Origin of the sequence: Cedecea sp. P7760 (assembly GCF_013386425.1) — a bacterium.
In the GTDB taxonomy this organism is placed as follows: Bacteria; Pseudomonadota; Gammaproteobacteria; order Enterobacterales; family Enterobacteriaceae; genus Cedecea; species Cedecea selenatireducens.
The window spans coordinates 57,672-98,981 of sequence record NZ_JACARU010000025.1 but is presented as its reverse complement, the minus strand read 5'-3'; the positions used below and the strand labels follow the sequence as shown (position 1 = coordinate 98,981).

The 41,310-nt window shown below is 55.1% G+C and carries 44 protein-coding genes (1 of these 44 cut by a window edge); 12 read left to right on the top strand and 32 right to left on the bottom strand.

Going from position 1 to position 41,310, the window contains the following annotated elements; all coding sequences use genetic code 11:
- The 9 genes from HX778_RS11325 to fkpA all read right to left on the bottom strand — a co-directional run.
- Nucleotides 1–107, bottom strand: a 107-nt coding sequence (locus tag HX778_RS11325) for a GTP-binding protein (RefSeq protein ID WP_001785379.1), incomplete at its 3' end; no start/stop codon positions are given.
- Nucleotides 108–178: 71 nt separating this feature from the next.
- Complete coding sequence (gene fusA / locus HX778_RS11320; RefSeq protein WP_038478200.1) at nucleotides 179–2,293, bottom strand: elongation factor G; 2,115 nt, start codon at nucleotides 2,291–2,293, stop codon at nucleotides 179–181.
- A gap of 93 nt (nucleotides 2,294–2,386) precedes the next feature.
- Nucleotides 2,387–2,857, bottom strand: coding sequence for a 30S ribosomal protein S7 (gene rpsG, locus HX778_RS11315; RefSeq protein ID WP_008457106.1), 471 nt, complete (start codon nucleotides 2,855–2,857; stop codon nucleotides 2,387–2,389).
- 95 nt (nucleotides 2,858–2,952) lie between these two features.
- A complete protein-coding gene (rpsL, locus tag HX778_RS11310) occupies nucleotides 2,953–3,327 on the bottom strand; it encodes a 30S ribosomal protein S12 (protein WP_008457105.1) in 375 nt (124 codons plus the stop codon).
- Between the two features lie 124 nt (nucleotides 3,328–3,451).
- Nucleotides 3,452–3,739: a sulfurtransferase complex subunit TusB gene (tusB, locus tag HX778_RS11305; RefSeq protein ID WP_038478197.1), complete on the bottom strand. Its 288-nt coding sequence runs from the start codon at nucleotides 3,737–3,739 to the stop codon at nucleotides 3,452–3,454.
- Nucleotides 3,740–3,746: 7 nt separating this feature from the next.
- Nucleotides 3,747–4,106: a sulfurtransferase complex subunit TusC gene (gene tusC, locus HX778_RS11300; protein WP_176982019.1), complete on the bottom strand. Its 360-nt coding sequence runs from the start codon at nucleotides 4,104–4,106 to the stop codon at nucleotides 3,747–3,749.
- Nucleotides 4,106–4,492 carry a sulfurtransferase complex subunit TusD gene (gene tusD, locus HX778_RS11295; protein WP_176982018.1) on the bottom strand — a complete coding sequence of 129 codons (387 nt, stop codon included), beginning with the start codon at nucleotides 4,490–4,492 and terminating at the stop codon, nucleotides 4,106–4,108. Before tusD ends, tusC begins: the two co-directional genes overlap by 1 nt.
- Nucleotides 4,492–5,220, bottom strand: a complete 729-nt coding sequence (locus tag HX778_RS11290; RefSeq protein WP_038478188.1) for a transcriptional regulator — start codon at nucleotides 5,218–5,220, stop codon at nucleotides 4,492–4,494. Before HX778_RS11290 ends, tusD begins: the two co-directional genes overlap by 1 nt.
- A 207-nt stretch (nucleotides 5,221–5,427) precedes the next feature.
- The gene (gene fkpA / locus HX778_RS11285; RefSeq protein ID WP_038478185.1) at nucleotides 5,428–6,258 is read right to left on the bottom strand and encodes an FKBP-type peptidyl-prolyl cis-trans isomerase; all 831 of its coding nucleotides are present in this window, start codon (nucleotides 6,256–6,258) and stop codon (nucleotides 5,428–5,430) included.
- A 231-nt stretch (nucleotides 6,259–6,489) separates the two neighbouring features.
- On the opposite strand from fkpA, the gene HX778_RS11280 reads away from it, so the two are divergent.
- Nucleotides 6,490–6,708 (top strand): protein SlyX, encoded by a 219-nt coding sequence (locus HX778_RS11280; protein WP_038478182.1) that lies wholly within the window; start codon nucleotides 6,490–6,492, stop codon nucleotides 6,706–6,708.
- 53 nt (nucleotides 6,709–6,761) lie between these two features.
- Here HX778_RS11280 and slyD read toward each other — a convergent pair whose 3' ends face one another.
- From slyD to kefG, 4 genes are all read right to left on the bottom strand, one after another.
- The gene (gene slyD, locus HX778_RS11275; protein WP_176982017.1) at nucleotides 6,762–7,346 is read right to left on the bottom strand and encodes a peptidylprolyl isomerase; all 585 of its coding nucleotides are present in this window, start codon (nucleotides 7,344–7,346) and stop codon (nucleotides 6,762–6,764) included.
- 98 nt (nucleotides 7,347–7,444) lie between these two features.
- Nucleotides 7,445–7,645, bottom strand: a complete 201-nt coding sequence (locus tag HX778_RS11270) for a YheV family putative zinc ribbon protein (RefSeq protein ID WP_016538480.1) — start codon at nucleotides 7,643–7,645, stop codon at nucleotides 7,445–7,447.
- A gap of 155 nt (nucleotides 7,646–7,800) precedes the next feature.
- Nucleotides 7,801–9,606, bottom strand: a complete 1,806-nt coding sequence (gene kefB, locus HX778_RS11265; RefSeq protein ID WP_038478176.1) for a glutathione-regulated potassium-efflux system protein KefB — start codon at nucleotides 9,604–9,606, stop codon at nucleotides 7,801–7,803.
- Nucleotides 9,606–10,157 carry a glutathione-regulated potassium-efflux system ancillary protein KefG gene (gene kefG / locus HX778_RS11260; RefSeq protein ID WP_176982020.1) on the bottom strand — a complete coding sequence of 184 codons (552 nt, stop codon included), beginning with the start codon at nucleotides 10,155–10,157 and terminating at the stop codon, nucleotides 9,606–9,608. The genes kefB and kefG overlap by 1 nt, the downstream gene beginning before the upstream one ends.
- Before the next feature lie 124 nt (nucleotides 10,158–10,281).
- Here kefG and HX778_RS11255 point away from each other — a divergent pair, with 124 nt between their 5' ends.
- A complete protein-coding gene (locus HX778_RS11255; RefSeq protein ID WP_176982016.1) occupies nucleotides 10,282–12,186 on the top strand; it encodes an ABC transporter ATP-binding protein in 1,905 nt (634 codons plus the stop codon).
- Nucleotides 12,187–12,227: 41 nt separating this feature from the next.
- Here the strand turns inward: HX778_RS11255 and HX778_RS11250 are convergent, their stop codons facing one another.
- A complete protein-coding gene (locus HX778_RS11250) occupies nucleotides 12,228–12,830 on the bottom strand; it encodes a LysE family translocator (protein WP_038478167.1) in 603 nt (200 codons plus the stop codon).
- A gap of 60 nt (nucleotides 12,831–12,890) precedes the next feature.
- Here HX778_RS11250 and HX778_RS11245 point away from each other — a divergent pair, with 60 nt between their 5' ends.
- The 3 genes from HX778_RS11245 (at nucleotide 12,891) to HX778_RS11235 (ending at nucleotide 15,087) form a co-directional block, all read left to right on the top strand.
- The gene (locus HX778_RS11245; RefSeq protein WP_176982015.1) at nucleotides 12,891–13,907 is read left to right on the top strand and encodes a hydrolase; all 1,017 of its coding nucleotides are present in this window, start codon (nucleotides 12,891–12,893) and stop codon (nucleotides 13,905–13,907) included.
- A 1-nt stretch (nucleotide 13,908) separates the two neighbouring features.
- Nucleotides 13,909–14,127 carry a YheU family protein gene (locus HX778_RS11240; RefSeq protein ID WP_038478164.1) on the top strand — a complete coding sequence of 73 codons (219 nt, stop codon included), beginning with the start codon at nucleotides 13,909–13,911 and terminating at the stop codon, nucleotides 14,125–14,127.
- Nucleotides 14,128–14,217: 90 nt separating this feature from the next.
- On the top strand, nucleotides 14,218–15,087 hold the full coding sequence (locus tag HX778_RS11235; RefSeq protein ID WP_038478162.1) for a phosphoribulokinase: 870 nt from the start codon (nucleotides 14,218–14,220) through the stop codon (nucleotides 15,085–15,087).
- A gap of 37 nt (nucleotides 15,088–15,124) precedes the next feature.
- Here HX778_RS11235 and HX778_RS11230 read toward each other — a convergent pair whose 3' ends face one another.
- Nucleotides 15,125–15,529, bottom strand: coding sequence for an OsmC family protein (locus tag HX778_RS11230; protein ID WP_038478159.1), 405 nt, complete (start codon nucleotides 15,527–15,529; stop codon nucleotides 15,125–15,127).
- A gap of 313 nt (nucleotides 15,530–15,842) precedes the next feature.
- Here HX778_RS11230 and crp point away from each other — a divergent pair, with 313 nt between their 5' ends.
- Together crp and HX778_RS11220 are read left to right on the top strand one after the other, a co-directional pair.
- Nucleotides 15,843–16,475 carry a cAMP-activated global transcriptional regulator CRP gene (crp, locus tag HX778_RS11225; protein ID WP_003852956.1) on the top strand — a complete coding sequence of 211 codons (633 nt, stop codon included), beginning with the start codon at nucleotides 15,843–15,845 and terminating at the stop codon, nucleotides 16,473–16,475.
- A gap of 61 nt (nucleotides 16,476–16,536) precedes the next feature.
- The gene (locus HX778_RS11220; RefSeq protein ID WP_038478153.1) at nucleotides 16,537–18,621 is read left to right on the top strand and encodes a YccS/YhfK family putative transporter; all 2,085 of its coding nucleotides are present in this window, start codon (nucleotides 16,537–16,539) and stop codon (nucleotides 18,619–18,621) included.
- A gap of 2 nt (nucleotides 18,622–18,623) precedes the next feature.
- On the opposite strand, the gene HX778_RS11215 is transcribed toward HX778_RS11220, so the two are convergent.
- The 3 genes from HX778_RS11215 to ppiA form a co-directional block, all read right to left on the bottom strand.
- Nucleotides 18,624–19,844: an aspartate aminotransferase family protein gene (locus HX778_RS11215; protein WP_176982014.1), complete on the bottom strand. Its 1,221-nt coding sequence runs from the start codon at nucleotides 19,842–19,844 to the stop codon at nucleotides 18,624–18,626.
- Between the two features lie 89 nt (nucleotides 19,845–19,933).
- The gene (gene pabA, locus HX778_RS11210) at nucleotides 19,934–20,497 is read right to left on the bottom strand and encodes an aminodeoxychorismate synthase component 2 (RefSeq protein ID WP_038478146.1); all 564 of its coding nucleotides are present in this window, start codon (nucleotides 20,495–20,497) and stop codon (nucleotides 19,934–19,936) included.
- Nucleotides 20,498–20,621: 124 nt separating this feature from the next.
- Nucleotides 20,622–21,194 carry a peptidylprolyl isomerase A gene (ppiA, locus tag HX778_RS11205; RefSeq protein WP_038478143.1) on the bottom strand — a complete coding sequence of 191 codons (573 nt, stop codon included), beginning with the start codon at nucleotides 21,192–21,194 and terminating at the stop codon, nucleotides 20,622–20,624.
- Between the two features lie 280 nt (nucleotides 21,195–21,474).
- Between ppiA and tsgA the strand changes: the two genes are divergently transcribed.
- Entirely contained in the window at nucleotides 21,475–22,659 is a 1,185-nt protein-coding gene (tsgA, locus tag HX778_RS11200; RefSeq protein WP_038478140.1) for an MFS transporter TsgA, read from the top strand.
- 24 nt (nucleotides 22,660–22,683) lie between these two features.
- Here the strand turns inward: tsgA and HX778_RS11195 are convergent, their stop codons facing one another.
- Complete coding sequence (locus HX778_RS11195; protein ID WP_176982013.1) at nucleotides 22,684–23,982, bottom strand: cytosine deaminase; 1,299 nt, start codon at nucleotides 23,980–23,982, stop codon at nucleotides 22,684–22,686.
- A gap of 211 nt (nucleotides 23,983–24,193) precedes the next feature.
- Between HX778_RS11195 and nirB the strand changes: the two genes are divergently transcribed.
- The 4 genes from nirB to cysG all read left to right on the top strand — a co-directional run bounded on the left by nirB (nucleotide 24,194) and on the right by cysG (nucleotide 29,423).
- On the top strand, nucleotides 24,194–26,743 hold the full coding sequence (gene nirB, locus HX778_RS11190; RefSeq protein WP_176982012.1) for a nitrite reductase large subunit NirB: 2,550 nt from the start codon (nucleotides 24,194–24,196) through the stop codon (nucleotides 26,741–26,743).
- A complete protein-coding gene (gene nirD, locus HX778_RS11185; protein ID WP_176982011.1) occupies nucleotides 26,740–27,066 on the top strand; it encodes a nitrite reductase small subunit NirD in 327 nt (108 codons plus the stop codon). The genes nirB and nirD overlap by 4 nt, the downstream gene beginning before the upstream one ends.
- 163 nt (nucleotides 27,067–27,229) lie before the next feature.
- Nucleotides 27,230–28,036 carry a nitrite transporter NirC gene (gene nirC / locus HX778_RS11180; RefSeq protein WP_038478129.1) on the top strand — a complete coding sequence of 269 codons (807 nt, stop codon included), beginning with the start codon at nucleotides 27,230–27,232 and terminating at the stop codon, nucleotides 28,034–28,036.
- 13 nt (nucleotides 28,037–28,049) lie between these two features.
- Nucleotides 28,050–29,423 carry a siroheme synthase CysG gene (gene cysG / locus HX778_RS11175; protein ID WP_176982010.1) on the top strand — a complete coding sequence of 458 codons (1,374 nt, stop codon included), beginning with the start codon at nucleotides 28,050–28,052 and terminating at the stop codon, nucleotides 29,421–29,423.
- Between the two features lie 27 nt (nucleotides 29,424–29,450).
- Here cysG and HX778_RS11170 read toward each other — a convergent pair whose 3' ends face one another.
- The 13 genes from HX778_RS11170 to damX form a co-directional block, all read right to left on the bottom strand.
- A complete protein-coding gene (locus HX778_RS11170) occupies nucleotides 29,451–30,542 on the bottom strand; it encodes an aminotransferase class V-fold PLP-dependent enzyme (RefSeq protein WP_176982009.1) in 1,092 nt (363 codons plus the stop codon).
- Between the two features lie 10 nt (nucleotides 30,543–30,552).
- Complete coding sequence (locus tag HX778_RS11165; protein WP_176982008.1) at nucleotides 30,553–31,857, bottom strand: YhfT family protein; 1,305 nt, start codon at nucleotides 31,855–31,857, stop codon at nucleotides 30,553–30,555.
- A 10-nt stretch (nucleotides 31,858–31,867) separates the two neighbouring features.
- On the bottom strand, nucleotides 31,868–32,221 hold the full coding sequence (locus HX778_RS11160) for a DUF2620 domain-containing protein (protein ID WP_038478118.1): 354 nt from the start codon (nucleotides 32,219–32,221) through the stop codon (nucleotides 31,868–31,870).
- 9 nt (nucleotides 32,222–32,230) lie between these two features.
- A complete protein-coding gene (locus tag HX778_RS11155; protein ID WP_176982007.1) occupies nucleotides 32,231–33,121 on the bottom strand; it encodes a phosphotriesterase-related protein in 891 nt (296 codons plus the stop codon).
- Nucleotides 33,108–34,352, bottom strand: a complete 1,245-nt coding sequence (locus tag HX778_RS11150; protein ID WP_176982006.1) for a phosphopentomutase — start codon at nucleotides 34,350–34,352, stop codon at nucleotides 33,108–33,110. Before HX778_RS11150 ends, HX778_RS11155 begins: the two co-directional genes overlap by 14 nt.
- On the bottom strand, nucleotides 34,345–35,517 hold the full coding sequence (locus tag HX778_RS11145) for a YhfX family PLP-dependent enzyme (RefSeq protein WP_176982005.1): 1,173 nt from the start codon (nucleotides 35,515–35,517) through the stop codon (nucleotides 34,345–34,347). The genes HX778_RS11150 and HX778_RS11145 overlap by 8 nt, the downstream gene beginning before the upstream one ends.
- Nucleotides 35,518–35,606: 89 nt before the next feature.
- A complete protein-coding gene (locus HX778_RS11140; RefSeq protein WP_038478105.1) occupies nucleotides 35,607–35,963 on the bottom strand; it encodes a hypothetical protein in 357 nt (118 codons plus the stop codon).
- 14 nt (nucleotides 35,964–35,977) lie between these two features.
- The gene (yhfZ, locus tag HX778_RS11135; protein ID WP_176982004.1) at nucleotides 35,978–36,883 is read right to left on the bottom strand and encodes a GntR family transcriptional regulator YhfZ; all 906 of its coding nucleotides are present in this window, start codon (nucleotides 36,881–36,883) and stop codon (nucleotides 35,978–35,980) included.
- A 136-nt stretch (nucleotides 36,884–37,019) separates the two neighbouring features.
- Entirely contained in the window at nucleotides 37,020–38,024 is a 1,005-nt protein-coding gene (trpS, locus tag HX778_RS11130; protein WP_038478100.1) for a tryptophan--tRNA ligase, read from the bottom strand.
- Nucleotides 38,017–38,730 (bottom strand): phosphoglycolate phosphatase, encoded by a 714-nt coding sequence (locus tag HX778_RS11125; RefSeq protein ID WP_176982003.1) that lies wholly within the window; start codon nucleotides 38,728–38,730, stop codon nucleotides 38,017–38,019. The genes trpS and HX778_RS11125 overlap by 8 nt, the downstream gene beginning before the upstream one ends.
- The gene (gene rpe, locus HX778_RS11120) at nucleotides 38,723–39,400 is read right to left on the bottom strand and encodes a ribulose-phosphate 3-epimerase (protein WP_039288419.1); all 678 of its coding nucleotides are present in this window, start codon (nucleotides 39,398–39,400) and stop codon (nucleotides 38,723–38,725) included. The genes HX778_RS11125 and rpe overlap by 8 nt, the downstream gene beginning before the upstream one ends.
- 45 nt (nucleotides 39,401–39,445) lie before the next feature.
- Nucleotides 39,446–40,270 (bottom strand): adenine-specific DNA-methyltransferase, encoded by an 825-nt coding sequence (dam, locus tag HX778_RS11115; RefSeq protein ID WP_038478091.1) that lies wholly within the window; start codon nucleotides 40,268–40,270, stop codon nucleotides 39,446–39,448.
- A 63-nt stretch (nucleotides 40,271–40,333) separates the two neighbouring features.
- A protein-coding gene (gene damX / locus HX778_RS11110; protein WP_176982002.1) for a cell division protein DamX crosses the window boundary here: on the bottom strand, nucleotides 40,334–41,310 show its 3' portion. It continues 310 nt past the right edge of the window; 977 of the gene's 1,287 nt are visible here — the last part of the coding sequence; its start codon lies off the right edge, out of view — the gene reads right to left on this strand; it ends in the stop codon at nucleotides 40,334–40,336.

The following is a 41,310-nucleotide window of genomic DNA, read 5'->3' as shown; positions in this document are numbered from 1 at the left end:
AGAACGGTAGTGATTGCAGCAGTCAGAGTGGTTTTACCGTGGTCAACGTGGCCGATAGTACCAACGTTAACGTGCGGTTTTGTACGTTCAAATTTTTCTTTAGACACGGCTATATTCCTTACTATTGTGCTCTCCCCTTCGGGAGAGAGCACGGGATCATTGTGTTAAAAGCGTTGGCTTATTTGCCACGAGCTTCGATTACGGCCTGAGCAACGTTGTTAGGTGCGTCATCATACTTCAGGAATTCCATGGAGTAAGATGCACGACCTTTGGTCAGAGAACGCAGCTGAGTTGCGTACCCGAACATTTCAGACAACGGAACTTCAGCATGAATCTGTACGCCAGTAGCGTTAGATTCCTGGCCTTTCAGCTGACCACGACGACGGCTAAGGTCACCGATAACGTCACCAGTGTTCTCTTCCGGAGTTTCAACTTCAACCTTCATGATAGGCTCAAGCAGAACTGGTTTAGCTTTCTTAAAGCCATCTTTGAAGGCAATAGAAGCGGCCAGTTTAAACGCCAGTTCGGAGGAGTCAACGTCATGGTAAGAACCGAAGTGCAGACGCACGCCGAGATCAACAACCGGGTAACCCGCCAGTGGACCAGATTTCAGCTGCTCCTGGATGCCTTTATCAACGGCAGGGATGTATTCACCAGGAATTACACCACCTTTGATGTCGTTGATGAACTCGTAACCTTTAGGGTTAGAGCCCGGCTCCAGTGGGTACATGTCGATAACAACATGACCATACTGACCACGACCACCAGACTGCTTGGCGTGTTTACCTTCGATATCGGTAACTTTCGCGCGAATCGCTTCACGGTAAGCAACCTGAGGTTTACCGACGTTCGCTTCAACGTTGAATTCACGCTTCATGCGGTCAACGATGATGTCGAGGTGCAGTTCACCCATACCGGCGATGATGGTCTGGTTAGATTCTTCATCAGTCCATACGCGGAATGATGGATCTTCTTTAGCCAGACGGCCCAGAGCCAGACCCATTTTTTCCTGGTCAGCTTTGGTTTTCGGTTCAACAGCGATGGAAATTACCGGTTCTGGGAATTCCATACGCTCCAGAATGATCACGTTGTCCGGATCACAGATGGTATCACCTGTAGTCACGTCTTTCAGGCCGATTGCCGCAGCAATGTCGCCCGCGCGAACTTCTTTAATCTCTTCACGTTTGTTAGCGTGCATCTGAACGATACGACCAAAACGCTCACGAGCTGATTTAACCGGGTTGTATACGGTATCACCGGAGTTAACCACGCCAGAGTACACGCGGAAGAACGTCAGGTTACCTACAAACGGGTCGGTAGCGATTTTGAATGCCAGAGCAGCAAATGGCTCTTCGTCGCTAGCGTGACGCTCGGATGGAGTGTCTTTACCGTCGTCCAACATACCGTTGATAGCAGGTACGTCAGTTGGTGCTGGCAGGTAATCGATTACCGCATCCAGCATCGCCTGAACACCTTTGTTCTTAAATGCAGAACCACAGGTAACCAGGATGATTTCGTTGTTCAGAACGCGCTGACGCAGAGCAGTCTTGATTTCTTCCTCGGTCAGCTCTTCGCCGCCCAGGTATTTTTCCATCAGCTCTTCAGAGGCTTCTGCAGCGGACTCGATCAGGTTCTGGTGCCATTCGTCAGCCAGGTCCTGCATGTCAGCCGGGATATCTTCGTATTCGAAGGTAACGCCCTGATCTGCATCGTTCCAGTTGATGGCTTTCATTTTCACCAGGTCGATAACGCCGGTGAAACCTTCTTCAGCACCAATTGCCAGCTGAAGCGGAACAGCGTTCGCGCCCAGGCGGGATTTGATCTGGCCTACAACTTTCAGGAAGTTTGCACCCATACGGTCCATTTTGTTAACGAACGCGATGCGTGGAACTTTGTATTTGTTAGCCTGACGCCATACGGTTTCAGACTGTGGCTGAACACCACCAACTGCGCAGTAAACCATTACTGCACCGTCAAGAACACGCATGGAACGTTCAACTTCGATGGTGAAGTCAACGTGCCCTGGGGTGTCGATGATGTTTACGCGGTGCGGTTCATACTGCTTAGCCATACCAGACCAGAATGCAGTAGTTGCAGCGGAGGTAATGGTGATACCACGCTCCTGCTCCTGCTCCATCCAGTCCATGGTTGCAGCACCGTCATGAACTTCACCGATTTTGTGGTTTACACCGGTGTAGAACAGAATACGTTCGGTAGTCGTGGTTTTACCGGCGTCGATGTGTGCACTGATACCGATGTTACGGTAGCGTGCAATGGGTGTTGTACGAGCCATTTGATTCCTCTATATCCTGGGACGTTCAAGTTAAGTAACCCAAAGCGGGCAGCTTCATGAAGCGCCCGCTTGGGTAACACTACGAAGGATTTATTACCAACGGTAGTGAGCGAACGCCTTGTTGGCTTCAGCCATACGGTGAACGTCTTCACGTTTCTTAACTGCAGTGCCTTTGTTTTCTGCAGCGTCAGACAGTTCATTCGCCAGGCGAAGAGCCATGGATTTATCACCGCGTTTACGAGCAGCTTCTACGATCCAACGCATTGCCAGGGCATTACGACGAACCGGACGAACTTCAACTGGAACCTGATAAGTAGAACCACCAACGCGGCGGGACTTAACTTCGACGGTCGGACGGACGTTGTCCAGAGCGACTTCGAAAGCTTCCAGTTCGTTTTTACCAGAACGCTGAGCCAGGGTCTCCAGCGCGGTATAAACGATAGATTCTGCAGTAGATTTTTTACCATCTACCATCAGGATATTTACAAATTTAGCCAGCAGCTCTGATCCGAACTTAGGATCCGGCAGAATTTTACGCTGACCAATCACGCGACGACGTGGCATAGGAATACTCCGTTGTTAATTCAGGATTGTCCAAAACTCAAAGAGTTTATTTTGACATTAATTTAAAACGTTTGGCCTTACTTAACGGAGAACCATTAAGCCTTAGGACGCTTCACGCCATACTTGGAGCGAGATTGCTTACGGTCTTTAACGCCGGAGCAGTCAAGCGCACCACGAACGGTGTGGTAGCGAACACCTGGCAAGTCTTTAACACGACCACCACGGATCAGGATCACGGAGTGTTCCTGCAGGTTGTGACCTTCACCGCCGATGTAGGAGGTGACTTCAAAACCGTTAGTCAAACGCACACGGCAAACTTTACGCAGTGCGGAGTTTGGTTTTTTAGGAGTGGTGGTATATACACGAGTACATACACCACGTTTTTGCGGGCAGGCTTCCAGCGCAGGCACGTTGCTTTTTGCAACTTTGCGTACGCGTGGTTTGCGAACCAGCTGGTTAACTGTTGCCATTAAATAGCTCCTGGTTTTTGCTTTTGCTTCGTAAACACGTAATAAAACGGCCTCATATAATATGAGGACGCAGAATTTTAGGGCTGAGCCGAAAAGGTGTCAAGAAATATACAGCATTCCGCCATCACCAGGCGAACTGCTGGTCATGTTTTATCACTAATCTGACGAAGTCAGTATAGTCGACAAGCCCAATTTTGGGTGAAATTTGAACAGCCAGGCCACGGGCTTCAACATCTTCTCGTAGAACGTTGACAGTAATGGGGGCTGAAAGCAGTAATTCAAGCGCCCGGCTGTTATTCAGCGCGGCAATCACGCCATCTTCTATCAGCAGCAGATCGTCGCCAGGCTGCACATAGCGCAGCATCTCGCTGATATCACACTGAAAGGGCGACTGACGTAGGGTATGCAGCATGGGTGCCTCAGAAGGTAAGTACAACATCGTACTGGTTTAACTTTTCCCTCAGTGCATCAGGCTCCAGCACTTCGGCATCGATAACCCAGGATGACTGAGCCGACAGCCCTCTCTCGCTCAATGAAGCTGCACAGAGAAAACATTGCTCGATGTCGTACAGCGGCAAAACGCGGAAGGTAGCGATGTAGTCTCTGCCCAGCACTTTTGCCGGCTGTTGATTCGGCAGGAGCTGCAGAACGCCGTCACCGATAAAGAACACGCCGATATCTTCAGACAGCGCCGACGTTGCCAATAACGCATCCAGCCCTTCCCGACCAGACGTGCTGCCGTGCGGCGCAGAGCGGAACACAAAAGCCACACGCTTCATCAGAATTGCACCATTCTTTCACAGGTCAGCGCGGCTTCCGCCAGCGCTCCCAGCCCACTAAGCGTAAAGCCGGGCTGAAGATTACTGACGTGGAGTCCCAAAGATTTCGCCTGTTCTTCATCGGTCACACCGCGACGCAATGCCGCGGCCACGCAGATGTGCAGCGCGACACCGTGCTGCGAGCTCAGCGACTGCCACTCGCGGACCAGATCAACCTCATCGTTTGCCGGCGCGGTGAGCTGATTAGCGTTATAAATCCCCTCGCGATAGAAAAAAACGCTCTCAAGCATATGGCCTTCCGCCAGCAATGCTCGGGCAAACAGCAGCGCGCTACTCGCCTGCTGAGTACCATAAGCCGGCCCGGTAACCATCAACGCAAAGCGCATTACTTATCCTGGCCGAGGAAGTCGCCGTTTTTGAACTGGCGGATGTAGAGATAAACGGTGTGCTTGGAAATGTTCAGGCGGTCGGCAACCTGGTTAATCGCATCTTTGATATCGAAGATGCCTTTCTCGTAGAGGTTAAGGACTATCTGGCGGTTCTTGGCGTTGTTCGACACGTTGCGATCGGCATTCACTTCTTCGATTGTGAATTCAAGCGTTTGCATCACCAGGTCTTCAACGGATGAGGCAAAGTTCACCGAGGACGGCACTTCCTGATCCTGCGTTTCTGGTGGCACAAAGGTCGACATAATTTGGGAGAACGGCACGTCGAGGTTCATGTTGATGCACAGCAAACCAATCACGCGCTGGTCACGGTTGCGAATCGCAATGGTCACCGATTTCATCAGAACGCCGCTTTTCGCGCGGGTAAAATAGCACTTTGATACGCTGCTGTCGGCACCGGTCATATCGTGCAGCATGCGCAGCGCCAGATCGGTGATTGGCGAGCCTATTTTTCGCCCGGTATGTTCACCATTAGCAATACGAATGGCTGAACATTTCAGGTCCTGCAAGGAATGCAGAACGATTTCGCAATGGGAGCCAATCAGCATCGCTAACCCGTCCACAACCGCTTCATAGGATTTTAAGATTTCGAAGTCGGTTTGCTCAAAAGGACGCTGGTCCAGTAAATCGAGTTCACTGGTTTCGTTGGTTAAAAGCGAATTGGACATGTAAAAATACCACCCTCTAATGAGAGCCTGTCGCGCTTTGATGGTGTCAGGGCAGACTCATACTCGGTTGAAACGCTGCCCGTAAGGTAATACAACGTAAGACGTGCTTTCCAGTCTTTATTCTCCTCATTGCGCGTGGGGGAAAATAAAGCAAGTCCCAAAAACAAAACCGCCGCCCGATGGGCGGCGGTTCAAACTGCCAGAAAATTACTTGCTTTTTGCTGCGTCAGCCGCTTTGGCATCCGCTGCTGCTGCAGGTTTAGCGTCAGCTTTTGGCGCCTGTTTAATGTCCAGCAGCTCAACTTCAAACACCAGCGTGGAGTTGGCAGGGATCCCTGGAACGCCAGTTTTACCGTAAGCCAGCTCTGGTGGAATAACCAGCTTGATTTTGCCGCCTTTCTTGATGTTTTTCAGGCCTTCAGTCCAGCCTGGGATAACGCCATCAAGACGGAAGGAAAGAGGCTCACCACGGGTGTAAGAGTTATCAAACTCTTTACCGTCGATCAGCGTACCTTTGTAGTTAACCACAACGGTATCGGTATCTTTTGGCGCATCGCCGGTACCGTCTTTCTCAACTTTATACATCAGGCCAGTAGACGAAGTTTTAACGCCTTTCTCTTTGGCGAAAGCATCGCGGAAGGTTTTGCCTTTGTCTGCGTTCTGTTTAGCGTCTTTTTCCATTTTCTCCTGAGCGGAGGTTTTTACGCGAGTCTCAAACGCCTGCAGAGTTTGCTCGATGTCCTGGTCAGACAGTTTGCTCTTATCAGCAAACGCATCCTGCACGCCCGCGATCAGCTGAGCTTTGTCCAGAGTGATGCCCAGTTTCTCTTGCTCTTTCAGGGAGTTTTCCATGTAACGCCCAAGTGAAGCACCCAGCGCATAGGCCGCTTTCTGATCGTCGTTCTTAAAGGCAGCTTTGCTGTCAGCCTGAGCGGCAGCAGGCGCATCTTTCGCAGCAGCGGGTGCGGCAAAAGCAGGAGCATTAAGGGCAACGGCCATTGTGGTCGCCAGAAGCGTTACTTTAAATAATGATTTCATCCATTTCTCCAAGGGCCGGGGCCTCTCACCCCAGGTTTTTCAAATAAGCTAAGTGACGTACTATAACGTCGTGAAAGAAATCTACACAATCTCTCAGCGAGTTATCGAGTCAAATTGAGATTCTTTTTGTTTAAAGAAGTTTCCTTCAAAGTGCTTCTGCGCTGTAAAGCTGAGTCATTTTCAGTAAAATCACCGCATATTGTCCATCCCGCAGGCAGAAGAGGATCCGCCATGCACCCTAAATCCACCGAACAACGGCTGGAAGATCTCGAGAGTCGTCTTGCATTTCAGGAGATAACGATTGAAGAGCTGAATCAGACCGTGACGGCGCACGAACTTGAGATGGCCAAACTTCGCGAGCATTTCCGCCTGCTGGTTGAAAAACTGAAGGCAAGCCAGCCGTCGATGATCGCCTCTGAGTCTGAAGAGACGCCGCCGCCGCATTACTGAATTGCAGATGTAAAAAAGGCCGCTAATGCGGCCTTTTCTCTCTTTAACAGCGATCAGTGGCAGCCACAGCCGCCGTTGCCGCAACCACCTTTACCCTGCTCGTGGCCATGGTCGTGATCGTGGCCATGACCGCCGCAGCAGCCGTCATGATCGTGGTCGTGATGATGATCGTGCTCGCCGTGAACGTGGCCGTGAGCCAGCTCTTCTTCGGTCGCTTCGCGAATCGCCACAACTTCAACGTTGAACTTCAGGTTCTGGCCAGCCAGCATATGGTTGCCGTCAACCACAACGTGCTCGTCTTCCACTTCGGTAATTTCAACCGGAACGGGACCCTGATCGGTTTCCGCCATAAAGCGCATACCAACCTGCAGCTCGTCAACGCCCATGAAGACGTCTTTCGGTACACGCTGCACCAGGTTTTCGTCGTACTGACCGTAAGCGTCGTTTGCGCCTACTTCAACGTCAAACTTGTCGCCAACTTCGTGACCATCCAGCGCCGTTTCCAGGCCAGAAATCAGGGAGCCGTGACCGTGCAGGTAGTCCAGCGGCGCGCTCACCGGAGACTCATCGACCAACACACCGTCTTCTGTACGTACCTGATAAGCCAGGCTGACCACCAGGTCTTTTGCTACTTTCATGATATCTCCTGAACGAGCGTAGGGAAAAAACTGGCGCAGATTGTAACGGAAATCTGCGCCGCTGTACTCTCTAGCTTAAAAAAAGCTGCTTCATCTCGCTAGTCGGGATGAAAAATCCCTATCACCTGTTCCTGCTCACGAACGTGCTCGCGAACCTGCTTATCCGCCTCGCGCATCTGGTGGCCGCACTTCACGCACTCAACGATATCGACGTTGTTCTCACGCCACAGGGCAAGGGAATCCTTCGCCTGGCACTTGGGGCAAACGGCCCCGGCAATAAAACGTTTACGCACTGACATTGGCTTCACCTGATGTTCTGAAAAAGAGGGAAAAAGCGTGGTTTTTCCCTCTTTTTGGTTATCTGGCGAAAATCAATAAATTGATTTTCCTGGTTTATTTCTTGCTTCCGCCGATCAAATCTCTATCGTAGGTATTTCTTCTACGGGCTGGCTTACTATTCAAATTCGTCCCAGCCGTCCAGCTGCCGACGCTCTTGTTGCATTTCACGTTCGAAAATCTCTTCCAGCTCACGGCGGGCTTCACGCACCCTGGAAATCTGCGCGCTATCGGTATGGATGGGCATTAGCTCACGCAGCATACGCATATCCAGACGGCGGAAGTGCTGCTGCGCGCGGTGCGCCTGATGCGGATGCATTCCTAGCGTGAGCAATGCTTTACGTCCCAGCTCGAGGGCACTGGAAAAAGTTTCCCGCGAGAACAGTTTAACGCCGGCCTGCAGCAGTTCATGTGCTTCAACACGCCCGCGAGCACGCGCCAGAATGGCAAGGTGTGGAAAGTGTTGTTGACAGAGGTGGACAATCTGCATCGTATCCTCCGGCTCATTGCAGGTAATAACAATGGATTTCGCCGCTTCTGCGCCAGCAGAACGCAGCAGCTCCACTTCCGTCGCATCCCCGTAATACACCTTATAGCCGTACTTCCTCATCAGGCTTACGGCGCTGATATCCCTTTCAAGGACGGTGATTCTCATCTTGTTAGCCATCAGCAGGCGGCCAATGACCTGACCAAAGCGCCCAAACCCGACGATGATGACCTGCGGATGATCGTCCTCAACGTAAGGCGTCTCTTCGGTCTCATCACCAGGGTTAAAGCGCCGGGCAAGTATGGCATCCACGCCTTTCATCAGCAGCGGCGTGGTCATCATCGACAGCGTCACCGTCACCAGCAGCAGCGGCATTTGCTCGCCCTGGAAAAGCTTCTGCGAGGCGGCCGCAGAAAACAGCACGAAGGCAAACTCCCCGCCCTGGCTCAGCACCCCGGCAAACTGCAGCCTTTCAGAGCTGCGTAAACCATAGACGCGAGACAGGCCATACAAAATGGTGGCTTTTACCGCGACCAGCGCCACCACGCTGACAGCAATCAACAAAAGATGGGTAAACAACACGCCCAGGTTTAGCGCCATGCCGACAGAGATAAAGAACAGCCCCAGCAGCAGCCCTTTAAACGGATCGATAGCAATCTCAAGCTCGTGGCGATATTCACTTTCGGCCAGCAGCACGCCGGCCAGAAACGTCCCCAGCGCCATGGAGAAACCAAGCGCATCCATAAACAGCGCTGACCCAAGCACCAACAGCAAGGACGCCGCGGTAAAGACTTCACGCACGCCGGAACCCGCAATAAAGCGGAACACCGGGCGAAGCAGGTATCGCCCGCCAAGGAGCATGCCGATAAACGCCAGCGCCTTCAGGCCAACTTTAATCCAGTCGGTATGATCGTCCCCGTTACCGGCCAGCAGCGGCACCAGCGCCAAAGCGGGGATCACCGCCAGGTCCTGGAACAGCAGCACCGAAAAGCCCAGTTGGCCGGACTCGCTGCGGTTCATGCTTTTGTCCCGCATCAGCTGCAGCGCCATCGCCGTCGACGACATCGCAAGACCGATACCGCCCACAACCGCGGCCTGCCAGGAGAAGTTCGTCAGCATCAGCAGCCCGGCCAGCACAATCGCGCTGAGGATAACCTGCGCGGCCCCAACCCCGAATATAGAGCGCCGTAGCTGCCATAATTTCGACGGATTCAGCTCCAGGCCGATGATAAACATCAGGAACACCACGCCCAGCTCGGAGAAGTGCAGAATTTCATCGACGTCGCTGATAAAACCTAAGCCCCACGGGCCAATGGCGATGCCTGCCAGCAAATAGCCCAGCACGGCACCAATACCTAAACGAGCGGCAATGGGCACGGCAACAACCGCCGCAAAGAGGAACAGTACGCCCGCCAGCAGCAAATCAGATCCTTCCATCAGCGCCCTCCCATCGGCAACGGATTCGCCAGCCACTCGCCGTAGGCTTTCGCGTGGCTTTCCAGCTCCGGCTTAGACTGGCGGCGCGCCCAATAAACGATAATCGGCATCAGCCAGTGCATCTTGCACATTGCGGCGGTGAGCTCAAAGGGGCGTAAAATTTCCGTTAAGGGAAAGCGGTTGTAGCCGTCATAGCGGTAGGCGCCTTCCGGCTCGCCGGTGGTTATCACGCTGCGCCAGTACTTTCCCGCCAGAGCGTTGCCTCCAACGCCGCTGGCAAAGTCGCGGCTTAGAACGCGATCCATCCACTCCTTCAGCAGCGCAGGGCAGCTGTAGGTGTAGAGAGGGTGTTGAAAAACAATGACATCGTGCTCGAGCAGCAATGACTGTTCATGGTAAATATCGATAAAAAAATCGGGATAGTGCGCGTAGAGATCGTGCACGGTCACATTTTCAAGCTGCAGAGCCGGCTGAAGCAAAACCCGGTTAGCCACCGAGTCCTGGGATTCCGGATGGGCATACAGCAGCAAAACTTTCGGCGGCTGCGACATCATTACCCTCCAGGGCGTCGTCATAGTCATTATTTTGGGCTACCATGCAGCCCGACCTGTTGCCCAGGCGACATGTTAACGAATTACAATGACAATTTAACATACTCTGAACATACGGCGCTTTATGATTGTTTTCTCCTCGTTACAAATTCGTCGCGGCACCCGCGTTCTGCTGGATAACGCCACCGCCACTATCAACCCCGGGCAAAAAGTCGGCCTGGTGGGTAAAAACGGCTGTGGAAAATCCACGCTGCTGGCGTTGCTGAAAAACGAGATAAGCGCCGACGGCGGCAGCGCAAGCTTCCCCGGCAACTGGCAGCTTGCCTGGGTTAATCAGGAAACGCCCGCGCTGGCCATGCCAGCCATAGAGTATGTCATCGATGGCGATCGTGAATTCCGTAAGCTGGAAGCCGAACTGAACGCGGCAAACGAACGCAACGACGGCCACGCCATTGCGTTGGTCCACGGCAAATTGGATGCGGTAGATGCCTGGACCATTCGTTCCCGCGCTTCCAGCCTGCTGCACGGCCTGGGCTTTAGCAATGAACAGCTGGAACGTTCGGTAAGCGATTTCTCGGGCGGCTGGCGCATGCGTCTTAACCTCGCTCAGGCGCTGATTTGCCGTTCCGACCTTTTACTGCTTGATGAACCAACTAACCACCTCGATTTGGACGCGGTCATCTGGCTGGAACGCTGGCTGAAAAGCTACCAGGGCACGCTGATCCTTATCTCTCACGACCGCGACTTCCTCGATCCGGTGGTCGATAAAATTATCCACATCGAACAGGAAAATATGTTCGAGTACACCGGCAACTACTCTTCGTTCGAGATCCAGCGCGCGACTCGCCTGTCTCAGCAGCAGTCGATGTTTGAGAGCCAGCAGCAAAAAGTGGCCCACCTGCAAAGCTTTATCGACCGCTTCAAGGCCAAAGCCTCTAAAGCCAAGCAGGCGCAAAGTCGCGTGAAGATGCTGGAACGCATGGAGCTGATTGCCCCGGCGCACGTCGATAATCCGTTCCACTTCAGCTTCCGGGCGCCAGAAAACCTGCCCAACCCGCTACTGCGGATGGAAAAAGTTAGCGCAGGCTACGGCGAGCGGGTGATCCTGAACTCCATCAAACTGAACCTGGTTCCCGGCTCGCGTATTGGCCTGCTGGGCCGAAACGGGGCGGGTAAATCCACCTTAATCAAGCTGCTGGCCGGTGAACTAGAGCCTCTGCAGGGCGACATTGGCCTCGCCAAAGGCATCAAGCTCGGCTACTTCGCCCAGCATCAGCTGGAATACCTGCGTGCCGACGAATCGCCGCTCCAGCATCTGGCCCGGATTGCTCCCCGCGAGCTGGAACAGCAGCTGCGCGACTACCTGGGCGGCTTTGGTTTCCAGGGCGATAAAGTCACGGAGCAAACGGCACGCTTTTCCGGCGGTGAAAAAGCCAGGCTGGTACTGGCGCTGGTTGTCTGGCAATGCCCTAACCTGCTGCTGCTCGATGAACCGACAAACCACCTTGACCTCGACATGCGCCAGGCGCTGACTGAAGCGTTAATTGACTTCGAAGGGGCGCTGGTTGTGGTCTCGCACGACCGCCACCTGCTGCGCTCCACCACGGACGATCTCTATCTGGTGCACGACGGCAAAGTGGAAGCTTTCGACGGTGACCTTGAAGATTACCAGCAGTGGCTGAGCGACCTGCAAAAGCAGGAAAACCAGCCTGCCGATACCGCGAAGGATAACGCCAACAGCGCCCAGGCCCGTAAGGACCAGAAGCGCCGTGAGGCCGAGCTTCGCACGCAAACCCAGCCGCTGCGTAAGCAAATCACCCAGCTTGAAAAGCAGATGGAAAAGCTGAACGCTCAGCTTGCAGGGGTAGAAGAGAAACTGGCAGACAGCGCTATCTACGAGCAAAGCCGTAAAGCCGAGATGAACGAATGTCTGCAAACGCAGGTAAAAGTGAAGTCGGCGCTGGAAGAGTGTGAGATGGAATGGCTGGACGCCCAGGAACAGCTTGAGCAGATGCTGCAGAGCGACTAAACGCTAAGTTTTCCCTCTCCTCGCGAGGAGAGGGTTTGCCCTCAACGCCAGATAAGCAGCACGCAGGCCGCGGTTAACACGCCCATGCTAACGTTGAAAATGGCCCAGGAGCGACGGCTGCGCAGGAACAGGCCAATCAGGCTGCCAAAGGCTATCCAGATTACGCCGGCCACGATGTTCACCAGCGCAATGCCTACGCTAATCATCGCCACGGAATGCAGATAATCGGCGCCAGCCAGACTGAAGCTTGCCACGGCACCCAGCGCCATCAGCCAGGCTTTAGGGTTTATCACCTGCAGCAGGCCACCCTGCCAGAAAGGTACCGGTGAAGGCGGGGCAGCATCCGTTTCCAGCCGCTCGTATTTCGCGGTACCAATTTTCCAGGCCAGCCACAAAAGATAAACGCTACCGGCAATCTTCAGGATAAGGTGCAAAGCCGGGTACAGCAGGATTAAACTCCCGACGCCGAAGGCCACCAGCACCAGAATGCACTGCATCCCGAGCATGATGCCAATCATCAACGGCAGGCTGCGGAAGAAACCGTAATTCGCCCCGGACGCGGTAAGTAGCGTATTATTAGGGCCAGGTGTAATCGCGGCGACCCAGAGAAAGCCCAGCATCGACAGAAAAAGCGTTAAGTCCATGAATTGGGTGCTCCACACCCGAAGAATAATTAGCGAACTAAACGAAACTAACAGTGTGATATGGCCAGTACAAGTCCTTTAGAATTGAATATTCATCATGATGAAGGTGACGATTTCCGCCCGATGCGCGGACTCAGTAATCCGCATCTGCAAACCATGATCCCACGTTTGATTCGCCGCCGAATCAATTTCAAACCTCACTGGCAGCGCCTGGATATGCCGGACGGGGATTTTGTCGATCTTGCGTGGAGCGAAGATCCGCAAACCGCCATGCACAAACCGCGTCTGGTGGTGTTTCACGGCCTGGAAGGCAGCCTCCACAGCCCCTATGCTCACGGCATGATTGAAGCGGCCAAAAAGCGCGGCTGGTTAGGCGTGGTGATGCATTTTCGTGGCTGTAGCGGCGTGCCAAATCGCAAAGAGCGCATTTATCACTCCGGCGAAACCGAGGACGGCACGTATTTCCTCGACTGGCTAAATCAGCGCTATGGCGAAGTCCCGACCGCTGCGGTTGGTTTTTCGCTGGGCGGGAATATGCTCGCCTGCCTGATGGCAAAACAGGGCGCGGCCTGTACGCTGAAAGCGGGGGTTATCGTCTCCGCACCGTTGATGCTCGAGCAATGCTGCTATCACATGGAACAAGGCTTCTCGCGCGTTTATCAGCACTATCTGCTGAACCTGCTGAAGAAAAATGCCGCCCGCAAGCTGAAGAGCTACCCCGGTTCGCTGCCTATCGACCTGCGTAAACTCAAAAGCCTGCGCCGGATTCGCGAGTTCGACGATCTGATCACCTCAAAAATTCACGGTTTTGCCGACGCGCTGGACTACTACCGCCAGTGCAGCGCCATGCCGCTCTTGCCGGACATTGCCTCGCCGACGCTGATTATTCACGCCAAAGACGATCCGTTTATGGACCACCACGTGATCCCGGACCGCGAAACGCTGCCGCCGAATATCCACTATCAGCTCACCACCTATGGCGGCCACGTTGGCTTCGTTGGCGGCACGCCGCTGCGCCCGCAGATGTGGCTTGAGCAGCGCATCCCTGACTGGCTAACCCGCTTCCTGGACCACTGAAATGATCATTCCCTGGCAAGATCTCGCCCCTGAAACGCTCGACAGTTTGATTGAATCTTTTGTATTACGCGAAGGCACCGATTATGGTGAGCAGGAGCGCTCGCTGACGCAAAAAGTCGCCGACGTGAAGCGCCAGCTGCAAAGCGGCGAAGCCGTGCTGGTTTGGTCTGAACTCCATGAAACGGTAAACATTATGCCGCGCGGGCAGTTTCGCGGCTGACCGCTAACCGGCGGGGTGATCTATACTGGCTGAAAAGTATAACAATCAGAAACCAGACCTTTTTCCGATCCTTCATGGAGTTGTCACCCTATGTCAGCCAAACACCCGGTTATTGCGGTCACAGGTTCCAGCGGCGCCGGAACCACCACCACCAGCCTCGCCTTCCGCAAGATTTTCCAGCAGCTCAACCTGCGTGCCGCCGAAGTTGAAGGCGACAGTTTCCATCGCTACACCCGCCCGGAAATGGACATGGCCATCCGCAAGGCGCGCGATGCCGGCCGCCACATCAGCTATTTTGGCCCAGAAGCCAATGACTTCGGATTACTGGAACAAACCTTTATCGAATACGGCCAGAGCGGCAAAGGGCAATCACGTAAATATCTGCATACCTACGATGAAGCCGTGCCGTGGAACCAGGTGCCCGGCACCTTTACGCCGTGGCAGCCGCTGCCGGAGCCAACCGACGTTCTGTTTTATGAAGGCCTACACGGCGGCGTTGTCACCCCGCAGCACAACGTGGCCGACTGCGTAGATTTGCTGGTTGGCGTGGTGCCTATCGTTAACCTGGAATGGATTCAGAAACTGGTTCGCGACACCGGCGAACGCGGTCATTCGCGGGAGGCGGTGATGGACTCCGTCGTGCGTTCGATGGACGATTACATCAACTTTATTACCCCGCAGTTTTCACGCACCCATATTAACTTCCAGCGCGTCCCAACGGTGGATACCTCTAACCCGTTTGCCGCCCGGGCAATTCCGTCGCTGGACGAAAGCTTCGTGGTTATCCACTTCCGCGGCCTGGACGACATCGACTTCCCTTATCTGCTGGCGATGCTGCAAGGATCGTTTATCTCCCACATCAACACCCTGGTGGTGCCTGGCGGAAAAATGGGGCTGGCGATGGAACTGATTATGGGGCCGCTGGTGCAGCGACTGGCGGAAGGCAGGAAGATTGCCTGATTCGGCAGAGGCGGCGTGAATGCCGCCTTTTTGACGCTTAAGCTTCGATCACTTCATAGCTGTGGGTAATGTTTGCCGCTTTCCCAAGCATGAGCGCTACCGAGCAATACTTTTCAGCAGAAAGATCGACTGCGCGAGCGACGGCGCTATCCTTCAGCTCTTTTCCGCTAACCACAAAGTGCAGATTAATATGGGTGAACAAACGCGGCGCTTCTTCGCGGCGTTCCGAAGTCAGCTTCACCTCACAGTCCGTCACGTCGTGGCGGCCTTTTTGTAAAATCGACACCACGTCAATGGCGCTACAGCCGCCCGCCGCCATCAGCAGCATTTCCATTGGGCTTGGCGCTTTATCGCCAGAATTACCGTCCATCAGGATCTGGTGGCCAGAAGCGGACTCACCGAGGAAGGTCATGCCTTCCACCCATTTAACACGTGCCTGCATTTTGCCTACTCCAGTTGAGAAAATATTCTTTCAGATTACGCGCCTACGTGAAAACTGGCAACGTAAGGCGATCCAGGTCATGCTGAAACGAGACAAGACAAGACACTTACCAAAAGCTATGCTAAAACAATCCGGATGCTGCTGCTATACAGAGAAGTTTATGCCGTAAGCAGAGGAAACGACTAATTACAGGCCGCAGGAGTGACCTGCCCGCCAGTTCCCAGGGTTTGGGAAAATTTCACGATTGCAACGCCAGACAAGAGGTTCCGAGTCTTGTCTTTGGTAGCCAGTTTATAACAGAGGATAACCGCGCATGGTGCTTGGCAAACCGCAAACAGACCCGACTCTCGAATGGTTCTTGTCTCATTGCCACATTCATAAGTATCCGTCGAAGAGCACGCTGATTCACCAGGGTGAAAAGGCGGAGACGCTGTACTACATCGTCAAAGGCTCCGTAGCTGTTCTGATTAAAGATGAAGAAGGCAAGGAGATGATCCTTTCTTATCTGAATCAGGGTGATTTCATTGGTGAATTAGGTTTGTTCGAAGAAGGCCAGGAGCGTAGCGCCTGGGTTCGCGCCAAGTCAGCCTGTGAAGTAGCTGAAATTTCTTATAAAAAATTCCGCCAGCTGATTCAGGTCAACCCGGACATTCTGATGCGTCTGTCTTCCCAGATGGCGCGTCGCCTGCAGGTGACCTCCGAGAAAGTCGGCAACCTCGCCTTCCTCGACGTGACCGGCCGTATCGCACAGACGCTGCTGAACCTGGCTAAACAGCCGGACGCCATGACCCACCCGGACGGGATGCAGATTAAAATCACCCGCCAGGAAATCGGTCAGATCGTGGGCTGCTCCCGCGAAACCGTTGGCCGTATTCTGAAAATGCTGGAAGACCAGAACCTCATTTCCGCACACGGTAAAACGATTGTCGTTTACGGCACTCGCTAATTAGCCCCATAAAGGCGTGTCGCTTCGGTAACACGCCTTTTTTGTCTCTACAATTCAGGCTATGTGGAAGAGATTAATTTATCACCCGGAAGTTAACTACGCGCTGCGGCAAACCCTGGTGCTGTGTTTACCCGTGGCTATCGGCCTGATTCTCGGCAGCCTGCAAAATGGCCTGCTCTTCTCGTTAGTGCCTGCCTGCTGCAACATTGCCGGGCTGGACACGCCGCATAAACGCTTCTTCAAACGCTTGATCATCGGCGGCAGCCTGTTCGCCGTTAGCAGCCTTATCATGCAGCTGCTGCTGCTTTACACCCACGTCCCGCTGCCTGCGATATTAATCGTCATGGCCCTGCTGCTCGGCGTCACGGCGGAGATAAGCTCGCTGCATGCTCGCCTGCTGCCCGCGTCGCTGATTGCCGCCATTTTTACGCTCAGCATGGCCGGCAACATGCCTATCTGGAAACCGATGGTGCTCTATATCTCCGGCACCATCTGGTACGGCGCGTTTAACTGGTTCTGGTTCAGGCTATGGCGTGAACAGCCGCTCAGAGAGTCGCTCAGCCTGCTGTACCGCCAGCTTGCGGACTACTGCGAAGCAAAGTACAGCCTGCTGACCCAGCATACGGATCCTGAAAAAGCGCTGCCGCCGCTGCTGGTACGTCAGCAGAAAGCCGTCGACCTGATAACGACCTGCTACCAGCAGCTGCATATGCTGTCGGCCAATCAGCAAAATGGCTACAAACGCCTGCTACGCGCTTTCCAGGTCGCCCTGGATTTGCAGGAGCACATTTCGGTTAGCCTGCATCAGCCGGAAGAGGTCCAGAAGCTGGTCGAGCAAAGCCATGCCGAGGCGGTGATCCGCTGGAACGCCCGAACCATCGCCGCACGCCTGCGGGTGCTGGCAGACGATATTCTCTACCACCGCTACCCGACGCGCTTTACCATGGACAAGCAGATCGACGCCCTGGAAAAGATCGCCCGCCAGAACCCGGATAACCCGGTCGGGCAGTTCTGCCATTATCACTTCAGCCGCATCGGCCGGGTGCTGAAAACCCAACGCCCGCTGTATGTAAGGGATTTAATGGAAGATCGGGAGCGCCGCCTGCCGTTCTTCCCGGCCCTGAAAAACTATCTCTCCTTCAAGTCATCAGCGCTGCGCAGCTCCGCACGTTTAGGCGTAATGTTGACGATTGCCAGCCTGCTCGGGTCCTTCTTACATCTGCCTAAACCGTATTGGATCCTGATGACCGTGATGTTCGTGACGCAAAACGGCTACGGCGCCACCCGGGTACGTATCGTGCACAGGGCGGCTGGCACCATGGCAGGACTGTGTATCGCCGGTATCACCCTGCACTTCCACGTCCCGGACAGCTACACCCTGCTGGCGATGCTAATGATTACCCTGGTGAGCTATCTGTTCATCCGCAAAAGCTACGGCTGGGCCACCATCGGCTTTACCGTCACGGCGGTATATACCCTGCAGCTCATTACCCTGAGCGCCGAAAGCTACATCATTCCACGGCTTATCGACACGCTGCTCGGCTGCCTGATTGCCTTTGGCGGCATGATCTGGCTTTGGCCACAGTGGCAAACTGGCCTGCTGCGCCAGAACGCCCACGACGCGCTCGAGGCCGACCAGGATGCGATTCGCCTGATATTGAGCAACGATCCGGAACCCACGCCTCTGGCCTGGCAACGAATGCGGGTCAACCAGGCGCACAACGCGCTCTTCAACTCGCTCAACCAGGCGATGCAGGAACCCGGATTTAACTCTCACTATCTGGCAGACATGAAGCTCTGGGTGACCCACAGCCAGTTCATCGTCGAGCATATCAACGCCATGACAACTCTGGCGCGCGAGCACAACATGCTCACGCCGGACCTGGCGCAAAAGTACCTGCAGTCTTGTGAAATAGGCTTACAGCGCTGCCAGCAAAGGCTGGAGTATGACGGGCCTGGCGGATCGAACGACGCCAATATTCTGGATGCGGACACGCTGCCCACGGGGCCGTTAAGCACCATGGAGCAGCATTTACAGCGGATTATTGGCCACCTGAACACCATGCATACCATCTCCTCGGTAGCCTGGCGCCAGCGGCCTCAGCATGGGATCTGGCTGAGCCGCCGCCTGCGGCGCTCGGGTTAAGTTTAACCAGCCACCACGCGGGCAACGGCTTTAGCAAAGCGCTGCATTCCTTCCAGGATATCCGCGTCTTCAACGATAAGCGAAGGCGCAAAACGCATGACGTCCGGGCCGGCATTCAGCACCATCACGCCTTCAGCCGCTCCCGCATAGAGAAACTCACGGGCACGTCCCTTGTACTTCTCGTTCAGCTCTGCGCCAATCAACAGCCCCATGCCGCGAATATCGCTAAACAGATCGAACTGGTCGTTAATCTTCTGCAACTGTTCAACGAACAGTTGGCGCTTCACCGCCACGCCTTGCAGAACTTCTGGCGTATTGATGATATCGAAAGCCGCACCGGCCACCGCACATGCCAGCGGGTTACCGCCATAGGTTGAACCGTGGCTGCCCACGTGGAACGCGGAGGCAATCTCATGGGTGGTCAGCATCGCGCTCACCGGGAAACCGCCGCCGAGGGCTTTGGCGCTGGTCAAAATATCCGGGGTGACGCCGTAGTTGATATAAGCGAATAATTCGCCGGTGCGGCCCATCCCGGACTGGACTTCATCAAACACCAGCAGCGCCTGGTGCTCATCACACAAATCACGCAGCCCCTGGAGGAACTCCGGCGTCGCAGCGGTCACGCCGCCTTCACCCTGAATCGGCTCAACAACTACCGCACAGGTATGGTCATCCATCACCGCTTTCACCGCCGCAAGGTCGTTGTATGGCACGTGGATAATGTCGGCCGGTTTGGGGCCAAAGCCGTCGGAGTATTTAGCCTGCCCGCCTACGGAAACGGTGAACAGCGAGCGGCCGTGGAACGCATTGTAGAAGGCGATGATTTTGCTTTTGTACGGGCTGTGACGGGTCGAAGCATAGTAGCGGGCCAGTTTGAAAGCCGTTTCGTTTGCTTCCGTGCCGGAATTCATGAAGACGACGCGTTCGGCAAAGGTGGCGTCGATCAGCTTACGGGCAAGCTTCAGGGCTGGCTCATTGGTAAAAACGTTGCTGGTATGCCACAGGGTTTCGCCCTGGGCCTTCAGCGCCTCAACGAGCGCAGGATGGCAATGCCCCAGCGCGGTCACGGCGATGCCTCCGGCAAAGTCCACGTACTCTTTCCCGGCGGAGTCCCACACGCGGCTGCCCTTTCCTTTAACTGGAATAAACTCTGCCGGTGCATAAATCGGCAGAATCACTTCATCGAAGGTTGCCCGCGTAACCGCTGATTGTTCAGTTGCCATTTATTCCCCACCCGTTTTTATGCGTCAGACATGAATGAAAATATAATCACGAAATATGCATAAAAAACCAAAACCAGGCAAGCAACAATTCACCGCTTCAGGAAATTCGCCAGCAGCGCATGCCCCTGCTCGCTGAGAATGCTTTCCGGATGGAACTGCACGCCTTCAAGATCAAGCGAGCGGTGGCGGATCCCCATGATTTCCTGCTTATCCGTCCAGGCAGTGACTTCAAAACTGTCGGGCAAGGTGGCAGGGTCGATGAGCAGCGAGTGGTAGCGAGTCACGGTCAGCGGATTATTCAGCCCGCGAAATACGCCGCTGCCGTTGTGGCTGATAGCGGAGGTTTTGCCGTGCATCACCTGTTCTGCCCGCACAATGGTGGCGCCAAACGCCTGTGCAATGGCCTGATGCCCCAGGCAAACGCCCAAAACAGGAAGCTGTCCGGCGAAGTGATTAATGGCGGTAAGGGAGATGCCCGCCTCGGTCGGCGTGCAGGGGCCTGGAGAAATCACCAGTTTCTCCGGGGCAAGACGCTCGATGTCGTCCAGCCCAATTTCGTCATTACGCTTAACCAGCACTTCCTCACCCAGTTCGCAAAAATACTGGTAGAGGTTCCAGGTGAAGGAATCATAGTTGTCGATAAGCAGTAACATGGCGGCTCCAGGGCAAAAAAAGAACGCGTTATTCTAGCCGCTTTCCCTGGCCTGGCTCACCACTTATTGAAATTCTCTGCTTCAGGAGAGGGTTGCGCGGGCGACAGGACCCGCGCCGGAAATCTTAAGGCAGAACCTTCGCGGAAAGGATCACGATAGGTTTTGACGGCACATTCTGGTACGGGCCGACGTCATGGCTTGGTGCCTGGGAGATTTTATCGGCAACGTCCAGGCCTTTGACCACTTTACCAAATACCGCGTACCCGAAGTCGCGCTGGCCGTGGTCCAGGAATGCGTTGTCGGCCACGTTGATAAAGAACTGGCTGGTGGCGCTGTCTTTATCGGCGGTGCGCGCCATAGAAATCGTGCCGCGGGTATTGCGCAGGCCGTTGTCCGCTTCGTTTTTGATCGGCGGATTAGGCTGCTTCTGGTTCATATCTTCGGTGAAGCCACCGCCCTGAATCATGAAGCCCGGGATCACACGGTGAAAGGTGGTGTTGTTATAAAAACCGCTATTAACGTAATCCACGAAGTTTTTGACCGAAACAGGCGCTTTTTGGCTATTTAACTCAAGCTCAATATTGCCAGCCGAGGTGGTCAACAGGACGTGCGGATCGCCTTTTGCAGCCAGCGCCGCAGGGGAAAGCGCAGAAAGGGCGAATACAGCTGCAACAGCCGCCAGTGTCGATTTGAGCATGAATAATTCCTTACGAAGGCAGTGAGTGAAGCAAGTTGCTTGATTGTAAAGAGGCACCGCAGTCGACGCCAGCCATTTACTGTTATTTACTTTTACACAAATCAACGAGTTGCAGCGTCAGCGCGCTGAAATAGGTTGAAATATGTGACGCACTTCATGATTCAATTAGTTTATTTCAGCAATAAATTCATAATTCATTTAAATAGATCACGCAAATGACTAAAATCTGCCCGTCCGCCGCGCTGTCAATGCGCTTTACACTTCCTTGCACAGGCTCGTTATGACTAACAGCAACCGAACCAAGCTTTTATGGATTAGCTTCTTCTCCTACGCCCTGACCGGGGCGTTGGTGATCGTCACCGGGATGGTGATGGGAAACATCGCAGAGTACTTCAATCTGCCGGTGTCCAGCATGAGTAACACGTTTACTTTCCTTAATGCCGGTATTTTGATCTCTATCTTCCTGAACGCCTGGCTGATGGAAATCGTACCGCTGAAAACCCAGCTGCGCTTTGGCTTCCTGCTGATGGTGCTGGCCGTTGCCGGCCTGATCTTCGGTCATAACCTGGCTATCTTCTCGGCCTCGATGTTCGTGCTGGGGCTGGTGAGCGGGATAACCATGTCGATTGGTACCTTCCTGATCACCCATATGTATGAAGGGCGTCAGCGCGGTTCTCGCCTGCTGTTTACCGACTCCTTCTTCAGCATGGCCGGGATGATTTTCCCGATGGTCGCCGCAATCCTGCTGGCCCGTAGCATCAACTGGTACTGGGTCTACGTCTGTATCGGTCTGGTCTACGTGGCTATCTTCCTGCTGACTCTGGGCTGTGAGTTCCCGGCGCTGGGCAAGCATGCGAAGAAAGACGAGCAACCTGTTGCCAAAGAAAAATGGGGCATCGGCGTGCTGTTCCTCTCCGTCGCGGCGCTATGCTACATCCTCGGCCAGCTGGGCTTTATCTCCTGGGTACCGGAATACGCCAAAGGCCTCGGCATGAGCATCAACGATGCCGGTAAGCTGGTCAGCGACTTCTGGATGTCTTACATGTTCGGCATGTGGGCCTTCAGCTTTATCCTGCGTTTCTTCGACCTGCAGCGCATCCTGACCGTGCTGGCCGGGGCGGCCACCGTGCTGATGTACCTGTTCAACCACGGCGATCCGGCTCACCTGGCGTGGTTTATTCTGGCGCTCGGTTTCTTCTCCAGCGCGATTTACACCACCATCATCACCCTGGGTTCACAGCAGACCAAAGTGTCTTCGCCGAAACTGGTTAACTTTGTGCTGACCTGCGGCACCGTGGGTACCATGCTGACCTTTATCGTCACCGGCCCAATCGTGGCTCACAGCGGCCCTCTGGCTGCTCTGCATACCGCGAATGGCCTGTACGCTGTGGTGTTCGTCATGTGCCTGGTGCTTGGTTTCGTGACCAAACACCGTCGTCATGGCGCAGAAGCTGCGGCACACTAATCGCCCTGCGATTCGCCCTCTTCCTTAACGGGGAGAGGGTCCTTCAAACTGAATTTTTTCCGTTTTATCCCCCAGCATTATCTTCGTCTGAGCAGGCTGCGTCGTGGCAATGACCTGCCCGGCACGAATCGACCAGCGCACCGGCACCTGCCGCCGTACCGCATCAAATCCGTTTTCAGCAGGCAAAATAACCAGGTTCGCCGTATTGCCCTGTGCAATGCCGTAGTCCTCAACGCCGAAGGTGCGGGCGCTGTTATCGGTGATAAGCTTTAACCCTTCGTCTATTTGCTGATAGCCCATCAGCTGGCAAACATGCAGCCCCATGTGCAGCACCTGCAGCATATTGGCGGTTCCGAGCGGATACCACGGATCGAAAACATCATCGTGGCCGAAGCAAACGTTGATGCCCGCCCCCAGCATCTCCTTCACCCGCGTTACGCCGCGGCGTTTAGGGTAATCATCGAAACGCCCCTGCAAATGAATATTGACCAGCGGGTTTGCCACAAAGTTAATACCCGACAGCTTAAGCAAACGGAACAGCCGCGAGGTATAGGCCCCGTTGTAAGAGTGCATTGCCGTTGTGTGGCTGGCGGTCACCCGCGCGCCAATACCGTCGCGGTGGGCCAGAGCGGCCACGGTTTCGACAAACCGCGATTGTTCATCGTCTATTTCATCGCAGTGAATATCTAACCGCCGCTGATATTTCTGGGCCAGGGCAAAAGCCTTATGCAGCGACTCAACGCCATATTCACGGGTAAACTCGAAATGTGGGATAGCCCCGACAACATCGGCGCCCAGACGTAATGCCTCTTCCAGCAAAGCCTCGCCGTTCGGATAGGAGAGAATGCCCTCCTGCGGGAAAGCCACCAGCTGCAGCTCTACCCACGGGGCAACTTCCTGCTTCACTTCAAGCATCGCCTTCAATGCGGTCAACATCGGGTCAGAAACGTCCACGTGGGTACGAACATACTGAATGCCGTTGGCAATTTGCCACTTCAGCGTTTGCCACGCCCTGTGTTTTACATCTTCATGGCTCAGCAGGGCTTTGCGCTCCGCCCAGCGTTCAATCCCTTCAAACAGCGTGCCGGACTGATTCCAGCCCGGCTGCCCGGCGGTCTGCGTGGTATCCAGATGGATATGCGGCTCAACAAAGGGGGCAATGGCTAACCCGCCTTCACCGTCCAACGCCTGGCCGCTTTCCTGCTGCACCTCACCCATTGGCGTAATGGCCTGAAATTTTCCGTCAGCGATCGACAGCTGCCACAACCCTTCCCGGCCCGTCAGCCGCACATTCTGAATAACCCGTAACGCTTTCGTTTCCATAAGTCCTCTCTTATCCGTCGCAGACTGTTTCATAGCATACACCGCTTTGATTTACTGGCGAAAAACCAGTCAATTCCATTACTTACAAAAATACATCAAAATCAATGATATACCTCTTAATGGGTATATAAAGGCGCGTTTGATTTGTATCAATAATCACCCTGGCTGAATCGTTAAGGTAGGCGGTAATAAAAAAGAAATTGAGGCAATTATGAGCAAGGTCAGAATCGCAGTTATCGGTAACGGCATGGTGGGCCATCGCTTTATCGAAGACTTACTTGATAAAGCCCCGCCGGACCAGTTCGATATCACCGTATTTTGTGAAGAGCCGCGTAAAGCCTACGATCGCGTGCACCTCTCTTCTTATTTCTCCCATCATACCGCTGAAGAACTTTCCCTCGTCCGCGACGGCTACTACGAAAAACACGGCGTAAAAGTGCTGGTTGGCGAACGTGCCATCACTATCAACCGCCAGGAAAAAGTGATCCACTCCAATACCGGCCGCACCGTTTATTACGACAAGCTGGTCATGGCAACGGGCTCTTACCCGTGGATCCCGCCTATTAAAGGCTCGGAAACTCAGGACTGCTTCGTTTACCGTACCATCGAAGACCTGAACGCTATTGAATCCTGCGCCCGCCGCAGCAAACGCGGTGCCGTCGTCGGCGGTGGCCTGCTGGGGCTGGAAGCGGCCGGGGCGCTGAAAAACCTCGGCGTGGAAACTCACGTTATCGAATTCGCGCCAATGCTGATGGCCGAGCAGCTTGACCGCATGGGCGGGGAGCAGCTGCGCAGCAAAATCGAGCGCATGGGCGTGCGTGTGCACACCGGCAAAAACACCCAGGAAATCGTCCAGCAGGGCACCGAGGCCCGTAAAACCATGCGTTTTGCCGACGGCAGCGAGCTGGAAGTGGACTTCATCGTCTTCTCTACCGGTATTCGCCCTCAGGACAAGCTGGCGACCCAGTGCGGGCTGGAAACAGCCCCCCGCGGCGGCATCACCATCAACGATAAGTGCCAGACTTCAGACCCGGATATTTACGCCATCGGAGAATGCGCCAGCTGGAATAACCGCGTCTTCGGCCTCGTCGCACCGGGCTACAAAATGGCTCAGGTTACCGCAGACCACCTGCTCGGGAGCGAAAACACCTTTGAAGGCGCGGACATGAGCGCCAAGCTGAAACTGCTCGGCGTTGACGTCGGCGGTATCGGCGATGCTCACGGCCGCACGCCAAACGCCCGCAGCTATGTTTACCTCGATGAAAGCAAAGAGGTATACAAACGCCTGGTGGTTAGTGAAGACAACAAGACCCTGCTCGGCGCGGTGCTGGTTGGCGACACCAGCGACTACGGTAACCTGCTGCAGCTGGTGCTGAACGCGATTGAGCTGCCGGAAAATCCGGACTCGCTGATCCTGCCGGCTCACGCCAGCAGCGGTAAGCCGTCTATCGGCGTGGATAAGCTGCCGGAAAGCGCGCAAATCTGTTCCTGCTTTGACGTCACCAAAGGCGACCTGATCAAGGCTATCAATAAAGGCTGCCACACCGTTGCGGCGCTGAAGGCCGAAACCAAAGCCGGCACCGGCTGCGGCGGCTGTATTCCGCTGGTCACCCAGGTGCTGAACGCCGAGCTGGCCAAAGCCGGTATCGAAGTGAACAACAACCTGTGCGAACACTTTGCCTTCTCACGCCAGGAGCTGTACCACCTGATCCGCGTGGAAGGGATCAAATCCTTCGACCAGCTGCTGCAAAAATACGGTAAAGGCTACGGCTGTGAAGTCTGCAAGCCAACCGTAGGCTCGCTGCTGGCATCCTGCTGGAACGACTACGTGCTGCAGCCAGAGCTAACGCCGCTGCAGGATACCAACGATAACTTCCTCGGCAACATCCAGAAAGACGGCACCTACTCGGTGATCCCGCGCTCAGCAGGCGGTGAAATCACGCCGGAGGGGCTGATGGAAGTCGGCCGTATCGCCCGCGAATATAACCTTTACACCAAAATCACCGGCTCCCAGCGCATCGGCCTGTTCGGCGCACAAAAGGACGACCTGCCGGAAATCTGGCGTCAGCTGATTGAAGCCGGATTCGAAACCGGCCACGCCTATGCCAAAGCATTGCGTATGGCAAAAACCTGCGTCGGCAGCACCTGGTGTCGTTACGGCGTGGGCGACAGCGTGGGCTTCGGCGTCGAGCTGGAAAACCGCTACAAAGGCATTCGTACTCCGCACAAAATGAAGTTTGGCGTCTCCGGCTGTACCCGCGAATGTGCGGAAGCGCAGGGCAAAGACGTGGGCATCATCGCTACTGAAAAAGGCTGGAACCTGTATGTTTGCGGTAACGGCGGCATGAAGCCACGCCATGCGGACCTGCTGGCGGCGGACCTCGACCACGATACCATCATCAAGTATCTCGACCGCTTCATGATGTTCTACATCCGCACCGCCGACAAACTCACCCGTACTTCCGTCTGGCTGGAAAACCTGGAAGGCGGTATCGACTATCTGCGTAGCGTGATTGTCGACGACAAGCTGAGCCTCAACGATCAGCTTGAAGCTGAGATTAACCGCCTGCGCGAGAAAGTGATCTGCGAGTGGACAGAAACCGTGAACACGCCACAGGCTCAGGTTCGCTTCAAACACTTTATCAATAGCCCGCAGCGCGACCCGAACGTGCAGACAGTTAGCGAGCGCGAACAACACCGCCCGGCCACGCCGTATGAGCGTATTCCGGTCACTCTGGTAGAAGTGGAGGAACACGCATGAGCCAGTGGACAACCGTTTGTCAGCTAGACGACATCCTGCCTGCAACGGGTGTTTGCGCCCTGGTGGGATCTGCACAAGTTGCTATTTTCCGCCCGCGTAAAGACGAGCAGGTTTACGCCATCAGCAATATCGACCCGTTCTTTGAAGCGAGCGTGCTTTCACGCGGGCTGATTGCAGAACATCAGGATGAGCTGTGGGTTACCAGCCCGCTGAAAAAACAGCACTTCCGCCTGCGGGACGGCCTGTGCATGGAAGATGAAAGCCGCTCCGTCCCGCACTATGAAGCGCGCGTGCAGGACGGACTGGTACAGATAAAAGCTTAATACTTAAAACAACCCTCACCCCGGCCCTCTCCCTTAAGGAGAGGGAGAAAGTCACCAAGGCTTCCCCGGCGATCCCCTCTCCCTCAGGGAAGGGGTTAGGGTGAGGGTAAAAATTAGATTCTTTTTTTAAATTTTTATTTTTAACTTCATTGGGATAACAAAAATGTTCACCGATACCATCAATAAGTGTGCGGCGAATGCCGCGCGTATTAACCGTCTCTCGCAGACGAATCCTCTGGGCTTCTGGGTAAGTTCTGCCATGGCGGGCGCCTACGTTGGCCTTGGCATCATCCTGATTTTCACCCTCGGTAATTTGCTCGATCCGTCCATTCGCCCGCTGGTCATGGGGGCAACCTTCGGCATCGCCCTGACGCTGGTGATTATTGCCGGTTCCGAGCTGTTTACCGGCCACACCATGTTCCTGACCTTCGGCGTGAAAGCCGGCACCATCTCTCACGGCCAAATGTGGGCGATTCTGCCGCAGACCTGGCTTGGCAATCTGGTAGGTTCAGTGTTTGTTGCGCTGCTGTATAGCTGGGGCGGCGGCAGCCTGCTGCCGGTAGACACCAGCATTGTGCACGCCGTGGCGCTGGCAAAAACCACCGCGCCGGCGATGGTGCTGTTCTTTAAGGGTGCGCTGTGTAACTGGCTGGTTTGTCTGGCAATCTGGATGGCAATTCGTACCGAAGGCGCGGCGAAATTCATCGCTATCTGGTGGTGCCTGCTGGCGTTTATCGCCTCCGGCTACGAGCACTCCATCGCCAACATGACGCTGTTTGCCCTCTCCTGGTTTGGTCACCACAGCGAGGCTTATACGCTGTCCGGTATCGGCCATAATCTGCTGTGGGTCACGCTGGGGAATACCCTTTCTGGCGTGGTATTCATGGGTCTGGGTTATTGGTATGCTACGCCGAAAGCCGAACGTCCGCAGCCTGCCGCCGCAGGTGCACCGGAAACAGCCCGAAATTAATTGAGGATTTACCGTGGATCACCTGCCGATATTTTGTCAGTTACGTGGCCGCGCCTGCCTGCTGGTAGGCGGGGGCGACGTCGCTGAACGCAAAGCGCGTTTATTGCTGGAGGCAGGTGCGCGCATCACCGTTAACGCCCTCGAGTTCAGCCCGCAGTTTAAGGTGTGGGCTGAGCAAAATATGCTGACCCTGGCAGAAGGCACGTTCTCAGAAACGCTGCTGGACGAAAGCTGGCTGGCGATTGCCGCCACCGACGATGATGAGGTCAATCAGCAGGTTAGCGATGCCGCCGAGTCCCGCCGTATATTCTGCAACGTGGTCGATGCACCGAAGCAGGCGAGCTTCATTATGCCGTCGATCATCGACCGCTCCCCGCTGATGGTCGCCGTTTCCTCCGGCGGCACATCCCCTGTTCTGGCCCGACTGCTGCGCGAAAAGCTGGAAGCCAGCCTGCCGCTGCATCTGGGTAAAATCGCCGCCTTTGCGGGCACGCTGCGTGGCCGCGTGAAGCAAACTTTTGCCACCATGGGCGAGCGTCGCCGCTTCTGGGAAAAGTTCTTCACCAACGACCGTCTGGCGCAGTATCTGGCCAATGAAGACCAGCTTGCCGTTGAAAAAGAGACGGAATCCCTGTTCTCCGCCCCGCTCGATCACCGCGGCGAAGTTGTGCTGGTTGGTGCTGGCCCAGGCGATGCAGGTTTGTTGACGCTAAAAGGCCTGCAGCAGATTCAGCAGGCTGACGTGGTGGTTTACGACCGCCTGGTGTCGGACGACATCATGAATCTGGTCCGTCGTGATGCCGACCGCGTATTCGTCGGCAAACGCGCGGGCTACCACTGCGTGCCGCAGGAAGAGATTAACCAAATCCTGCTGCGTGAAGCGCAAAAGGGCAAACGCGTCGTGCGCCTGAAAGGCGGCGATCCGTTTATCTTCGGCCGCGGCGGCGAAGAGCTTGAAACCTTGTGCAACGGCGGGATCCCGTTCTCCGTCGTGCCGGGAATTACCGCTGCTTCCGGCTGTTCCGCCTACTCAGGCATTCCGCTCACGCACCGGGACTACGCGCAAAGCGTTCGCCTGGTCACCGGCCATTTGAAAACCGGCGGTGAGCTCGACTGGGCTAACCTGGCGGCAGAAAAACAGACGCTGGTGTTCTACATGGGGCTTAACCAGGCCTCTGCTATTCAGCAGCAGCTGATCGCGCACGGCATGGAAGAGACGATGCCGGTGGCGCTGGTGGAAAACGGCACGGCGGTAAATCAGCGGGTCGTGGACGGCACCCTGAATCAATTAGGCGAGTTAGCCACGCAGGTCGGCAGCCCGGCATTGATTATTGTTGGGCGCGTGGTTGGCCTTCGAGACAAGCTCAACTGGTTCTCAAATCACTAATTGAAAGGGAGGCCCAAAGCCTCCCTTTTACTTTTCTGCCTCTGCACAGCTTTCCCGCAAAATTCTCAGCACGGTTTCTGCGCCGCTGCGGTTCGGGTTGATGCGAATCATCCGCTTCTCAAGACCCGGTTCAGCCTGCCTGAACGTCCCGGATAGCCGATAAAAGAGCGGCGGGATTTCATACTTCGATTCTGCGCCCACCGGATAAGGCAAAGCCCCCAGCTTCTGCGCGGCGGCCAGCACCTTTTCGGCAATCGGCCGATGAAACTCGACCAGCAGGACCTTTGACTGCGCGTTGGCGATAAACGCATTTTTAACCTGGGGCACAGCCCCCTGCGACAGAAGCTCAACCAGGTCGTCGTTAACCTGTGCCTGAACGGCATGCATCACCGGGGCGAAGACCAGACCGCGCAGTACCTCCATGGCCTGAAATCCCTGAACCTGGCTACCGCCGGAATACATACTCTGACGCACGGCCTGAACCGCCGCTTTATCGCCGACAACCACGCCCACGCCAGCAGGGCCAAACAGCTTAAAGCAGGAGAAGGTCGACAGCGTCGCCCCACATTGGCAGCCGATTTTATCGACCTTCATCACCGCATAGTTATCATCAGCCAGCGACGGCAAACCATGGCGGTTAAAGCAGGCAATGACATCTGCGAGCCGATAGGCATCATCCAGCGTCTGGCGGGTATGCTGAATCAAAGCCGCAGCCGGACGATGCGTGGCGATAGCGGTATCCACTTCACCAGGTTTATTAAAATCGGCCCTGATTAGATCAAGCCCCATCTGTTCGGCAATAACCGCCGTGGTAGGGTACAGAGGTGCCTGATGAATCAGCAGCTTATCGCCCGCCTTTAACAAGGCCGCCAGCCCGCTGCGGATAGCCCCTGTGCCGGCCCCCTGCACCAGCGCGGCGGCTGGCGCAGAGAAAAAGTCGGCCAGAACCCACTCAACCCGCTGCGTGGTTTTTGGCTGATTAAGACCATGTACCAGGCCAACATCGCCCTGGCTGAGAAAATCAGCGCCGGGAAAATGCCGGCAGATAATATCCACCAGCCGAAACTGCTTTTGCTGCGCCTGAGCCAGGTTCAGGCTTTGCAACGGCGAGCTTTCCACACAACCTCCCTTAGGCCGGGATAAACAGGCCGCAGAAGAAGAGAATATTCAGCACAATGCCGGTTATCATCACCGCCACAACCGGCGCGGCCATTTTCTGCACCGGGCGGCCCAGCGATTCGTTCAGGAAGTACAGCGCCGTCGCGATGGTGAAGCCGGTATACCCCGCCATCTTGATGGCGGCAAAGATAGAGCCAATCAGCAGCGCCATCTCCATCAGCATGTTCATCGCGTTACGGATGTTGTCAGAGGCGTTGCGTACCGAAGGATAACGCCCCAGCCATTTCCCGATGGAACGAAGCAGCAGGACTTCGGCAGAAATCACCAGCGCCCCGACCACAAAAGCGAGCAGCGGGTTAGCAATCAGATAGCCTACGGCAAAAACAAAGGTGAACCCCGCCACGGCATAAACCCCGGTCGCCAGCGCCGTCGTGGCAATCATCGGCACAAAGCCCAGGCCACGCATAAACTCGGCCAGCGCGGCCTGATCTATCAGACTCTGGGACTGGGTTGGATCGAGGCCAATCTTGTAGGCTTTTTCCAGCGTAAAGATAGACACCTCGCTACCTGCAAAGAGCTTCATGCTGGCAACGGTGGCGATCAGGCCACCAACGATGGCGATATAAGGCAGATTTTTAATGATCCTCGAGGTACGCTCCTCAAACACCGACTGCCCGTGAGCATCGTGCTCATGCTTATCGCGAGCGCGCAGATCCTGAAAAATCGCAATCGCCAGCAGCATAACCATACCGACGAAAATCTCGATGGACTCAGGGTTCAGCTGCGGGAAGAAACGCACCACCAGCACGCGGGTTAGCAGCACAACCACCGCCGCGAACAGGCTGTTCTTCCAGCCAAACTGGTAGAAAATCGCCACCAGCGGGAACAGCGCAAAGGCTGAAACCACCGGAGAACTCAGTTCGCCCAGCGAGCCGAGAACGTCTACCGGCAGCGCGGTCAGCAGGTGATTCACCGGCACCAGGCAGGTGAGGATCAGAACGCCCCAGACGGCGCCAAGCCCAAAGGCCAGCACGCTGTTGGCCGCCAGCACGCCGAGGATGTCGGTCGGCAAGAACAGCAGCCAGCTGTTAAGCAGCCCGGTCTTCAGGGTAAAAGAGATCCCAACCGAGGCCACAAAGCCGATGCTCAGGCCAAAGGCGATACTGCCCGCCTCGCGGCGATTCATATTGCCTTCGATAAGCTGCGGCAGAATCGGTCGGATCCCGTCATGAAACACCGCCGCTGAGCGGTGCGCCAGTAAAGCCGTCATCCCGGTAAGCAAGGCAACAACAACAAGGTGAAGGTAAAATTCCATACGGATGCCTTTATTTTAAATGGTTAACCAGCAGCGGGATGGCATGCTCGATATGCTCCACGGAGAGCCCAAACGCCACCTTGCCTTCTGAGACCAGGCGGGCAATTTGCTCCTCTTTGGCTTTGATACCGGGCTTGGCGATGGTGCAGCTGCGGTTGTAGCCGATCACCGCGATGGCGATAGACAGCGCCGCACCTGCCCCGGTATTACAGGCCCCAATGTAGTAATCAAGCTGCCCGGATTTCACCTTCAGCGCGGCGTCCATGTCGTTATAGATAAACACTTCGAAGCTGCCGGGTGCGGCGGTTTCGATGGTTTGTTTGATAAGTTCGCGCTGTAAGCCAGCGACACCGATCTTTTTCATGGAAAATCCTTACTTATAGAAGACAGAGGGGTTGTCACGTAACATCAAATCGATGTCTGCCTGGCTGAAACCGGCCTCCAGCAGCATCGGCACAAACGTGGTAAGTAAATAATCAAAACCAGGCCCGCCGTTCGCTTTTAAATGAGAGCGGCGAGTAATATCCATCGACAGCATGACGTGGTCGAGCAGGCCGCGTTCTTTGAGCGCACTCAGCATCGCAATGCGTTTTTCGTCCGGGTAATAGCTGTTTTTGCCGATGGTATCGAACTGAACATAGGCGCCCAGGTCAATCATCCGCAGGATGTTTTCGAGGTTATCTTTCAGGTCACAGTGGCCGATGGTGACGCGGGAAAGATCCACGCACCAGGACTTCAGGAGCGCCAGTTGCTCAAGGCCCATGGTGCTGAATGAGGTATGGGTCGAAATAGGCCGACCGGTCTCATGATGGGCGATGGCCGCCGCCTGAAATACCCGGGCTTCTACCGGCGTAATCACATCCACGCTGGAGCCAATCTCCGCGATAATCCCGGCTTTTAACGCCGTGCCGTCGATGCCGATTTCAATTTCATCGATCATCTCCTGCGCCAGCACTTTCACCGGCGTGGTCGCCACGTGCGGCGGGAAGAAATCGTGCTGATAATAACCGGTACAGGCCATCACGTTCATACCGGTATCACGCATGATATCCAGCATAAACTGAGGGTTACGCCCCATATAGCGGTTGGTCATTTCTATGATATTGCGTACGCCCTGTTCATAGAGTGACGTCATCTCACCGCAAATCAGCTCGTACTGATCCAGACGGCAATCGATGTTGTCCTTGAAGCTGGAAAGATCGATATGAAGATGCTCATGGGCATAGGTATAGCCCGATGGATCGATATGCTTATGCCCTGTCATGATTCACTCCACGTGCAGAAGAGACATTCAGCAGCGGCAGGAACGAAGTACCGTTCTGCGGCGCAGCTGCCCGGAAAAAGTCACAAACCGTTGCGCCTACATCAGAAAGCGTAGCGCGTGCGCCCAGATAAGCGCCTGTTATGCCGGGCTGCCACACCAGCAAAGGGACGTTTTCACGCGTGTGCTTGCTGTGGCCGATAGTCGGATCGTTACCGTGGTCGGCCATCACCACCAGGCAGTCTCCCGCCTGCATATCCGCCATCAGCAAAGCCAGGTTTTTATCTACCAGCTCAAGTCGCTCGGCGTAGCGCGCAACGTCTTCCGCATGGCCCGCCAGGTCAGTTTCCTGAATGTTGGTACAGATAAACGCGCGGCCGGGTTTATTCAGCTCATCCCGGGTAATATCGAGGATGCTCTGGGAGTCGACCAGATTCTGGTAGCTGATGCCGTGTGGGTTAATCGCGATGTCGGCCACCTTTCCCACCAGCACGGTTTTAACCCCGACCTGATGCAGCTGCAGCGGAGCCTGGACGCTAGCGTCCACGCCATAGCCCATGTGCACGACCTGAAACCCACTTTTATATACCCCGGAACGCGGCGCATTAATGCCGACATAAAGGCCCTGTTTTTCTTCAGCGGCGTCGATCAACTGTTCGCTGCTCTCGAGCAAACCGCCAAAGGCAATCACCCGTCCAACCTTCACGCAGCGCCGTACCACTTCGCCAATGGCGCGTACCTGCTCAAACGGTATCGCGCTGAGATTGGCGCTGATGTTAAACACCTGCCCGAGATCGGCCTCAAGATTATCGCCCACGGCCACGGCCTGGTTCACCCACAGGAATTGCAGCTCGCCGCCCTTGCGTTCAACCTCCCAGCCCGCACTCACTAACGCTCGCTCAACGTCATCGATAACGTCGGAAAACGGCATTCGCAATGGAGTTTGTGGTTTTGTGCCCAAAATTTCCTGATGGCCCATAAAAGTGTCGCCGCCTTCATGCTGCAACGCCGCGGTTCCATAGACGGCATTAGCGTTGGCCTGCATAACGTTGGCGGCAAAGCCCAGCGCGTTTATCAGCCCCAGCTTCTCAAGCGTGGGTAAGCGCAGTTCAGGAAAATGCTGCAAGATATGCCCGCAGGTATTCGCCCCGATATCCTGCGGCCTGACCGCCGGCACATCGTCCATCGCTCCCACGCCGAAGCTGTCTATCACCAGCACCAAAAACTTACTCATGCTGACCTCTCGATATAGGGTGACCAAGGCTGTCGTACAGCGCTTCAAGTACCGGATTCCCGCTTTGAATGCCGGACACCAGCGCCACGTCGCTGCGGGTAACAAAAACCTGCGTGCGGAAGCACATCACCACTGGGCTACCGACGGGATAGCGGCCTTCCAGCGCAAGGTGATAATCAATGCTGGTGATGTCTGGCGGCAGCAGCCGGGCAGACTCCGATTGACCGGCGGCGTCAAACACCAGCGCATTCTGCGCATGGCCACGACGATAATATCCGCCACCGAAGCAGTAGCTTTTGCCCTGGAACTGATGGGAGATTTCCGTCAGGTAGAGCATGGCAATGGCTTCCGGCTGGTCACCGTGCTGGTTTGCCGGAATAGTGCCGGTCAGCGCATGGCCGGGTTCCGCGTGGGTCACGCCGTGTTCGGCAAGAATGGGTAACGTGTTGCAACTGGAGGCCGATGGGGCATTAATTTGCTCAATCTCAATGCCCTGGTCCTGCAGCAGGTCACGCGCTTTCAGCAGCGTCATCAGGTTGCGGGTCGGCTGCGTTTGCTGCTGCTCTTCGTTCCAAAGCAGGCAGGGGAAATGCGTCAGGCCGGTCAGCCGAATCCCCGTCATCGACCGGATCTCGCGCACGACGTCATCCAGCTCGTTAAGCGGGAAACCGGCTTCCTGGCCCGGATAAAGGCGGTCGTACTCGGCAAACACTTTCAGCATGACGGCCTGAACACGCCCGCTGGCCAGCGCGGCAGCCGAGACTTCACGAGCTTTCTCCAGTGAAAACAGCGTGATGATTTCCGTCGCCCCGCTCACGCTCTCTTCTACCTGCGCGACCGGAACCTGCACCAGGTGGCCGACATGTGATACGGGAACATTTGCAGCACGCAGCGTTCTGGCCTCTTTAAAATCGACGGCAACCGCCCCTTTAAAGCCCAGCTCAACCAGTTTGTTGGCAAGCCACGGATTGCGCCCCAGCTGCTTGGTCATAAAGTAGAGCGTGATGCCGTGTTTCTGCGCGGCCGCGAGCAGTTTCCGGCCGTTTTCCAGAACCTGATCGACATCGATAATCCAGGTATCGGGCAGCACCGCGCCCTGCCGCCAGAGGATTCTGGCCGCATCAATCAACGCCGGGTTCTGTGCCTTGAGTGCCTCAATAAACATGCCTTGCCTCGCGACCTGATAAATAAACCAGCCTAAATAATCATTTTTTTGAATATTTAGATTGAGAAAAACCGCTGTCGGTAAATCCGTTAGCTCTTATGAATCAGCCACAGGCCGAACAGGTTAGCGAGCAGATAACCTTCTTCGTTCGGATGCAGCTTGACGTTGAACGGAGCCAGCAGCGAATAATGCGCCTGCTCCACTTCGCCAAACACGCTGTCGGTTTTAATCTCCGCCAGCAGCTCGTCATCCAGCGGGCCGACTTCCTCACCCCGACGACTGCGCATCAGCGCATTAGCCATGTGGGTAATAGCCATCGCGCCCTGGTCGTTCTGCAGCGGGATAGCCCAGCGGGTTTCCAGCTGCGTCACCACAGCCTTCATGCCATCGCAAATATCCCGGTCGATGACGCCTGCCTCACACAGCAGGTTGAGCCGGTCTTCCATACTGATTACCTCTGTCAATAGCTTGGTTCCTGTTCGCCGCTCAGCACGCTTTGCTGATGCGCCAGCAGTTCATTTTTATCCACCACCGTTCTCAACAGCTGCTGGATAGGGATATCTTCGCTTCGCGTCAGCACCACTGCTTCCGACGCCGCCAGGAAACATTGATCGCCGCTGAGCGGCAGCGCCGTCAGCCCCAGCGCCGTCAGATCGGCCTCGTTGCTGACGTTCCAAATCACCGCATCAATATTGCCTTTCGCAATGCGGTTCAGGCATTCGTGGTACGACACGTCGAGTATTTCCACATCCTGGCCGGCAAAGTAGACATCCGTCATGATGCGCTGATCCGCAGAACGTGGGTCAATGCCGATACGGCGGATACTCTCCTGCTGCCCGGCGCGGCAAATCAGCTTATGCTCGCCGACGTAGGTATGCGGTCCCAGCGCCAGGGCGGTAAAAATACCCGGATTGCTGAGGTAGCTGTCCGCCGCCAGCCTGGAGACCACGGCAAGGTCATAAACCCCATTCAGCAAACATTCCACGCGAGCATCAGACCCTCGCATGTGGGCGTAGTAAAACGGAATTCCGTCAAACTGCGCCTTTAAGCCGCTGGCAAGCCCTTCATAAAGCCGGGTGTACGGCAGCGGCATAGCACACACTACATTGCCGATATCCGCGAACGCCAATAGGGCTTTGTTATCCATGCTCAACAGATAGCTACCGTTGCGGCCGCGGCGCTCAACGCTCACGGCGCCAGCCTTCTCCAGCGTCTTCAAGGCCGCCTGCGTCAGGCCTACGGAAAAACCGCACTCACCGGCTAACTCATCGATGGTTTTCAGTCTGTTACCACATTTCTCACCCAGTAAATAACGGGCCAGACTGGATTGGGCTACGCCCTCTTTTTTAATAAAGCTGCGGCTCATCTGTTATCTTCAATTTATTGAATGAATATATCTTCATAAAATTGAATATAGATGGCAAAGGGGAAAATGACAAAAGGAGAATGGGGTCACAAAAAAGAAATAACCCGCCAGGCGGCGGGTTATTCATAGGGAAAAATTATGGGTGAGCGACAAAACCGATCGCTTCATACACCTTTTTCAGCGTCTCACCGGCGCGAGCTCGCGCTTTTTCTGAGCCCTCTTTCATCACCTGCTGCAGGAAAGCTTCATCGTTGCGGTAACGGTGATAGCGCTCCTGAAGCTCGGTCAGCATACCGGACACGGCTTCCGCCACTTCGCCTTTCAGGTGACCATACATCTTGCCTTCAAAGCTGGCTTCAAGCTCAGGAATCGCTTTGCCTGTAACGCCGGAAAGAATATCCAGCAGGTTAGATACCCCGGCCTTCTCTTTCACATCGTAACGCACGACAGGCGGCTCTTCGGAGTCGGTCACCGCGCGTTTGATTTTCTTCACTACGGATTTCGGGTCTTCCAGCAGGCCGATAACGTTATTGCGGTTATCGTCAGACTTGGACATCTTTTTCGTCGGCTCAAGCAGGGACATCACGCGGGCGCCGGACTTAGGAATGAACGGCTCAGGCACTTTGAAGATGTCGCCGTACAGCGCGTTAAAGCGGCCTGCAATGTCGCGGCTCAGCTCCAGGTGCTGCTTCTGGTCTTCACCCACCGGGACCTGATTGGTCTGATACAGCAGAATGTCTGCCGCCATCAGCACCGGATAGTCGAACAAACCGGCGTTGATGTTTTCTTCGTAGCGGGCGGACTTGTCCTTGAACTGAGTCATACGGCTCAGTTCGCCGAAATAGGTGTAGCAGTTCAGCACCCAGCTCAGCTGCGCGTGCTCAGGCACGTGGGACTGAACGAAAATGGTGCTCTTTTTCGGGTCAATGCCGCAGGCCAGATACAGCGCCAGGGTGTCCAGCGTCGCTTTACGCAGCGCGGTCGGGTCCTGACGAACGGTAATCGCATGCTGATCAACGATGCAGTAAATACAGTGATAATCATCCTGCATGTTTACCCACTGACGCAGCGCACCCATGTAGTTGCCAATGGTTAATTCGCCTGACGGCTGCGCGCCGCTAAATACGATGGGCTTACTCATTTTCTGCTTCCTGATTTGCTAAAGGTGGTAGCCCGAAAGCGGGCAATAAGTCTTCGAAACGATCGAACACAACGTCCGGGTTGCTCAGCCCGATCGCTTCGCCATAGTTATAACCCCAGGTCAGGCCGACGCTTGGGCAGCCGGCCGCCTGTGCGGCCTGAATATCATTGCGGGAGTCGCCAACAAAAAGCAGCTCGTCCGCCGCCAGGCCCAGGGTTTCCATAACTTTGTACAGTGCTTCCGGGTGCGGCTTTTTCTCTTTCACATCGTCACCGCCGATGATGGTCTGGAAATATTGGGCAATGCCCAGATCTTCCAGCAGCGGCGTGACAAAAGGCGTGGGTTTGTTGGTGACCACGGCGAGCGGCAGGCCTTTCTCTTTCAGAGCAGCAAGCGTTGCGGCCACGCCCGGGAACAGAAAGCTCCCTTCTTCAACCGTTTCCGCGTAGTAGCGATCGAACAGTTTGCGCGCCATATTCAGCTGAGCGAGATCGGGCTCTTTATCTTTCAGCGACCACTTAAGCGCCCGCTGCATCATGATATCCGCGCCGTTACCAATCCAGGTCACTACGCGTTCTTCACCCGCTACAGGCAGTTCAAGCGCGTACAGGGCGAGATCGACAGCCTGGCTCAGGCCAAGCGCCGTGTCGATGAGCGTGCCGTCAAGATCGAAGGCGACACCTCGAATTTTTTTAAACTTATCCATGACTTACCTTAGCCAGTTCAGAACGCATGCGGTCAACCACCGCTTTATAATCAGGCTGGCCGAAAATGGCGGAACCTGCGACGAACATATCTGCGCCCGCAGCGGCGATTTCCGCAATATTGTCGGCTTTAACGCCGCCGTCCACTTCAAGGCGGATATCATAGCCGGATGCATCAATACGCTCACGAACCTGGCGCAGCTTTTCAAGCGTGTGGGGAATGAACGACTGGCCGCCAAAGCCAGGGTTGACGGACATCAGCAAAATCACATCCAGCTTATCCATAACGTGATCCAGCCAGGAAAGGGAGGTCGCCGGGTTCAGCACCAGACCCGCTTTGCAGCCGTGCTCTTTGATAAGCTGCAGGGAGCGATCGACATGTTCAGAAGCTTCCGGGTGGAAAGTAATGATGCTGGCGCCCGCAGCGGCGAAGTCAGGAATGATACGGTCAACCGGCTTCACCATCAGATGGACATCGATAGGCGCGGTGATGCCGTAATCGCGCAGTGCCTTAAGCACCATTGGCCCCATCGTCAGGTTAGGGACATAGTGGTTATCCATGACGTCAAAATGGACGACGTCACCACCGGCGGCCAGCGCTTTAGCCGTATCCTCGCCCAGTCGGGCGAAGTCGGCAGAGAGGATTGAGGGGGCAATCAAATACTGTTTCATCCGCTTCTCCAGGAGTCATTCATCTTCAGCGGCGGGCGAAACGGCTCAGGCAAACTTTACGTTATAAAGCGCCAGAAGTTCGTCCACCTTGTTACGTTCTCCACCGTTTCGGCTGATGCTGCGCCTTACCTGCAGCTTACGGAAATCGGTAGCATTCTTGTACCACTCGCGAGTGAGCTCGGTATCGTGATTGGAAATCACGACCGGGATGCTCTGCTCACGCAGTTTTTCAGCCAGCTCCGCCAGATGCTTCTGTTGCACCATGCTGAAACTGTCCGTGTGATAAGCGGTAAAGTTGGCGGTGGCGGAAAGCGGCGCGTAAGGCGGATCGCAATACACAACGGAACCTGCGGCAACGTTTACCATGCTGACGTCATATGACTGGCAGACAAAAGTGGCATTTTTGGCTCGTTCGGCAAAGTTGTACAGCTCTTCTTCCGGGAAGTAAGGCTTGCTGTAGCGGCCAAACGGCACGTTAAATGCACCGCGCAGATTATAACGGCACAGGCCGTTGTAACAATGGCGGTTAAGATACAGAAACAGCACCGCACGCCGGAATTTGTCGGTGCACTGATTAAATTCGACGCGGAAGGCGTAATAGGTCGCCTCTTCGTTTTTCTCTTTGGTGAAGAGCAAACGAGATTCCCGCACGTACTCATCCGCGCGGTTTTTGACGATATCGTAGAGGTTAATCAGATCGCTGTTGATGTCCGCGAGGATATAGCGCTGATAATCGGTATTGAGAAATACCGACCCGGCGCCAACGAAGGGCTCAATCAGACAGTCGCCTTCCGGCAGATACTTTTTTATGTCGTCCAGCAGGGGGAACTTTCCCCCTGCCCATTTCAGAAAAGCGCGATTTTTTTTCATGCTGCCTTACTATTTACACCTTATCCAGCTGTGGAAAGGCTCCGACAGCGACTGCGCTTATTTTCACTTAAGGTCAGACTGCACCTGATGAATAGGTTTTGCCCACGGGTTCTTAGCCTGAACGTCTGCCGGCAGGTTTGAAACCGCGCGTTTTGCGTCATCTTTCGTCGCATAAACCCCGGTCACCAGCACGTACCATGGCTGGCCGTTACGCTGGGTCTGGTAAACCATATAGTGTTGCAGGTTCTCTTTTTTCGCCCACGCATTCAGGTTTGCTGAGTTTGAAGAAGAGCTCAGCTGCAGCGTGTAGTGGCTGCCTGGCGCGCTTTTAATGGCGCTTGCATCACCGCTAACCGTGCCGCCAGTGCTTGCGGCCGCCTGCGGTTGTGCTTTAGGCGTGGTGGATGCCGTAGCCTTTGGCGCCGGAGTGGATGTTGCAACGCTGGTTGATGGCGCTTTCACTGGCGTGGAGACAACCGGAGCAGGTTCGCTGTGTTTTGCCGTTGCAACCGGCTTGCTTTCCGCTTTTACCTGCGGTTTCGATTCCGCTTTACGTACAGGCTCAATCACCGCTTTTTTACGTTCAGGGCGAGACTCAACGGTACGGGTTGGTTCCTGAGTACCTGCCAGCTTGCGCGGCTCGGTTTTGCTACCAGCAATAGGTGCTACAGTGGCTGGTTCGGTCGGCAGCGTGGAATTACTAACCACGTTGTCAATCTGGCCCTGCTGCTGAGGCTGAGTCAGTGCGTTATTCAGGTTCCCAGGAACCTCAACGCGCTGCTGCCCTTCAGGCTGCGGCTGAGTCTGTGCCTGGGTTGGCGTAGAAGAAATAGGCGGCAGGGAAACATCCTGCGGGTTCTGCTGGCCAGTAGCTGGGGTATTCCCCGGCTGCGGCTGAGCGCCGTTTGCCTGATCGGCAGGCGTCGCAGTATTCGAGCCGGAAAGATCGATGTTCTTCTCCGCGCCCGGTTTTTGCTCAGCAGTATCTGGAGTGGATGAAGGTGCTTTCAGCGCTGAACCGATGCCGATGATAAGCAGCA

Bases quoted from the DNA above. Each gene is read 5' to 3' on its own strand.
- fusA (WP_038478200.1), bottom strand. From the start codon at position 2,293: ATGGCTCGTACAACACCCATTGCACGCTACCGTAACATCGGTATCAGT.
- rpsG (WP_008457106.1), bottom strand. From the start codon at position 2,857: ATGCCACGTCGTCGCGTGATTGGTCAGCGTAAAATTCTGCCGGATCCT.
- rpsL (WP_008457105.1), bottom strand. From the start codon at position 3,327: ATGGCAACAGTTAACCAGCTGGTTCGCAAACCACGCGTACGCAAAGTT.
- tusB (WP_038478197.1), bottom strand. From the start codon at position 3,739: ATGCTGCATACCCTACGTCAGTCGCCCTTTCAGTGTGATATCAGCGAG.
- tusC (WP_176982019.1), bottom strand. From the start codon at position 4,106: ATGAAGCGTGTGGCTTTTGTGTTCCGCTCTGCGCCGCACGGCAGCACG.
- tusD (WP_176982018.1), bottom strand. From the start codon at position 4,492: ATGCGCTTTGCGTTGATGGTTACCGGGCCGGCTTATGGTACTCAGCAG.
- HX778_RS11290 (WP_038478188.1), bottom strand. From the start codon at position 5,220: ATGTCCAATTCGCTTTTAACCAACGAAACCAGTGAACTCGATTTACTG.
- fkpA (WP_038478185.1), bottom strand. From the start codon at position 6,258: ATGAAATCATTATTTAAAGTAACGCTTCTGGCGACCACAATGGCCGTT.
- HX778_RS11280 (WP_038478182.1), top strand. From the start codon at position 6,490: ATGCACCCTAAATCCACCGAACAACGGCTGGAAGATCTCGAGAGTCGT.
- slyD (WP_176982017.1), bottom strand. From the start codon at position 7,346: ATGAAAGTAGCAAAAGACCTGGTGGTCAGCCTGGCTTATCAGGTACGT.
- HX778_RS11270 (WP_016538480.1), bottom strand. From the start codon at position 7,645: ATGTCAGTGCGTAAACGTTTTATTGCCGGGGCCGTTTGCCCCAAGTGC.
- kefB (WP_038478176.1), bottom strand. From the start codon at position 9,606: ATGGAAGGATCTGATTTGCTGCTGGCGGGCGTACTGTTCCTCTTTGCG.
- kefG (WP_176982020.1), bottom strand. From the start codon at position 10,157: ATGTCGCAGCCGCCGAAAGTTTTGCTGCTGTATGCCCATCCGGAATCC.
- HX778_RS11255 (WP_176982016.1), top strand. From the start codon at position 10,282: ATGATTGTTTTCTCCTCGTTACAAATTCGTCGCGGCACCCGCGTTCTG.
- HX778_RS11250 (WP_038478167.1), bottom strand. From the start codon at position 12,830: ATGGACTTAACGCTTTTTCTGTCGATGCTGGGCTTTCTCTGGGTCGCC.
- HX778_RS11245 (WP_176982015.1), top strand. From the start codon at position 12,891: ATGGCCAGTACAAGTCCTTTAGAATTGAATATTCATCATGATGAAGGT.
- HX778_RS11240 (WP_038478164.1), top strand. From the start codon at position 13,909: ATGATCATTCCCTGGCAAGATCTCGCCCCTGAAACGCTCGACAGTTTG.
- HX778_RS11235 (WP_038478162.1), top strand. From the start codon at position 14,218: ATGTCAGCCAAACACCCGGTTATTGCGGTCACAGGTTCCAGCGGCGCC.
- HX778_RS11230 (WP_038478159.1), bottom strand. From the start codon at position 15,529: ATGCAGGCACGTGTTAAATGGGTGGAAGGCATGACCTTCCTCGGTGAG.
- crp (WP_003852956.1), top strand. From the start codon at position 15,843: ATGGTGCTTGGCAAACCGCAAACAGACCCGACTCTCGAATGGTTCTTG.
- HX778_RS11220 (WP_038478153.1), top strand. From the start codon at position 16,537: ATGTGGAAGAGATTAATTTATCACCCGGAAGTTAACTACGCGCTGCGG.
- HX778_RS11215 (WP_176982014.1), bottom strand. From the start codon at position 19,844: ATGGCAACTGAACAATCAGCGGTTACGCGGGCAACCTTCGATGAAGTG.
- pabA (WP_038478146.1), bottom strand. From the start codon at position 20,497: ATGTTACTGCTTATCGACAACTATGATTCCTTCACCTGGAACCTCTAC.
- ppiA (WP_038478143.1), bottom strand. From the start codon at position 21,194: ATGCTCAAATCGACACTGGCGGCTGTTGCAGCTGTATTCGCCCTTTCT.
- tsgA (WP_038478140.1), top strand. From the start codon at position 21,475: ATGACTAACAGCAACCGAACCAAGCTTTTATGGATTAGCTTCTTCTCC.
- HX778_RS11195 (WP_176982013.1), bottom strand. From the start codon at position 23,982: ATGGAAACGAAAGCGTTACGGGTTATTCAGAATGTGCGGCTGACGGGC.
- nirB (WP_176982012.1), top strand. From the start codon at position 24,194: ATGAGCAAGGTCAGAATCGCAGTTATCGGTAACGGCATGGTGGGCCAT.
- nirD (WP_176982011.1), top strand. From the start codon at position 26,740: ATGAGCCAGTGGACAACCGTTTGTCAGCTAGACGACATCCTGCCTGCA.
- nirC (WP_038478129.1), top strand. From the start codon at position 27,230: ATGTTCACCGATACCATCAATAAGTGTGCGGCGAATGCCGCGCGTATT.
- HX778_RS11165 (WP_176982008.1), bottom strand. From the start codon at position 31,857: ATGGAATTTTACCTTCACCTTGTTGTTGTTGCCTTGCTTACCGGGATG.
- HX778_RS11160 (WP_038478118.1), bottom strand. From the start codon at position 32,221: ATGAAAAAGATCGGTGTCGCTGGCTTACAGCGCGAACTTATCAAACAA.
- HX778_RS11155 (WP_176982007.1), bottom strand. From the start codon at position 33,121: ATGACAGGGCATAAGCATATCGATCCATCGGGCTATACCTATGCCCAT.
- HX778_RS11150 (WP_176982006.1), bottom strand. From the start codon at position 34,352: ATGAGTAAGTTTTTGGTGCTGGTGATAGACAGCTTCGGCGTGGGAGCG.
- HX778_RS11145 (WP_176982005.1), bottom strand. From the start codon at position 35,517: ATGTTTATTGAGGCACTCAAGGCACAGAACCCGGCGTTGATTGATGCG.
- HX778_RS11140 (WP_038478105.1), bottom strand. From the start codon at position 35,963: ATGGAAGACCGGCTCAACCTGCTGTGTGAGGCAGGCGTCATCGACCGG.
- yhfZ (WP_176982004.1), bottom strand. From the start codon at position 36,883: ATGAGCCGCAGCTTTATTAAAAAAGAGGGCGTAGCCCAATCCAGTCTG.
- trpS (WP_038478100.1), bottom strand. From the start codon at position 38,024: ATGAGTAAGCCCATCGTATTTAGCGGCGCGCAGCCGTCAGGCGAATTA.
- HX778_RS11125 (WP_176982003.1), bottom strand. From the start codon at position 38,730: ATGGATAAGTTTAAAAAAATTCGAGGTGTCGCCTTCGATCTTGACGGC.
- rpe (WP_039288419.1), bottom strand. From the start codon at position 39,400: ATGAAACAGTATTTGATTGCCCCCTCAATCCTCTCTGCCGACTTCGCC.
- dam (WP_038478091.1), bottom strand. From the start codon at position 40,270: ATGAAAAAAAATCGCGCTTTTCTGAAATGGGCAGGGGGAAAGTTCCCC.